The following is a 57,035-nucleotide window of genomic DNA, read 5'->3' on the forward strand; positions in this document are numbered from 1 at the left end:
GGCCTCCCCCCCTCAAGGGGGGAGGGGTAAAATATGGGGCTCCCCCCCTCAAGGGGGGAGGGGTAAAATATGGGGCTCCCCCCCTCAAGGGGGGAGGGGTAAAATATGGGGCTCCCCCCCTCAAGGGGGGAGGGGTAAAATATGGGGCTCCCCCCCTCAAGGGGGGAGGGGTAAAATATGGGGCTCCCCCCCTCAAGGGAGGAGGAGAAAAAGATGCGGCTCTCCCCACCTCAAAGGGGAGAGGAGTAATTGACTATGTCTGTTGAGCAGGTCGTTCAGGGTCTCTAAATTTTCAGAAAATCTATAATCTTCTGTGCCACCATGTCGGGTTTTTCCAGACAGGGGAGATGGCCTGCCTGATTAATTACTTCATAGCGGGCATTGGGCATCAGGTCCGCCAGGGCGTTGACCAGTTCCGGTGGGGTTGCCAGATCGGCACTGCCGCACAGGCATAGGGTTTTCGCCTCTATCTGTGCAGTTGATTCCGTCAGGTCCGCATCGCGAATGGCGGCGCACAGGTCCGTATAACCCCGTGCCGGGATACGGGTCAGCATCGCCCAGGCGCCGTCATAGATCTCCGGGCTTGCCGCCTTGAAATTGGGGTCAAACCATCGCAGCAGCACAGCTTCAGCAATGGCAGACATGCCATCCTTCTGGACAGCGGCGATGCGGGGATTCCAGACATCCGGGCTGCCGATCTTATGGGCCGTATCACACAGGACCAGATTTGCTATGCGGTTCGGGGCCTTCGCAGCAACGCTTTGGGCGACCATGCCCCCGACAGAAAGACCAACCATATGCACGGTCGAAATGTCCAGCGCATCCAACAGGGCAATGAAATCATCTGCCAGTGCCTCAATGCTGACCGGACCATCCGACAGGGCCGTCAAACCGTGCCCGCGCATGTCATAGCACAAGGTCCGCACGGTCTGGGGCAGGCGGTCAGTGACACCGTCCCAGATCCTGAAATCCGTTCCCAATGAGTTTGCAAAGGCGACAACCGGAGCATCATCCGCAGCCGATTCCGGCACAGTCAGGCGATAATGATGGGTGCACCCATTCACGGTTAAAAACTGCATCCTGAAACTCCTTTGCAAAAACATTTTAAGCTTGAAATATTTTCTCTCAAGCCCGACACTCTGCGCAACAGAAAAGAGGATACCGATGCCAGCTTTTGAGACAACGCGCAAAATCCTGTTTGAACATTGCGACCCGGCGGGCATTGTTTTTTATCCCCGCTATTTTGAAATGTTGAACAATGTTGTTGAGGAATGGTTCGAGGATTTCCTGGGGGTTTCTTTCGCCCAATTGCATGGGGAGCGCCACAGCGGCATTCCAACAGTGTCCCTGCAGGCGGACTTCAAGAAACCCAGCCGCCTGGGCGATGTCGTAACCTTTCGATATGGCATTGAAAAGCTGGGTGGGTCCAGCCTGACAGCGCGGTTTGAAATTCATGGACCCGATGGGTTGCGCCTGTCGGGGCAACAGGTCCTGGTGCATGTCGACATCAATGTGATGAAGCCAACCCCATTTCCGGATGATTTACGCGCAGGCCTGGAACGCACCAGAATAGACGTCAGCAATTAGGGTAAGGAAACCGATCATGCATCAGAAATTACATCCCAGCACCTGGAAGAAAGCCTCTGGCTATGCCAATGGCATCGAAGCACCAGCAGGGCGCACCCTGTTCCTGGGCGGTCAGATCGGTTGGACCGGCGATCAGGTCTTTGAAAGTGATGATTTCATTGAACAGGTCCGCCAGACCTTGAAGAACATCGTTGCGATCCTGGCGGAAGCCGGCGCGGGACCGGAACATCTGGTGCGTCTGACATGGTTTGTGACGGACAAACGCGAATATCTTGCCCGTTTGAAAGAAGTGGGCGAGGCCTATCGTGAGACTTTAGGGAAAAATTTCCCAGCCATGACCATGGTCCAGGTTGTTGCCTTGGTTGAAGACCGGGCAAAGGTCGAAATTGAAGCAACGGCGGTTCTGCCCGCATAAACTTTCACATCCCACTGCTTCGCACTTGACCCGAAGCCTTGTTCCGGGGAAAGGTCATAGCCCCTGACGAATTCAGTCACCAGGGGCCATCGGAGCATTCATTCATGTTAGGTATTCTTTCAGTCGGGCTGTTGATCGGCATGCAGCACGCGCTTGAGGCCGATCACGTCGCTGCGGTGTCCTGTATCGCCACGCGGGAGCGTTCCGTTGGGCGCATCGTGCGACACGGGGTTATCTGGGGCTTTGGTCACTGTCTGACCCTGATCGCCATCGCAGGCGGTGCGATCCTGTTCGGCGCGGCCCTGCCAGACCGGTTTTCGACCCTTTTGGAGGTTCTGGTCGGGGGAATGCTGGTTATCCTGGGGGGGCAGGTGATTTATCGGCTTGCGCGCGATCGGCTGCATTTTCATCGCCACCGTCACCAGGACGGCACCGTTCACCTACACGCCCATTCCCATGCGAAGGATGCCCTGCCTGTTCAGGATACTCATCCTCAAGAAGTCCCTGCCCCGAAACATGACCATGGTCATCCGGCGGGATTGCCATGGCGCACCTTGTTGATCGGCATGACCCATGGCATGGCGGGATCTGCGGCTCTGTTGGTCGTGACCGCAGCTGGGATGCAATCCAGTGCGCTTAGCTTCGCCTATATTGCTTTATTTGGCGTCGGCTCGCTTGTGGGAATGGCCTTGCTGTCCTCCCTAATGGCCGTGCCCCTGGCCTGGTCGGCCCGTGCGATGACCTGGACACATCGGGGCCTGCAATCGGTCACCGGAACAGCGACAGCAGCGCTAGGCCTGTGGATCGCCGTAGAGGCTGTCAGCAAGCTTTAGTGTGGTTTCCGCGCCCGGAAATGATGCGGGCAATGTTCGCCAGAGTCCAAAACAACCAGCATCGCCTCCCAGGTATTGATCATACCCTGTAATTCCTGGACGCTCAGGGTCGCCTCAAATTTTTGGCGTTCGGGACCGACCAGACGCGCCAGTTCCTCTTTGGCGACATCCCGATACCAGGGATTCCGATTGGTCAATTGAATGTCGACGAATCCAGCCGCAGACAGGGCGTCCCGATAGCGGGAGGGAGAGGCCATGCCGAACCCCAAATCTTCCTGTGCGATATAGGCGGCCATTTCCGGGCTGGGGTCGCTGTCATGGGATATCAACCAGTCCGAGGCAGCAAACCATCCGCCAGAGCGCAGCACGCGAAAGGCATCCTGTGCTAAGGCGTGCTTGTCGGGAATGTGGACGATGGAATCCTTGCTGAAAACGATATCAACAGAGGCATCGGGCAGGGGAAAAGGGCCCGGCGTGACCTGGCGGATTTCGACGCGCTCCGTCAATCCCGCATCGGCAACACGACGTCTGGCATGGGCACAGACGGGTTCTTCCACATCCAGCCCGATGACTTTGCCCGCCTGATATTGCCCGGCCAGGGCAATTGTAATGCCGCCTGCGCCGCTGCCGACATCCACAATGGTCTTACCGGTAAGATCCAGCCCGGCCAGAATGCGCGCCACTTCTTCCGGTCCGCCAGGGCTCAGGAATCCCTCACCCCACAAAGCCTCCAGAAAGGCGATGTGGCGATCATCATAGTTTAAATCGTCATCCAGCATTGTCCTCTCCCAAAAGACTATGGGCGCAAAGGGTATGATCCCTTCGCGCCCACAGCAATTTCAATTTAACCACACAAACCAGGAATGGATTAGAACCCAGCCTTGATCTGTTCAAATTCAGCAATCATCTTTTCGCGCAATTCGGCCGGAACCGGGGCCTGCCACAAGGTCTTATCCCGGAAGGAATCGACATTGTCATAGCCCATGCTGGCCAATGTTGCCTGATCCATTGCATTCATAGCCGTTTGGTTGGAATGACCATAGCCCCAGGCATTGACCAGATAATCTGCAGTCTGTGAAGACAGCCAAGCATTCAGGAAGGCATAGGCCTTGTCCTCACTGCCGCCGCCATTCTCCATCATGGAATACCCGCAGACCCAGGTGGAAAGTCCTTCATCCGTATCCCGTTTCATCGCAGCCGGATGCCCTTCAGCCTGCAGACGAACCGGCGTTTCATTCCACGCCCAGGCCAGGGAAACCTCACCAGAAGCCATGGCTTGCGCCAGGGTTGCACCATCCTGCCAATAGAAGCGGACATTTTTGTGCACTTCGCGCAGGAAGTCAGAGGCGGCTTTAAACTGCTCGTCAGTGGCCTTGGTCCAATCCGTCACGCCGGTAGCAAGAAAGGCCAGCGCATAGGCGTCATCCACATTGTCACCGATAGAGACCTTGCCCTGAAACTTCGGATTGGCGAAGGCCTTCAGGGATTGAACTTCGGATTCTTTGATCAGGTCGGTGCGATAGGTCAGCGCGGTGTTCCCCCAATCGATCGGCAGCATCCAAATTTTATCGCCTTCAACAAATCCCGGCATGTCGCGCAGGCCCGGATTCAGGTCTCCAAAATTATCAAGACGCTTGGCATCCATCGGCTTGATCAGGCCGGCATCTTTCCAGCGCGATACACTTTGAGAGCACGGATGGGCCAAATCAGCCTGGAAACCAGCGCGCAGTTTCTGGAAGGCTTCTTCCTCATCGCCAAAAAAGGCAAAAGTCGGGGCTGCTCCATTTGCTTCTGTGAAACCCTTATAGAATTCCGGGTCTTCATAACCGGACCAGTCAAACACGACCAGTTCCGGATCAGCTGCCTGCGCAGATCCCCCTAGAATCCATGCGGCAGTCGCGGCGGCCAACGCCACTTTGATGGTGGTAAATCGCATTTTTAGTCTCCCTGTTCTTGTCATTCCCTAAATTGATTCCCTTCGACCGAATGCCGACAGGAACCGGTGGTCGCGCTTAAAACTCGGTCGCGACCAGACGTATCGCCTCCGACAGGATAGCGAACATATCGTCTATTTGTCCCTCAGTAATAACCAAAGGGGGCGAGAAAACGCACATATGGCCCAAGGGACGCACGATCAGGCCCAGTTCTTCACATTTCTGGTCAACCTTGTTGCCAAATGCTTGCAAACGCTCAGCGCGGGTTTGATCGTCACTTGGGTCTACGGCGGCTTCGACACAGCCAACAAGACCCATTCCCCGTGTATCCCCGACATTGGGCAGATCGCGCAGGGCATTCAGCTTTTCCATGAACCGGGGGGAAATCGCCCGCACATGTTCCAGAATTTTCTCGTTCTCGATTATTTCGATATTCTTCAGGGCAGCGGCGCAGGAAACGGGATGCCCTGAATAGGTATAGCCGTTGTTGAAGAATGTGTTCTCATGACCTTCACCGCTGATCGGTTCCAGCAACCGGTCGGATATCAGGCAGGCACCAAGCGGCAGGTAGCCTGACGTGATGCCTTTGGCGCAGGTGATCATATCCGGTTGAATATCAAACACATCTTTCGACGCGAACCAATGCCCCAAGCGTCCAAAGGCCGTCACAACCTCGTCAGAGATATAGAGAATATCGTATTTATGGCACAGTTCCAGCGTCCGCTTGTGATAGCCGGGCGGGGGAATGATCACGCCGCCGGATGCCAGGATCGGCTCGGCAATGAAGGCACCGATCTTGTCCGGACCGGTTTCCAGGATAAGCGCTTCCATCTCCGCCAGTTTGGCATCGCACCAATCGTCCAGGGATGTGCCCTTGGGGCGCAGATTGGGATTCACGTCGGATAACAGGCGCACGCGGTCTTTTTCGATATCCAGGTTGTTGCTGCCCTGATCGCGCCCGGTGACGGAAGCCGACAAATAGGTCGATCCATGATAGGCGCGTACCCGCGACAGGACGATCTTCTTGTCGCGACGACCCAGGCGATTGTTATAGAAATGCATGAAGCGGATGGCGGTATCGACGGCTGTTGAGCCCCCGGTGGTGAAGAACACGGTGTTCAGGTCGCCCGGTGCCAGATCCGCCAGCTTTTTGGCCAGCAAGGCCGGTGGCGCGCTGGCCGTGTTCCATGGCGAATTATAGGACAGCTTCATGACCTGATCTGCAATCGCATCGGCCATATCCTGCCTGGCATATCCGATCTGGGAACACCACATGCCGCCGGGCCCGTCGATCAGTTTCCGCCCGTTCTGGTCATAGACATAGATGCCTTCCGCAGAGGCAGAGATGGTGCGATCCGCGCTGCCAAACTCCGCCATTCCTTCCCAAGGGTGCATGAAATGGGTGTTGTCATAATCGCGGATGGTTGCGGCTGAATTGCTAAGCGACTTCATAACGGGTGTCTCCAAAAAATTGAACTTAATACAAGGCTGGTTAGCACAGGGCAGGCGGTGTCGCCGCGCGGCGCGGGTTGTTAAAGAAGGGACGGTCCGCAATTTTCGCCGGAACCATGGCGCGGTCATACTTCCCTTCCTTGTCATGATAGATCTCAACCTTGAGATCCGTCGTGATATCGATGCCAAAGGGGGCCTTCAGCATGGCCAGCGCCAGATTGCGTTTGCAGATCGGCGACCATAGGGCCGACGTGATCAGGCCGGCCTCCGTCTTCCCCTTGTGATAGACCAAGGCCTGATGGGCTGGCTTGTTCCCATCGATTTCCAGGGCGACCAGAGCATAACGTGGCCCAGTTTCCTTAGCTTTCAGCAAGGCGCGGCGGCCATTGAAATGCCCCTTGTCGAAATGCACCAGCCGATCCAGGCCCAAATCAAACGGGGTGCGCCCCCGCGTCGGGCGCAGTGCATGATGAATGGATTGGAACTCAACACCAGTCACCATAAACCCGGCTTCAATGCGGGCCATATTCAGTGCGTCATAGCCAATCGGGCGTAACCCTAAATTCCGACCGGCGCTCATCAGTCGATCATACAGCGGCAGCGCATTTTCTGAGTCAGCCCACAGTTCATATCCCAGATCGCCTGTAAAGCCGGTTCGGGAAATCATGATGTCATCATCGAAATGCTGAATATCAAAAGGCTTCATGCCCTCTGTGCCCTCAAAACCGGCGGCTTTCAGAACGGAATAGCTGGTTGGCCCCTGCATCGACAGGCCAACCACGGTCTCGCTTTCATCGGTCAGGGTGACATCAAAACCCCAGGCGACATCACACAGCCAGGTATATTGCGGTTCCTGACAGCACAGGCGGAAATGGGTGTCAGTGAAGCGGAAGATGGTTCCATCATCAATGGTACTGCCATCTTCGTCACACCAGACGGCATAGCCGACACGATTGTCCTTCAGCTTGCGCACATCCCGGGTCAGCAGACGATTAACCACGGTTAAGGCGTCGGGCCCTTCAATCCTGTATTTATGCATGGGCGACAGGTCAAACAGGGTCGACTGATTGCGGATCGCGAAATATTCGCTTTCCACCGATTGAAACTTGCGGGCAGACAGGAACCCGGACCAGCCCATCCAATCCTGGGTGATATTCGCAGGTTCCAGACGCGCGTGGAAAGGGGTTGGCACCAAACCGCGTGGCACCTGAACGGGGGTCTGTCGCATGGTTGAATTCTTAAGAACCTTGTTCATCACGCAGCCTTCCGTTTCAAACCGGCCAGCACCGCATCGGCGGCATTCAGGCCCGGCAGCGCCGTAACGTCACCGCCTGGATGGGCCGATGCGCCGCACAAATACAGGCCCGATACCGGAAGGGCATAGCGTTCCATGCCAGGGGCGGGGCGCATCATCAGCATCTGATCGGCAATTAATTCGCCATGGTGCCAATGACCGCCCGGTGCGCCGGTTTCGATCTCGATATCCTGGGGGCTGATCACTTCCCGCGCCGTGACACTATCGGCCAGTCCGGGTGCGATGTTATCCAGGGCGGCGATAACGCGATTGCCCAGATCGGTATTGCTGTTGGTATCCCAGCCCTGTTTCAACTCGTAGGGTACATATTGGACGATAGCGGACAGGACATGATGGCCGCCAGTCGTGATGGAAGGATCGCTGAGGCTGGGCACCACGGCCTCAAAAATTACATCGTCTGGTAGACGGCCATACTTTGCGCCGTTATACCCCAGTTCCAAGGCATCCATGGACGGGGCCATCACCCAGCGTGCTGCGGCAAGGCTTTCATCCAGACCCGTAATTTTCGGGGCGTTGGACAGGGCCAGATTGACCTTCGCGACAGCACCCTTGGTGCGAATATGCCGGACACGACGCACCATTTCCGCATCATAATGGAGAATATGGGACAGGTGCATCGTGGTTTTCGGATCCAGGCTGGACAGGACCTGATCACAGGCCAGCCTGCTGCCATCCTGCAGCACAATGCCGGTCACTTGATCATTGGCCACGCTGATTTCAAAGACTTTGCTGTTACAGCGAATTTCAACGCCCGCCGCGATGGCGGCATTGGTGAAACTGGCCGCCAGCGCGCCCATGCCCCCTTTTGGCAGGCTGCGCCGCGCCCCTTCCCGCATGCGGGTCAGAAGGCTCAACATCGTACCCGGCGCGCGCGGACCCATGTGACCGCCAAGGATGGCATCAAACCCAAGAACACCGGCCAAAGGTCCGTCCGTGATTTCATCTAGAACGGCGTCATAGACATTCGACAACGCGACCCGCATGAATTCACGCAGGTCATCCTTGCCCTGCAACCGCATGTTCAGGCCGATTTTTCCCAGATCAACCGCTTGACGCCATCCGCCCCCGGTCAGGGCTGGCGGGGCCTGTCTTGAAATCTGCGCGATGCCCGCTGCAAATTTTGTCAGTCGTTTGGTTAAGGCCTGATATTGGGCGGCGTCTGGATGGGGGGTGCCATCGGCATAATGGACTGTGCCACCCTGCAACACGACGTGTCGACCTGTCGGGCACAAGGCAATGGTTGGCATGTCACTTACAGCGGGTGTGCACCCATGATCCTGCAGGCCCAAAGCCTTGATTTCCGGTGTGCCCAGTCCCATCAGCAAATGGGCAAAGCGGGGTGCGAAAACACCGGGTTCCAATTCACTCTGGGCAATGGCGCCACCTGGTGTTGCTGCTTGCTCCAGAACCAGAACCTTTTGTCCGGACTGGGCCAGTCGCGTTGCGGCCGCCAGGCCATTATGTCCTGCCCCAATGATGATGGTGTCATAGTTGCTCATGCTGCACGCTGCCCGCGACCCAAATCGCTTAAGATTTCCCGTGCCGCATTTGCGCCGGGGGCTGCCATAACGCCGCCGCCGGGATGGGTGGAGGATCCGCACATATACAGTCCTTTGATCGGGGACCGATATTGCGCATAACCCGGCACCGGTCGGTTAAACAGCAATTGGTCGAAGGTTAATTCGCCCTGGAAGATATTGCCTTCCGTCAGGCCGACTTCCCGTTCGATATCCCAGGGGCTGCGCACTTCCTTATGAACGATCAGGTCCCGGAAATTGGGGCTGTATTTCGCGATTTTGGAAATCACGGATTCGGCCATGGCGTCCCGGTTCGGCCCATCCCAGCTTTCGCCATTCGCCAGCTCATAGGGGGCATATTGCACAAAGACCGTCATCATATGCTTGCCCGGCGCGGCCAGCGTCGGATCGATCAGTGACGGGATTAGCATGTCGAAATAGGGGTCGGTGGACCAGCGTCCCGCCTTCCATTCGTCATAGGCCTGTTCCAATTCGTCCAGCGATTGGCTGGCATGCATATCGCCCTGGGTCAGAATCGTGCCTTTCGGCAAGGCAGGGAACTCCGGCATGCCATCCAGCGCAATATTCAGCTTGGCTGAGGACCCCCGGATTTTGAACCGCTTCACGGCTTTCACAAAATCGTCGCTTAACGTCCCGTCTTCTACATGGTCCAGGAAGGTGCGGCGGACATCCATGTTGGATACCACGGTTTTCGCCGTAATCTCATCCCCATTGTCCAGCGCGACACCCACGACGTTACCCTCGCGGCATAGGAATTTCTCAATGCCATTACCTGCGCGGATTTCGCCGCCTGCTTCCTTGAAGGCAGAGGCCAGGGATTGGCTGACGCCGCCCATGCCGCCCCGGCTGAAGCCCCAGGCACCGATGCTGCCATCGACTTCCCCCATATAGTGATGCAGCAGGACATAGGCCGTGCCCGGCGAATAAACGCCAAGGCCTGTGCCGATAATGCCACTGCCAGCCAGATGGGCCTTCAGGATTTCGCATTCAAAGAACTCATCCAGGAAATCTGCGACGGAGGCTGTGTAGAATCTCAGCGTATCGGCCATCTGGCGCGGGCCCATATCATGGAACCGCTTCAGCAAATACAGTAATTCCTGAATATCGCGCGGGCGCATCCGCACAGGGTCTGGCGGGCTGCGCAATAAAAGGGGGCGAATGAAGCGGCATTGCTGCAGCACAAAGCGGGAAAACCGGTCATAGGCATCCGCATCGCGGGGCGAATGGCGCTTAATCTCCCGGCGCAGCGCATCGTGGTCCGCATAATAACCGAAATAGTCGCCATTCTCCATAAAGGACAGGCCGCCCTCATAGGGGGTCACCTGCAGGCCATGGCGACCCAGATCCAGGTCGCGTGCCACTTCGGGGCGCAGCAGGCTGCAGACATAGGAACAGTTGGAATAGGTCCAGCCGGGATGCAATTCGCGGCTGACCGCCGCGCCACCGATCCAATCGTTCTTCTCAACGATCAGGGTTTTCAGGCCAGCCCGCGCCAGATAACAGCCCGCCGTCAGGCCATTATGGCCTGCGCCTACAACAATCGCATCATACTGATTTGCCATAACCCATCCGCGCGGCACGCACACCGCCTCTTATTATCCAATCTAAAGGATAACAGAGGATGGCAATCAGCGTCCATTCTTTTTTTTGAGCGCTTATTTAAATAAAGTGATCAGCTGATGAAAGGCGCGTATTCTAGGGGGCAGCAGATGGTATGGGTCACAGTAGCTTTCGGCCCTCAGCAAAGACTTGCACCCATTGCTTCACCTCAATCGTATCGCGCAGGCCGGTCGGCCAGAACGGGTCGGACTTAATCAGGTGCCATGCATCTTCAGTGGAATTGACGTCCACAAGCCACAGCCCACCTGTGATTGACCCATCCTTGTCCTTCAATGGGCCTGCCGCTTGAATGATGCCCTTATTCTGCATCAGAAAATCCAGGTGATTGGCCATGTGGCGTGTACGAATGTCTGGGTCAGCGTTTGGGTTGTCTTGAAACAGTATCGTGTGAAGCATGATATCCTCCTGTTGATGAGGTCTAAACTTCAATCTGCGAAATTGCATTTTCAATGCGTTAATTTGCATCTATCATCTGCAATTATGCAGGATCAAAATTGGAATGATTATCGCATCCTCCTGGCCATTGCGCGGGGGCAGTCCGTTTCGGCGGCGGCTTCTCTGTTGGGGGTCAATGCCACAACAATTTCCCGCAGATTGAAGGGGCTGGAAGAAAAGTCAGGCACGCCCCTATGCCTGCGGGATCGAAATGGAATATTGAGACTGACGGAAACAGCGACCGCGTTGGTGGAACAAGCAGAGGGGATGGAACGGTTCGCAAAGGAGGCTGATAAGCTGCTGGGGCAGGAGTCGATCCTGGGGGGAACAATTCGACTGACCGCCGTTCCGTTCATCCTGACCAGAATCATTTTGCCGAATATCGGTCGCTTCAACGACGACTATCCCAATATTCAAATCAGTCTTATGCCGGAAAACAAAAATCTTAGCCTGACCCGTCGAGAAATTGATCTGGCAATCCGGTTTGGTGAACCAAGAGAGGGAGGGAACGCCGTATTGGCTCAAAGAATTGGGCGCATGTCCTTCTCTGCTTATACGACACGGGCCTTTCCCGATTTACCTTTAGGGGATCGACCATGGTTGACTTATGATCCGGTGGTGGGTCATTTGCCGCAAGCCAAATGGACTGAAACAGTCGCTAAATCATCCAAGGGTCGGCCCGCCGGCATCTTGATGCATGATTTGGAAACGGCATTTGCGACAGTCACAGAAATGCCCGTATGTGCAATTTTACCAGATATTATTGCTGGTTCAGATAAGCGCCTAATCAGGGTTGAGGGGTCAACCGCCATGGAAACAATGACGCGCGATGTCTGGCTGATGCGACACAAAGATATGCGGGGCCTTGACCGGATAGAGGCCATGACGGACTGGCTAACAACCTCCCGGCTTTTTGGCTAAAACTGACTTCTATCGGCAGGCCGCGCAGAGCCCCCGTAGTTCCAGGGTGGTGCTGGTCGGGGTGAAATTTTCTGACTTGGCCCAATGTGCCAGATACTCGTCCAGGGAAGGATCGGTAAATTCCGTTACCTTGCCGCAGGATTCACAGATTGCAAACGCAGTCTGGGCTGCCTCTTCTGGGTGATCGTGATTGCAGGCAACGAAGGCATTCAGGCTTTCCAGCCGATGGGCTAGGCCGAATTCCAGCAATCGGTCCAGCGCACGATAAACCTGAACCGGCGCGCGCAGCCCATCATCGCGCAGTTGATCCAGAATGGCATAGGCGCTGAGCGGCTGATCCGTTGCATTCAGGATGCCATAGACCAATGCCTCATTCTTTGTCAGCGCACGGGGCGGTGAGGTGTCCTGATGGGAATGGTTCATAGCATGACTTTCTTTCAAAGGCGACGCAGGCGCTGTCGAAGAGCGACAGAGGGTAGTGCCAAACTAACCAGAAAGGCAATAAAGGTCGCAACGACAATCGATGGGCCAGAAGGTGTGTCCCATTCCAGCGATCCGAATAATCCACCCACAACAGACAAGGCCCCGATCCCGGCGGCCAGCACGGCCATCTGTTCTGGGCCGGTGGCGAACCGCCTGGCCGCAGCGGCCGGAATGATCAGCAGCGCGGTGATCAGTAAGACGCCAATCACCTTGATTGCGATTGCGATCGTCAGGGCCAGCAGGATAACGAAAAAGGCGTTGATTCGGTCCGGTCCAACCCCTTCCGCTTCTGCAAGTTCACGGTTCACCGTGGTCGCGAATAAGGGACGCCAGATCACGATCAAGGCGATCAGAACAGCCGCTCCACCCGCATAAATAACCGCTATATCGGTCTTCGACACGGCCAGAATATCCCCAAACAGCACGCCTTGCAGGTCCAGCCTGACCCAGGTCAGAAAGGCGATGCAAACCAGCCCCAGGGCCAGGGCGGAATGGGACAGCAGCCCTAGGATCGAATCAGAGGACAGGCTGGCCCGGCGTTGCAGGTACAACAATGACAGGGCGATCAGCGCAGAAACCAGAAAGACAGACAGGGTCGAATTGATGGATAATATGTAAGACAGCGCCAGACCCAAAAGCGACGAATGCGCCAGCGTATCGCCAAAATAAGCCATACGCCGCCAGACCACGAAACAGCCTAACGGTCCAGCAACAAGCGCAATGCCAATGCCTGCGATTATTGCGCGGGTGAAGAAATCATCCAACATGCCCGTTCACCCCGCTTTTCGGTGTTTCATGGGAATGATCGTGCGGTTCATGGCAGGTTTTGGTAATGCGGCCATCCTGTTGCCGGACGCGCCCGTCTGGCAGGTGGGTGTGATCATGATGGTGGGCATAGACAGCAATAGATGCCGCGCGTGGCCCGAACAGCTGCAAATATGCCGGATCTTCCGCAACAGATTGCGGGGTGCCGCTGCAACACATATGGCCGTTCAGGCACAGGACGGTATCGGTCGCCGCCATCACCACGTGCAGGTCATGCGATATCAATAGGATGCCACAGCCGATCTTGTGGCGAATTTCATCGATCAGGGTGTATAAGGCTGCCTCCCCCGCGACATCGACACCCTGGACAGGTTCGTCCAGCACCAACAGATCGGGTTTGCGGGCCAGGGCGCGGGCCAACAGCGCCCGTTGGAATTCACCACCCGACAAGGCACCGACTTCTGACTGGGCCAGATGCCCGATCCCAACCTCTTCTAACGCCGCCCGCCGGTCGGCCCTGGAAATCCGACCAGTCAGAGACATCAACCGATCAACGGTCAGGGGTAGGGTCCAATCTATCGCCAGTCGCTGGGGGACATAGCCAATGCGCAGATTGGCCGCACGGGTGATCGATCCCTCGTCGGGCTTGATCACCCCCAGAACCGTCTTCACCGTTGTGGATTTCCCCGATCCGTTGGGGCCGATCAGGGTGATGATTTCCCCCTTCCGCACCGTCAGATCAATGCCCCGGATCAGCCACCGGCCATTTCGCTGAACGCCAATCTGCTGTGCCTGTACCAATATATCAGCCATTTTCTGACCCTTGGAATACAGTGAGGAAACAGGGGGTGTAGACTGCTTTGGCAAGCCATCTATTGCATGGCTGTTTCCTGGCATAATGTGGTTCTTTCCGCATATCAGGGCAGATGATGGTCAAAAGCGGGCATTGGATCACTTCGTGCGCTGGCACAGGGTATTCCCACTTGATTGACTATTTATCATACGTTATACCGTAACGCAATTCATGTAATGATGTAACATTTCATTGGGAGTCGCGGTTATGATGCTTCGAAGGGTGGGTAACAAGATCAGTGGATTAGCGGCTTTACTTGGGCTGATGATGAGCGGTCTTGCATCCGTGTCTGTTGCAGACACATCGCCATCGGTTGTGGTGTCGATAAAACCGATCCATTCCCTTGTCGCTGGTGTTATGCAGGGTGTTGGAACGCCAAGCTTGCTGGTGACGGGGGCAGGATCACCGCATACATATTCCTTGAAACCATCCCAGGCGGAAGCCCTGCAGCAGGCAGACGTTATATTCTGGGTAGGGCCCGGTTTGGAAACCTTCCTGAAAAAACCTGTTGAGACATTGGGTCTTAACGCGGTCTCCGTCGCCCTGTTGCAGTCGCCCGGTGTTTCGGTCCTGCCACCCCGGGACAAGCACGACTTTGGGGAGGCACATCATAACGAAGATCATGATGCAGGCCATGACGATGATGATCATAAGAAAGGGCATGATCATGAGGAAGAACATAACCATGAAGAAGGGCATGACCATGGTGGCGTAGATCCTCATATCTGGCTGGATCCGCAGAATGCCATCGCACTGGTGCAGGCCATCGCAGCAACCCTTGCTGAAAGGGACCCGGCCCATGCCGTGCAGTACCAGGCGAATGCGAAGAGCCTGGAATCGCGGATTGTGGTCCTGGATAAGACCCTGTCTGTCGCACTGGCACCCATCGCGGACCAGCCCTTTGCTGTGTTTCATGACGCCTATCATTATTTCGAGGATCACTATGGCCTTCATGCCGTTGGCATGCTGACGCTTAACCCGGAATCAAATCCCAGTGCAGAACGGGTTCAGGCATTGCAGGAAACACTCAGCACCAGCGGTGCCAGGTGCATTTTCTCGGAGCCTCAATTTCCATCGAAACTGGTTTCAATAGTGACAAATGACAGCGGTATCGCGTCGGGAGTACTCGACCCATTGGGGGCGGCGCTTACGCCCGGTACAGATCTGTATTTTACCCTGATGCAGGATATAGCGGACGGATTACGCGGCTGCCTTTCCGCAACAAAGTGAAGAACGGCCAATACAGGCCACAGGATTATTCTCACCGGCGCTGAACATTGACATTACTTTATCAATGTTCAGCGCCGTAATATGTGGCTTTCGGTATAAAAACATTAGCAAAAAAAGGTTAATGTAAAAAATAAAGATGAACAATATCAACACATAAGCAATTTAAGTTATTTTTAGATCATGTAAAATGAATATTAAAATATTAATATTTTTTATTTCTGATATAGTAAAAATCGAATGATCGAACCCTGCATTTTCACATCGATTATTTCTTCATGAAAGACGCAGATGACGATTCGACATCCACGGTCATTTTCCACAATGGCCAGACTTCAAATGCATCCGAATGTCGGGCCCGGTGGACAAATTATCGCAATTCTATCCATCATATTGGTTTTGGGGATTTCCACCCATGTCGTTTTCATCGGTGGGGGAACGCAATTTGTGTGGCCCTATCTGATGATGATGCCAATTGCCCTGGCGGGTATGATTTTCAATATGCCAGGCGGTATTCTGGTGGGATTGATTGCGGCTCTACTTCTGGGGCCGTATATGCCATTGGATGTGGCACGGGGCCTGCCGCAAACGACCGAGAATTGGATCATACGGTGCGCCTTCTATGTTTCGATTGGCACATTTGTTGGCATCGTAGCGGCGCTATTGAACGCCGAGAACAAACGCGTCAAAGGCCTGGCAGAGATTGATGAGTCGACCGGCCTGCAATATGCCAGCAAATTCAGTATCCATGCGGCACCTTATAAAAAAGTGCCTGAAAAATATATTGTCTGTGTCATCAGCATCCGCAATTACTCTGACATCCAGGCAGTCTTTGGGTTTATGACGGCCAAGGCGTCGGCGATTCAGGTATTTACAAATTTTCAGGAACGATTGCTCGATGACACGGCAACGGTCTTACATATCAGTTCCACGGCGATTGGCGTTGTTCGTCCCGGATCATTGCTGGAAGGCGCTGATTTCTTGTCGGCTCTTGCCAAGGCCATTCCGCGCTATATCCGGATCAACAATGTGCGGCTTCCGGTGCGTCCGGCAATCGGGGTCGCAGAGGTTGAGAGCAATGACCTGAATCAACAGGCCCCTTTCGATAAGGCGCTTTTTGCCTGTGAAAAGGCGGCAACTGAAATTCATGGGGGTGCAACGTTTGACGCGGCTGATTTACTGCAACGCCAAAGCAATCTTTCCCTGATGGATGATCTGTATAAGGATCTTGATCAGGGTGGATGCCTGTCGATGCATTATCAGCCTAAACAGTCCCTTCAGGATAACATGATCTATAGCGCCGAGGCGCTGATCCGCTGGAACAGTCCCAAGCATGGCTATGTGCCGCCAGATCGTTTCATTCCTTTGGCGGAAAAGTCAGGCCTGATCAGTGGCGTCACCAAATGGGTGCTCAGTCAGACCGTTCAGGAACTGGAGCACTGGCGAAAGGTGGGGATACCGATTGATATGTCGGTGAATCTTGCCGCCGATGATCTGGTGGATGAAGAGATCCTGGATATTCTCCATTCATTGCCAAAGCGCCTTGGCAGCGCGTTTAACGGGTTGGAACTTGAGCTGACAGAAACAGGTTTGGTCAAGGATTTCGAGGCGACAAGCCGTGCCCTGGAAGATCTCAGAGCAATTGGCTATAAAATAGCGATTGATGATTTTGGAACGGGATATTCGTCGCTGCAACAATTCAAGCGGATCGACGTTAATACGATCAAGATCGATCAGTGCTTTATCACGGATCTATTGGAATCAGAGGAATCCCAGGGAATCGTATCGGCCTCAATTGCCATGTGTCGATCGCGCAACATCCAGACGGTGGCAGAAGGGGCGGAAGACGAAAAGGTCGTCACGCTTCTGCGCGACCTTGGATGCGATTTTGTCCAGGGCTATGCGATCGCAAAGCCGATGCCGGCGGAAGAATTCCGGGCATGGTTGTTCACGCAAAGCTTTCCCGGCTCTAAAAAACTTGGATAGCAGGCGCTTTACCGCAGCACCCGTGCGCGCAAGGTTCCTGGCAGGGTTTTGATTTCCGCAACAATGTCCATTGCATCGGCGACCCGTCCTTCCGCATCCAGCACGACATAACCGATTTCCCCTTCGGTCTGATAATGCTGGGCGGCGATGTTCACATTCCGATTGGCGAAAACATCGTTCAGACGGCGCAGTTCACCCGGCAGATTGCGCTGAACCTGAATGAAGCGGGTAACGTCCTTGCGCGGCGGCAATTGGACCTGTGGGAAGTTAACCGCCCCGACGGTTGAGCCATTATTCGCATATTCTGACAGTTTCCGGGAAACTTCCTCTCCGATCCGCTCCTGCGCTTCCAGTGTGGACCCGCCAACATGCGGAGTCAGGATAACATTATCCAGGCCCTGCAGGGGGGAGGTGAAGGGTTCTGCATTGGAAGGGGGTTCGACCGGGAATACGTCAACCGCTGCGCCTGCCAAATGGCCGGATTTCAGGGCGTCGGCCAGGGCATTCAGATCCACGACCGTGCCACGCGCATTGTTGATGAAATAACTGCCTGGCTTCATCTTCGCAAACTGCGCCGCCCCGATCATATCCTTGGTCTGGGGCGTTTCCGGGACATGCAATGAAACGATATCGGCCTTTTCCAACAGGGCATCCAGGCTTTCCATCGGATGGGCGTTACCGTGACTTAACTTGTCGGTGTGATCGTAATAGATCACCTGCATCGCCATGGCTTCGGCCAGAACCGCCAACTGTGTCCCGATATTGCCATATCCGACGATGCCCAATGTCTTGCCGCGCAATTCCATACTGCCCGTCGCGGACTTATCCCAGGTTCCGGCGTGAGCGGCGGTGGAGCGTGGAAAGGTCCGGCGCAACAGCATGACGCTTTCCGCCAGGGTCAGTTCAGCTACGCTGCGGGTGTTTGAAAACGGCGCGTTGAATACTGGAATGCCGCGCCGCTGCGCCGCATCCAGGTCAATTTGATTGGTCCCGACAGAAAAACAGCCGACAACCCGAAGCTTTTCCGCCTTGCTGAGGATTTCTTCCGTCACCTGACTGCGGGACCGAATACCCAGAATCCGCACATCATCGGCCAGCGCCTCTGACAGCGCATCGCCGGTCAATGCCTTGGTCAACCGTTCAACCTTGCGAAATCCAAAGCCAGTGAAATGATCAACTGCGCGTTCGGAAATACCCTCCAGCAGCAGGATTTTCGATTCGGCGATGTCTAAAGGCAATGGTTCCAGTATCGACATAGCGGCATATCCTTCATAAATCACGACTTGAATGTCGCGCTTCTATCGCACTCGCCGCAGGCTCACAAACCCCTTCTTGTCGCAGGCGCATTCTAACCGTAAACAGAACTCCATTTCGAATTGCGAAATGAGGCTGGGAGACGGCGGTGCCATTACATAAACATGCATCAGGTATGGATCGGTTGACGGGGTTTGGGTTCATTCTGGCGCTGGGATTATGGGGTGCTGGTGTGACGCTGCCCGTCCTGCATGTCACGGAATTGTTCATGTTCCAGAATGATGTGTCCCTGATCGGGATCGTCAGCGGGTTGTTTCAGCAGGATGAAACGGCAATTGGCGTTCTGGTCTTGATTTTCACGCTGGTCCTGCCCCCGGCAAAACTGATCATCGGTTATGGCCTGTGGCGGTTCACCGAAGGATCCGGCATTGCCGCACGCCGGGGCATTGCGTTTCTGGATGCTATTGGGAAATGGACGATGTTGGATGTGCTGGTCCTGGCTGTCGTCGTTGTGACACTGAAATCCAGTTGGGTGGCAGAGGTTGAAGTCGCGCCGGGTCTGTATTTCTTTGCCACCTCTGCCATCCTGGCCGTTGCCGCAGGCCTGGGGCTGCGACGCGCCCATCGTGGGCAGTCAGATAAAACTGCTTAATGCTTTCAGCACAGACAGGACCAATAGCAGGGCAAAGAAAATATTTACGACCCGGCTGAGGGTTGGATTTTGCAGATATCTTGCCAGCAGGGATCCGAATAACAGCCAGGAACCACTGGCGATTGCCGCCATGATCAATAAGGCGATAAATTTCAGCCCCCCATCCAGTACCGGCTGTGTCGGCACGATGGTGTGACTGGCGCATAACGCCCCAAACACGGCGAAGGCTTTGGGGTTGGCGACAGCGATGATAAATCCGGCTGTGAATTTGGGGCGACTTTCTGTGTCACGTTTCAGACTGGCAACCGGTGCTGTGGCAATCCGATAGGCCAGGTAGAGAATGTAAATCGCGGCAAGCCCTACCAAAGCTGGTTTGACGCCTGGTATGGCGAAGAAAACGCTGGTGATGCCCAGCACGACGATCAGAAGGACCGACACTGTGCCAATAACAATACCCACCCAATAGGGGACTGCCGCCCGCAATCCATAGGCCGATGCCATGGCAGACACCCCCAAAACAGCCGGTCCCGGACTGAGCATTAACGGTATGGCGGCCAGCCACAGGCTGATCAGATCTGATAACATTTGTCATTTCCCATTGCAGTGCACAGTATTCATGGCCTATTTCGGAAAGGGCGTCTTGAACAATTGTGCAGCGGGTGCGACGTGGCGCGAGCGGAGAAAAGTTGGATTAAGACGGGATTTGGATATGGCAGCCTGCAATGGACGCATGCCTATTTCCAGGACGTTGCATTCTCCCCACATCGCCATGATACGTATACGATTGGATGCACGGAAATTGGTGTCCAGAGTTTCGAATACCGTCGTGAAACGTGGCACGCGATGCCAGGGGATATCTTCGTCATACATCCAGATGAATTGCATGACGGACGTTCCGGCGACAATACGGCGTTCGGGTACCGGTCATTTGTCGTGTCCCCCCAGGATATCGCCGCAGCGCATGGCGTAGACTGGTTACCATTCAACAAACAGGCTGTGACGCAAGATCCCGCTCTACGGTTGGCGGTGCTGGAGATGTTAACCCTTGCCGATACTCCGGATCGGGCGGCGAAGGATTTCGCGGCGGTGGATGCCATGGTGGCGCTGGCGGGCGCCTTATTTCAAAACAGCGATAATATGCGGCGGTTTCGCGCTTCCAAGTCATCACAAATAGAAGCGGTGATTGTTCAGCGCCTGCATGACCGGCTGAGTGACGCGCCGACACAGTCCCACCGCATGGCACAGGTCGAAAGAGACAGTGGTTTAGACCGTTTCACCCTGGCGCGGATGTTTAAGCGGCGCTTTGGCACCAGTCCGTATCGGTTCCTCATTCAACGCCGCCTGGAGGTTGCCAAGGACCTGATGCGGGATGCTCTGCCATTGGCGCAAGTCGCTGCGGCTGCGGGATTCGCCGATCAAAGCCATTTTACCAGACAATTCCGCGCCACCAACGGCCTGTCTCCGGGCCAGTGGCGCGATCTGTATTGCGGCAATGCAATGGTGGCTATTGGGTCAGGATAACCGGGCCGGGTGTTGTGCGCTGTTGTGGTGATGGTGGTTGGGGCTGGGAGATAAAGCCCTGTGATCCGGTCGTTGTTTTTTCCGCGGTGCGTCCCGCCGGGGCCACGACCACATCCACTTCAACCCCACTGGTCAGCGGCAAAATGCGAACAGTGGCGAATCGATCCCCCTTAACATAGGTGATCGAAGTGCGTCGTGATCGTACGATCGCGGTTTCGACCCAGCCGTATTGCGGCATGTTCTGGCGCATGAACTCGACAATCTGGACTGGTTGGCTGGCATCGCCGACCAAAACAACCTGCCCAGTCCAGGACAGGTCATCGCCAACAATAACCGTATCCGTCAGTACAACTTGAGAGCCGGGCGGGACCGGAAGATCGGGGATTGTCAAAACGTTAGGGGGCAGCTCCCCCTCTGGTGCCACGGCGGTACGGTCGCTGGGCGATACCGCTTGAACACCCGCGGTTGGGCCCCGGTCGCTGGAAATACCCATATTCCCGCCAACGCATCCCACTAGCCCGGAAAGGCAGACACCTGCGAATGCGACCCTTAGCGGTATTCTGCTACGAGACAACATGGATTGTGACTTATCCGTCTTTTTCATCACTCTCCGCCGGTTCAGTGAACTCATAGTATCTGTTTTTTAGAATAACTGACGCAACAGGACCGTGATTCGGGTGGGTACGGCAACGTGTTTTGTCAGGGGTTCAGGTTGTTTTTCATCAGAATGGCCCGCGCGCGTTCCAGATCGTCTGATGTGTCCACGCCCAGGGGCACCGTTCTCACCAGGGCGACATCAATTCGCATCCCAGCCTCCAGGGCACGCAATTGCTCCAAACGCTCGCGTTGCTCCAGAATACCGGGTGGTAATCCCACGAATCTGGCCAGGGCCGGGCGGCGAAATGCGTATAAGCCAATATGGTGATACAGCGGACCATCCCCCCACGGGGCCATCGCACGGGTGAAGCTCAGCGCCCGGGCGATTGTAAAATCCAGATCTGAAACCTCTGGGAAACCGGCAATGACTTTCACAACATTAGGATTGGATCGCTCTTCCTCCCGGTCGATGACGGCTGCGATGGTCGCGATATCCACCCCCTCCGATTGCTGAATCGGAGCCATTGCGGCGCGAATCGATACCGGATCCAATGTTGGCAGGTCACCCTGTACATTTATGATAACATCATGCTGCCCATCCGGATCAAGGCGGCAAACCGCCTCATATATCCGGTCAGACCCTGAAGGATGGGCGGGATCGGTCAGGATGGCGGTATAGCCGGCCGCCTGTACCGCATCATATATTTCCGGGTCACCCGCAGCGACGGCGACTGGCCCCAAATCAGCTTCCAGCGCACGTTCTATGCACTGCACAATCATTGGCTTTCCGCCGATATCGGCCAAGGGCTTGTTTGGCAGACGGGTCGACGCCAGGCGCGCGGGGATCAGAACAATTGGATTATTTGACATGGAATCAGGTTCCTGGAACACAAAAACTGGGTGATTTGAATACTGCGACGACGCGCCGCTTATTGGTACCGTTGATTATCGGGTTCGGACAGGATATATCGCTCCCCAGACTTGGCAATCTCATCACGAGACTGGTTTGGGCTAGACTGTACGGGCACTGTGGTTAAAGTGTGTGGGGTTAGACGATAAACGCAGATACAGGTCGGCGAATGTCGGCAATTATCGGGGATCATCAATGAAACAAGATGCGCTTTTCATCAACAAGATTTCCGCAGCAGTCCTGACGGCTGGCCTGTTGGCCATGGTTTCCGGGATTTTAGCGGAGTCATTGTATCATGTGGAATTGCCGGAAGGCGTCGAAGGCCAGGCCTTTGTGATCGCGGAGCCGACAACGGGCACGGAGGTGGCGGCGGCCGCAGAACCGGCTGAGCCTGCAGGACCTGGCGACATTTTGCCAATGTTGGCATCTGCCGATATTGCTGATGGTGAAAAAGTCGCAAAGAAATGCGTCGCCTGTCACAATTTTGAAGAAGGCGCCGGCAGCAAGGTCGGCCCGGATCTTTATGATGTTGTGATGCGCAAGAAAGCCAGCGTCGATTTTAGTTACTCCGCTGCTTTCCAGGCACTCGATGGGGAGTGGGATTATGATGCGCTGAACCATTTCCTTTATGCCCCGACGGATTATGCGCCGGGCACGAAGATGAGCTTCCGTGGTGTTCGGAAAGACGAAGATCGCGCAAATCTGATCGCCTATCTGCGGACTTTGAGTACAAATCCAGCCCCCCTGCCGTAAGCGGTCGGTGTTGCTGAGAATCATACGGGCGGCGAGGCATCCTTCGCCGCCCGTTTTTTTACCCGACTGCTATCGGCTTTGATGAGGGAAAACCGTGACTGGTATCGAAAACATGGAACGCTGCCCTGAAGAATGGATTGCCCTTGCACATCGATTGGCAGATATCGCCCGGCCGATTGCACAGCAGTATTTTCGCACGCCATTGGATATTGTTTCCAAGGCGGATGACAGTCCCGTCACGATCGCGGATCGCTCAATTGAAGCGGCGATGCGCGCAGAAATCGAAAGAACCTTTCCAGACCACGGAATTCTGGGGGAGGAATATGGCTCCACCCGGTTGGATGGGCCTGCCGTGTGGGTTCTGGATCCAATTGATGGTACCAAGGCCTTCATTTCCGGCATGCCGTTGTTTGGCACTCTGATCGCCTGTTGCGTCGATGGTGTGCCTATATTGGGCGTTATTGATCAGCCAATTCAGGAAGAACGCTGGATCGGGGCCCTGGGCTATCCCACGACCTATAATGGCGCGGCTGTTCAAACATCCAAGAAATCTGATCTTGATAAGGCCATATTCTATACGACAGATGCCGACTTCTTTCTGAACGGCCCTAATGAGGACGGTTTCTTGGCAGTGAAAGATGCGGTGGCTTTGACCCGATTCAGTGCTGATTGCTATGCGTTCGCGCTGATCGCGTCTGGATCGATAGATCTGGTCATTGAAACCGGGTTGAAACCCTATGATTACTGCGCCCTTGTGCCGGTGATTGTCGGCGCGGGGGGGACGATGACAGATTGGAACGGACAGCCACTAACCATTGATTCAGACGGCAGCGTCATCGCGGCATCTGGCACACAGTTGCGGGACGCGGCCTTGCGGGCGTTTTTGCCCTGATAGTGTCCACTGCAAGGCAATTCTAAGGTATTCGCGCCGCAACGCTTGCGCTTTTGATGATCTGCGCCACATTAATGTCCTAAGTCGGATTGAATAACGGCAGCACCGGGAGACTTTGGATATATGCTGTGTACCCTGAAACATGCTTGTTTCGCCTTTTTTCTAATTGGATATGCTTTTGGACCGTCGGTCGGACATGCACAAGAGGTCGTCCGTTCCCATGGTTGGGCAATTCACAGCCAGATTAAGTATCCCGGAGATTTTAAGCATTTTGACTATGTAAATCCGGATGCGGCCAAGGGCGGGACGGTGGTGTTTGGTGTGCCAGACACATTTGATTCCCTGAACCCCTTCATCATTAAGGGCAATCCTGGGGCGGGCAGTTCCGCCATATACGATACCCTGATGACGACCAGCATGGACGAACCCAACAGTGAATATGGCCTGCTGGCAGAGTGGATTGAGGTGGAGAGTGATGCACAAGGTGTGATCACCGATGTCCGGTTCAAATTGCGCGATGCCGCGCGGTTCCATGATGGGGTTCCGGTTCGCGCCAGCGATGTAATATGGACATTCAATACACTGCGGGAGAAGGGCAGCCCGCTGTATCGCTATTACTATGCCAATGTTGAAGAAGTCACAGCCCTGGATGACTTGACTGTACAGTTTCACATGGTGCCTGGCGAGAATGTGGAAATGCCGGTGATCCTGGGCCAGTTGCCTGTTCTGCCCGAACATTACTGGAAAGATAGAGAGTTTGATAAAACCACCTTGGAGCCGCCTTTGGGGTCCGGTCCGTATAAAATTAGCGCGGTGCGCCCCGGTCAATCCATTGCGATAGAGCGTGTGCCGGATTATTGGGGCAAGGATCTGCCGGTGAATGTTGGGCAGAACAATTTTGATACCATCCGATACGAGTATTTTCGCGACCGAACGGTTATGCTGGAGGCGCTGAAGTCAGGCACTATAGATTGGCGGTCAGAGAATTCATCGAAGTTCTGGGCGACTGCCTATGATGTGCCTGCGGTAAAAGATGGTCGCCTGATCAAGCGTGAATTTACCCATGAACGCGGGACCGGCATGCAGGGCTTTGTCATGAATACCCGCAAGTCTATTTTCTCTGATGTCAAAGTACGTGAGGCACTGACCTATCTGTGGGATTTCGAATGGGTCAATAAGACCATCATGTATGGCGCGTATACCCGTACCGACAGCTATTTTGAGAATTCTGATCTGGAAGCGACGGGATTGCCTGGACCGGAAGAATTGAAGGTCCTGGAGCCGTTGCGCGATCAGTTGCCGCCACGTGTGTTTACGGAAGATTATCAGCCGCCCGTCACTGATGGGTCCGGGAACAGCCGCCAGCAATTGCGCACAGCCCTTGAACTGCTGAAAGAAGCAGGATGGGACATCAAGGATGGTGTCCTGACGCAAACGTCTACAGGCGCGCCATTTGAATTCGAAGTACTGTTGAATCAGGACCTGTTCACCCCCCATACCCAGTCATTGGTACGCGGTGTCGAACGACTGGGCGGCAAGGTTTCCATTCGTGTCGTCGATGCAGCCCAGTATCAGTCGCGGGTGGATAGTTTCGATTTTGATATGATCATCGGCAGCTGGGGGCAGTCTCATTCACCCGGCAATGAACAGCGTGAATTCTGGAGCAGCGCAGCGGCGGATCGACAAGGCAGTCGCAACACAGCCGGGATCAAGAACCCCGCAATTGACACCTTGATTGAAGAGCTGATCGCATCCCCCAGCCGGGATGTGCTGGTGGCGCGGACGCATGCGTTGGATCGTGTTTTGTTGTGGAATTTTTATGTTATTCCCATGTTTCACAGCAAGGTCGACCGAATTGCCTATTGGAACCGGTTCGGCTTTCCGGAGAAAACGCCAATGCAGGGAACATCCCCTAATTTCTGGTGGGTTGATGCGGACCTGGATGCGGCCCTTGAACGCAACGGGCGTAAGTGAACCGCGATGATCTGCTTGGTCGTGATCACGTTGATTAGGGATTAACCCATATGTACGCGTACATCCTGCGCCGATTGCTTTTGGTCATCCCGACCCTGTTCGTGATCATGCTGTTGAATTTTGCCGTTATTCAGGCAGCACCCGGCGGCCCGATCGATCAGATCATCTCTCAACTGAAGGGGAATGCTCCCGGTGCCCTACAGCGTGTCTCTGGTGGGGCTGGGGATCTGGCAGGCGGATCTGAAAACAGTGCAGCCACCAGCGGGGACAATCAAACCCGCGCATCCAGGGGCTTGCCGCCGGAATTCCTGGCGCAATTGGAGGCTCAGTTCGGCTTTGACAAGCCCTGGTACGAGCGCTTTTTCACGATGATTGTGAATTATCTGCAGTTTGATTTCGGCACCAGTTACTTTACCGATCGCACGGTGATCGATCTGATTCTGGACAAAATGCCGGTTTCAATTTCATTGGGGCTGTGGACCACGATCATCACCTATCTGGTTGCGATTCCGTTAGGGATCCGCAAGGCCATCCGGGAAGGCAGCCAGTTTGATGCATGGACATCCGCGGTTCTGTTCGCTGGATATGCCATCCCCAATTTCCTGTTCGCCGTCTTGTTGATCATCCTGTTCGCGGGGGGGCAGTATTTTGATTGGTTCCCGCTGCGGGGTCTTGTTTCAGAGAATTTTGACGACCTGACTCTGTGGGGCAAAATTGTTGATTATTTCTGGCATCTGGCCCTGCCATTGACGGCCATGATTGTCGGGGCCTTCACCACGCTGGCAATGCTGACCAAGAATTCTTTTCTGGAAGAAATAAACAAGCAATATGTCATCACCGCGCGCCAGAAGGGTCTGGACGAAGGACGCATTCTGTACGGTCATGTCTTCCGCAACGCGATGCTGATCGTTATTGCGGGATTTCCCGCAGCCTTCATTTCCATCCTGTTTACCTCCTCTTTGCTGATTGAGGTTATTTTCTCCCTGGATGGGTTGGGGGCCCTTGGTTTTGAAGCGGCGATCAACCGGGATTATCCGGTCATGTTCGCCACATTGTATATGTTTACCCTGCTGGGCCTGATCATGGGGCTGGTCGGTGACTTGATGTATGTCGCGGTGGACCCCCGCATAGACTTTGAAAAGCGGGAGGGTTGATCTGTGTCACAGGCCACTGGTTCCCCGCAAGCAGACACCATCCCCCGCTATAGTTTTCTGGGTATGCGGGTGTCGCCCATCACCCGCAGGCGTATCGATCATTTCAAGAATAACAGGCGGGCCTTTTGGTCGATGATCCTGTTTCTCGTGCTTTTTGTCTTTTCATTATTTGCGGATGTGATCGCCAACAATAAACCCATTCTGGTCTATTATGATGGCAGCTTTTACGTCCCCATTGTGCAGCAGGTGCCAGAGACCACCTATGGCGGTTTTTTTGAGTCCGAGGCGGTCTATACCGATCCCGCAGTGCAGGACCTGATCCGGGAAAAGGGATGGTATCTGATGCCCTTGATTCCCTATGGCAACAATACGCCGGCCTATGATCTGACCGGCCCTGCGCCGACGGCACCGGATTCCAATCATTGGCTGGGTACCGATGACGAAGCCCGCGATGTTGTTGCTCGCCTGATCTATGGTTTTCGCATTTCAGTTCTGTTTGGTCTGGCCTTGACGGCGGTCAGTTCCGTGATCGGGATCGCGATAGGCCTGATCCAGGGCTATTTCGGTGGATTGATTGATCTGTTGGGCCAGCGCGGGATTGAGATTTGGAGCAGCCTGCCGACCCTGTATCTGTTGATCATCCTGGCCTCTATTGTGGAGCCGAATTTCTGGTGGCTGTTATTGCTGATGATGCTGTTTTCCTGGCCGGCGCTGGTCGGCTTGGTGCGGGCGGAAACGCTGCGAGCGCGCAATCTTGACTATGTGCGTGCGTCAAAGGCGTTGGGCGTTGGCAATCGAACCATCATGCTGCGCCATATTTTGCCCAATGCCATGGTGGCGACCATCACCTTTTTGCCCTTCATCACGACGGGGTCGGTGACGACCCTGACGGCCTTGGATTTTCTGGGATTTGGCCTGCCGCCGGGATCGGCATCCCTGGGGGAGCTTATGAAGCAGGGTAAGGAAAACCTGCAGGCGCCCTGGTTGGCCTTGACGGGCTTCTTTACCATCGGGATCATGTTGACCTTGCTGGTATTCATCGGGGAGGGTGTGCGCGACGCCTTCGATCCCCGGAAAACTGATACTAAAACAGCTAAATAGAAACAGGCACAGCCATGACCCCTACCGACGACACTCAGGCTCAGCCGCTTTTGACAGTCGAAGACCTTTCTGTCGCGTTTCAGGTCCCAGGTGGCACGATAGAGGCTGTGCGTCATGTTGGGTTTTCCATTCACAAGGGGGAAACGCTGGCTTTGGTGGGGGAAAGCGGGTCCGGGAAATCTGTAACCGCGCTGTCGATCCTGCAATTGCTGTCCTATCCAGCCGCCAGCCATCCCAATGGTCGCATTCTGTTTAAGGGCAAGGACCTGCTGGGCGCGGCGGAACCCGAATTGCGCAAGGTCCGGGGCAATGCCATCGCAATGATCTTCCAAGAACCGATGACCAGCCTGAATCCGTTGCATACCGTGGAAAAGCAAGTTTCCGAAGCACTGATCATTCACAAGGGCTATAACCGGGCGAAGGCTCGCCCGCGGGTGCTTGAACTGCTGGAAAAGGTTGGGATACGCGATGCTGAAAGCCGGCTGAGTGCCTATCCTCATGAATTATCAGGCGGGCAGCGCCAGCGGGTGATGATCGCCATGGCGCTTGCGAATGAGCCAGACCTGTTAATCGCCGATGAACCGACGACCGCGCTGGATGTCACAATCCAGGCGCAGATCCTGAAACTGTTGAAGGACCTGCAACAGGAAACCGGCATGGCGATGCTGTTCATCACCCACGATCTGGGGATCGTGCGAAGCATCGCCGACCGGGTTTGCGTCATGCAACAGGGGGAGATTGTGGAGACCGGCAATACCACCGCCCTGTTCCAGTCCCCGCAGCATGCTTACACACAGGCGCTGTTGGCAGCCCAACCAACGGGGAAGAAAGAACCCGTTGCGCCAGGCGCGCCGCTGATCCTGAAAGGCGATGGGGTCAAGGTCTGGTTCCCGATCAAGAAAGGGCTGATGCGGCGCACCGTGTCCCATATCAAGGCCGTAGATGGCATCGATGTCACAGTCCATGAAGGTCAAACGGTTGGCGTTGTGGGGGAAAGCGGGTCGGGCAAGACAACCCTGGCAATGGCGCTGTTGCGCCTGATTTCGTCTCAAGGCGGGATTGCCTTTGAGGGGGTGCCTATTGAGGCTGTGGATGGCCGCGCCCTGCGGGGCCTGCGCCGCCGCATGCAGGTGGTGTTCCAGGATCCCTATGGCAGTCTAAGCCCCCGCATGTCGGTGGGTGAAATCATCGCCGAAGGGTTGGAAGTTCATAAAATCGGTGAAAATGCCCAAAACCGCGATGCGATGGTCGTTGATGTGCTGAAAGAGGTCGGGTTGGACCCTGAAAGCCGCCATCGCTATCCCCATGAATTTTCCGGTGGCCAGCGCCAGCGCATCGCCATCGCCCGGGCCTTGATTCTGCGGCCCCGTTTCATGGTTCTGGACGAACCGACATCGGCCCTGGATATGTCGGTTCAGGCACAGATCGTCGATCTGTTGCGTGACCTTCAACGCAAACACAAGCTGGCCTATCTGTTCATCAGCCATGATTTGAAAGTCGTGCGTGCGATGGCCGATACGGTCATTGTGATGCGCGATGGAAAGGTCGTAGAATCCGGCCCATCCGCACAAATCTTTGATCAGCCCAAGGACGCCTATACCAAGGCCCTGATGGCCGCATCCTTCGATCTGTTGGCCGACGAAAGCGGCGTTGTAGCGGTTTAGATCCCGCTCTTCAGGGGGTTGTGCCAACAGGGGGCTTGTGTTTCAGGGGTGGGGTATTAGGTTCTAGCACACTTCCTAGAAACCGATACAGGATGGCCTGTCCATGAGTTTGACTCGCGAGATAACCCCGAATGCTGCGTCGAATACGCCGGAACAGTCTGGCGTATCCCAGGGCGGTACATCAAAGGCTGGCCGACATCTGGGACCCCGCAGCTTTGGGCGCGTCAATTGGATTGGCTGGCAAAGTCTGTATATGAAGGAAGTGCGGCGTTTTCTGAATGTCGCGACCCAGACGATTGCCGCGCCGGTCGTGACGACTTTGCTGTTTCTGGCAATTTTCTCCCTGGCGCTGGGGCATGCTGTTGAGATGGTTCGGGGCGTCCTGTTCCCCGTGTTTCTGGCACCCGGTCTGATTGTCATGGCGATGGTTCAGAATTCTTTCGCCAATACATCTTCCTCTTTGGTCATATCCAAGGTTCAAGGGAACATTGTCGATGTCTTGATGCCGCCGATCAATTCCATAGAGATGGTGTCAGCCTATGCGCTGGCCGGGGTTTCCCGGGGCCTGCTTGTTGGGATGACGACCGGATTGTTCATGTGGATTTTCGTGCCCTTTCATGTCGCCAATTGGGGACTGGTCGCCTATCACGCGGTTTCCGCGTCCCTGATGCTCAGCCTGATCGGGATCATCGGTGGGATTTGGGCGGATAAGTTCGATCATATGGCGGCGATCACCAATTTCGTCATCACCCCATTCGCATTCTTAAGCGGCACCTTTTATTCGATTGAGCGACTGCCCGAGCCATTTCACACCATCGCGTATTTCAATCCGTTCTTCTATATGATCGACGGGTTTCGCAGCGGCATGATTGGCGTGGCGGATGCACCGACATGGTTGGGCATGCTGGTTATGTTCAGCATAAATTTGGTCCTGGCGCTGATTGCCTGGCGGATGGTTGCAACCGGCTACAAGCTGAAAAATTAACGAAAGCAACGCGGGCATGTCTGCACCTTCATCCGACCCAGTGGCGCGTGTTGCGTCCATTTTTGGGGCCATTCCCCGGCCGCGTCATTTCGGGCGGGTCAATTGGGTGGGCTTGCTTGGCCTGATGCGACGCGAGGCAATTCGCGAATTGCGCTGGTTTGGTATGGCACTGGTGGGGCCCGCTATTCAGGCCGCATTGTTCGCTACGGTCTTTTCCCTGGCCGCCGGGGAACAGGGTATGGCGGTGGATGGATGGAATTTCCTGGAATTTCTGGGGGCCGGATTGGTGATTTCTGCCGTTATGCAGCGGGCGCTGGAAACCACAGGCTATTCCATCATGTTCGACAAATTGGAAAGCGGCGGGCTGCAGGATATCCTGGGGGCCCCCCTGACACCGATGGAGATTTTGACCGCCTATCTGGCGACAGCAATTGCGGTTTCGGTCTCCATAGGCCTTTTCATTTGGCTGGTTATGTCCTTGTTCGGGCTGCGCCTGCCTGTCCATCCATTGGCAGCGGTGTATTTTCTGTGCATCGCAGGCGGTATTTTTTCCATGCTGGGCCTGATTGGCGCTGTCTTCTCCAAGAAATGGGATTCATTCTCTGGCAAGGAAACCTTCGTCGTTCTGCCGTTGATTTTTCTCAGCGGCACGTTCTTCCCGCTCAGCGCTGTGCCGGAAGGACCCTGGCGATCCGTTTTTCAGATTAATCCGATTTACTATCTGGTGGATGGCTTTCGCTGGTCCGCAACCGGACGCTTGGAATCAGATCCCTGGCTCAGCGCCGCAGTGACGGCCGGGCTGTTCCTGGTTCTCTATTCAATCGCGGCCCGCCTGCTGGCCACCGGATACAAGCTGAAACCTTAAGATTTCCGGATTGCACAGATGCGTTGGCGAATGCCAGGCTTTGGTATGGCGTCATAACCATGTTCGTAGGCGCGCACCGTGAATTTCTGTCGCACGGCATCCAGCAATTCACCCTCCGCTAGCAAATAGGATTCGCGCGCCGGGTGGCCATAGGCCTGGTTGCCCTGGGCGAAAGTTTCGTACAACAAAATGCCACCGGCTGCGACCGTGTCTAAGATATCGGGCAGAATAGGGCGATGCAGATAGCAGGTCACAACCACGGTCCCGAAACTGTGTGCCCTTAAGGGGAAGGGCGCGCCTGTTTCCAGGTCAACCTGAAGGCATGTCGCCCCGGCCTGATCGGTTAGATCGGAAACCGCACTGATATCTCGATCCAGAAAGGTCACAGGAAATCCACGGTCCAAGAACAGCCTGCCATGACGTCCGCCCCCACAGGCCAGGTCAAGAACGGACATGCCCGTCGGGGCCAAATCCGCCCAGCGCATAATCCAGGGGCTTGGGTCCTGAAATCCGGCATGTTTCGTTACTAAATGGTCTGACATGGGGGCTCCCATAGTTGGAATTTTTCTTGCAAGCGGTGGCGTTCGGGGCCAAATCATATCTTATGCCCAAAGAGGCGTTGCCCAAAGAGGCGTTGCCCAAAGAGGCGTTGATAGAGAAATGGTCGAAACGATGATTTGTTTTACGCTACGGTGTCAGAAAGATCATGAATTTGAAGGCTGGTTCAAGGATTCTGGCGCTTTCGAGTCACAGAATGCCGCCAAGGATATCGAATGCCCGGTCTGTGGCAGCCATAAGATTGAAAAGGCGTTGAGCCGCCCGAATATTTCTTCAGGCAAAACGCAATCGTCGGCTCAGGCGGAAGTCATGCGCAAAACCCGGGAAACGTTACGCGAATTCCGGGAAAAAATTGAAAGCACCCACGAAAATGTGGGGACCCGCTTTGCCGAAGAAGCCCGGAAAATTCACTATGGCGAAACCGAACAACGCGGGATCTATGGCGAAACGACCGGTGAAGAAGCCCAAGAGCTGGTTGAGGAGGGCGTGCCCATAGCAGCAATTCCCTGGATTGAAGAAGCCAAAGAGAACTGAAGGCACACCCTAATCCGCTATATATCAATTTGATATATTTTTACTTGATATAGAAATTGAGATGGGATATTTCCCTTCTGCCCGAAGGCGATACTGCGTTTGGGAAAGAATCGTGCGCTCAGCACACGGGGAATGATGGATATTAAAACCACCTGTCTAGGCGTCCTGATGTTGGGGGATGCCAGCGGATATGAAATCCGGAAATCTTTTGAAGAGGGACCCTTCAGTCACTTTGCAGAAGGGGGTTTCGGCTCGATCTATCCCGCGTTGACGAAATTAACCAAGGAAGGCCTTGTGACCTGCACGGCCCATCAGCAGGAAAAGCGACCGGCCAAGAAGGTGTATCACATCACGGATGCCGGGTGGTCCCATTTGGAAGCGGCGATGCGCGAAAAGATTCCCAGCGAGGATAAGATCAAATCTGACCTGCTTTTCGTATTGTTTTTTGCAGACTGGCAGAGCCCAGACTGGATTGCCCGCGTGATTGATGCCCGCATCGCCTATTACCGGGAAAAACTGGATCATATGGCGGAATGTGGCACGCAGTTTGAAAAGACGATGGGGCGCAGTCTGGTGTTGGGATTTGGGATGGCCGTATATCAGGCTTCCTTGGACTATCTGGTTGCCAATAGAGAGGCGTTCATAGCAGTGGCGGGATACGCAAAATCTCCCCTGTCATCTGCGGCGGAATAACAGTGACCCTGAATTGGGAACCATAGCGTTTGGCTGTGGTTCCTGGACCTGACAAAGGAAGACCGATGAAGGTGCGATTGAAACCCTCTTTGATCATAGCAGTGGCTTTGGCGGTCCTGTCGGTGGCTTGGATTTATTCAGGGCAGATGGAAAATGACCCATTCGCCAGCGCCCAGGGCACGACCGAGGCGCAGAATGCCGCGGCGGACGCTCCGGCAGACTCTGCTCCAAAGGAGCTGCCGTCGGTTCGTATCAAGGATTCATCAGCTGTGCCGCATCGGGCGATCCTGACCTATACCGGTCGGACTGAAGTGGATCGGCGCGCTGTATTGCGTGCGGAAACAGAAGGTCGTGTGATAGAAATTGGGGCGGAAGTCAGCAGCCGCCTGGATAAGGGTGCTTTGGTGGTGAAACTGGCGCCCAGTGATCGGTATGCCCAGTTGAACAAGGCAGAGGCCCTGGTGCGCCAGCGCACGATTGAATATGACGCGGCAAAGAAATTGGCAGGCAAAGGGTTCCAAACAGAATCGGCCCGGTCGGAAGCTGAGGCCAACTTGTCTTCTGCGAAGGCAGCACTGGAGGAAATCCGGGTGGACTTGGCGCGCACCACGCTGGAAGCCCCGTTCGATGGGATCATTGAATCCCGGGCAGTTGAGGTTGGGGACTATGTTCAGCGGGGCGATGAAATCGCGCGGATTGTTGATTTTGACCCCATCGTTGTAACCATTCAGGTGTCCGAGCGAGAAATCAGTCGCATTGAAATGGGGGTCGTTGCGCCGATTGACCTGGTGTCACATGAAAGCCTGACCGGAATCGTCAGCCGGATCGCGACAACGGCGGATAATGCTACCCGGACATTCGAAGTGGAATTGGAAGTTGAGAATGAAAATGCTGTCCTGCGGGACGGTGTGACGGCAAAAGTCAGGTTACCCGCGCAGCAGGTTATGGCACATCTGATCTCCCCAGCGCTGCTGACATTGGATGATCAGGGTACGGTAGGCGTTAAGGCCATTGATGCGGAAAGCCGGGTCATTTTCTATCCAATCGACATTGTTGAGGATACGGCCGATGGCATGTGGATCGATGGACTGCCGCAACAGGTGACACTGATCACTGTTGGACAGGCATTTGTCGCGCCCGGTGTTAAGGTGAAGGCGGTAGAGGCGGATGATCTTTCAACAGATCCCAGCTCACCGGCCAATCCCGCCCCGGCGGTCAGTGTCGGCGACACGACGGGAGATCGTTCGTGAGCATTATCGGCGCCGCCCTGTCACATTCCCGGACCGTTCTGGGGCTTCTGGCATTCATTCTGGTTGCCGGCGCAATATCCTATATCACCATCCCGAAAGAATCTGATCCAGACGTCAATATCCCGATCATCTATGTCTCCATGCATCACGAGGGGATTTCGCCGGAAGATGCAGAACGCCTGCTGGTGCGCCCCATGGAACAGGAATTGCGCGGGATTGAGGGATCAAAGGAAATGCGCTCCACCGCATATGAAGGTGGGGCCAACGTTCTTTTGGAATTCGAAGCAGGATTTGATTCTGATACGGCGCTTAGCGATGTGCGCGATAAGGTGGATCTGGTGCGTCCCGATCTGCCGGAAGATACAGATGATCCCACCGTCAATGAAGTTAACTTAAGTCTGTTTCCCGTGCTGGTCGTCACCTTATCGGGTGATTTGCCGGAACGCATGTTGTTGCGGATTGCACGGGACATGCAGGATCGGCTTGAAGGCCTGGAAACCGTTCTGGAAGTCAACATCACGGGAGAGCGTGAAGAGGTTGTCGAGGTTCTGATAGACCCTGTACTGGTGGAAAGCTATGGCCTGGAACCTGAAGATCTTTTGGCCCGGGTCGGGGCGTCAAATCGTCTGGTTGCCGCGGGTGCGCTGGATACCGGCAGCGGGCGCTTTGCCATTAAGGTGCCGGGTCTGTTTGAATCTGCCGATGACATTCTGGACCTGCCTATCGTGAACAGTGGGGACGCCATCGTTCGGGTCCGCGATGTTGCGCAGGTTCGCCGCAGTTTCAAGGATCCCACCACCTTTGCGCGGGTCAATGGCAATCCGGCCCTGGGCCTGGAAGTCGTGAAGCGCACGGGGGAAAACATCATTGAGACGATTGCCGCCGTGCAGGAAATTGTTGAGCAGGAACGCCCGTATTGGCCGCACGGTCTGACCGTTGGCTATTCCAATGACAAATCCGAAGACATCCGAACCATGCTGACGGATCTGCAGAACAATGTTTTATCTGCGATCTTGCTGGTGATGATTGTGGTTGTCGGCGCGCTGGGTGTGCGTGGTGGCCTGTTGGTTGGATTGGCTATTCCGGGATCATTTCTGGCCGGGGTCATGGCCCTTTCCATTATGGGGCTGACGGTCAATGTGGTCGTATTGTTCGCGCTGATCCTCGCCGTCGGGATGCTGGTTGATGGCGCGATTGTGGTCACAGAATTTGCGGATCGGAAACTAACGGAAGGCGTCCCCAAGCAGACCGCTTACGGCATGGCGGCAAAACGGATGGCCTGGCCCATTATCTCGTCCACGGCGACTACCTTGGCGGCCTTTCTTCCCCTGTTGTTCTGGCCCGGTGTAGTCGGCGAGTTCATGAAGTTCCTGCCCATTACGTTGATTGCAACATTAACGGCGTCGCTGGCGATGGCATTAATTTTCGTACCCGTCCTTGGGGCCAATCTGGCCGTGGTGGTGCGTGTGGTGATGACCCTCGCGCTGGCTGTGGTGGGATTTGGGATCGTCTCTGACATAGCCATTGAAATAATGGGACCAAATACCCCAATCGCGCCCGTTCTGGGTTTGGTTGGTGCTGTGCTGGGGGTTGTTCTGGGGTATTGGTTAGGCGGTGTTGTCGGGCGACTGCTGGAACGTGTCGAAGGGGACCCGGAAAAGGCTCAGGCGCTGGCCGGCCCTTCAAATTTTGACGACAGCGATGTTGACCAGACCATGGATCCCAGCAAGGTCGGCGGTTTGACGGGTGTTTACGTTTCTGTCCTGTCCCTCTGTCTGCGGGCACCCTGGCTGGTGCTGTTGTTAGCGGCAGGCACGCTGGTGGGGACGGTTGCACTCTATCAGGTCAAAGGCCATGGCGTTGAGTTCTTCCCGGAAATTGAACCGAAACTGATGATTGTGAATGTACATGCCCGGGGCAATCTTGCTGTTGACGAGAAAGATGCCTTGACCCGCCAGGTTGAGAATCGGGTTCTGGCCTTGGGAGCCGAAACGGGCGAGTTTAAATCTGTTTATGTATCCAGCGGCAATTTTCCGGTTCGGGATGACGAAGCAGAAGACGTCATCGGTAAGATATCGATTGAATTTAAGGACTGGGAGTTGCGGCGCCCGGCGGCGGATATCAAGGCAGATATTCGCGAGCGCACCGCCGATCTGGCTGGAATTATTGTTGAGGTCCGTGAAGAGGAATCCGGTCCTCCGGTCGGGAAACCAATCCAGATTCAATTAACGGCCCGGAATATTGACCTGTTGGATGAAGCTGTCATACAGGTTCGCGAAAAACTGGACAGTATCGACGGGCTGACCGATATCGAAGATTCAAGGCCCATTCCGGGTATCCAATGGGAATACAAGGTTGATCGGGCGCAGGCATCGAAGTTTGGCGCCAGTATCGGTGTTCTGGGAAGCTTTATTGAACTGGTGACAAATGGCCTGAAGATTTCTGATTATCGCCCTGATGACAGCGATGAAGAGGTCGATATTGTCGCCCGGTTCCCGGAGCAGTTCCGGTCCATAGATCAGTTGGACCGGTTGCGTGTGACGACGGAGTCCGGGCGCATTCCTGCTGGGAATTTTGTTACGCGCACGGCCCAGCCCAATACCGGTATTCTGCGCCGTGTTGATGGATCCCGCATTGGGTTCGTCCGTGCAGATGTGGCGGAAGGACTGTTGCCCGATACAATTGTGAAGGATTTGCGGGAGTGGTTTGAATCACGCCCCCTGAAAGATGGGGTCTTTGTGGAATTCAAGGGTGAGGACAAAGAACAGCAGGAGGCTCAGGACTTCCTGGTCAAGGCCTTTGCCGTCGCGCTGTTCCTGATGGCGATCATTCTTGTGACCCAGTTCAACAGCTTCTTTTCAGCCTTCCTGATCCTGTTTGCAGTCATCATGTCGACTGCTGGGGTTCTGATCGGCCTGATGGTTATTTCCCAGCCCTTTGGCATCGTTATGAGTGGAATTGGCGTCATCGCCCTGGCTGGGATTGTCGTGAATAACAACATCGTGTTGATTGATACATTTGATCAATTGAAGAAATCGTCCGCCACGGTGCGGGATGCGATACTGCGGACCGGGGCACAGCGCCTAAGGCCAGTGATGCTGACAACGGTGACGACGATCCTGGGACTGTTGCCTATGACAATGCAGGTCAATATTGACTTTGTAACCCGTCATGTGTCGCATGGGGCACCGTCAACACAGTGGTGGGTGCAATTGTCTACGGCGATTGTATTTGGTCTCGCCTTTGCGACATTGTTGACCCTGGTTGTCACACCCTGCTGGCTGCAAATGCGCGACAATTTAAGCCGCCGGTCCAAACGCACCCAAACACCTGAAAACAGGGAAGACGTGGTATCTGGGGATAAACCTGGCGTCCCGGCTGAATAGGGCTTTTGGTAGAACCATTATGTGTGAACTCATACGAGTGCATGATGCTGTAACATCAGAATTCAACAGTGACGGGGCGTTCCAGTAATTTTCCAATCGCTTCGTCAATGTCGACATCGCCCCCAAGGATTGAATTGACGGCCTGGGCGATGGGCATTTCAATGCCCGCACGCGCTGCCAGGGCAACAACGGCCTGGGCTGTCCAGTATCCTTCGGTCACGGCGCTGCGCTGGGACAGGGTTGATTGCGCGGACCGGCCTTCCCCCAGCGCGATGCCAAAAGAAGTGTTCCGGGATGTTGCACTCATCGCGGTTAAGATTAAGTCCCCGGCGCCGGACAGGCCCATGACGGTTTCCGCCCGTCCTCCTTCGGCCACGGCCAGGCGCATCATTTCCGCCAGGCCCCGACTGACCAGGGCAGCGCGGGCATTTTCCCCCAGGCCGCGCCCGGTCGCGATCCCCGCTGCAACGGCGACGACGTTCTTCACGGCACCACCGATTTCCGCGCCTATCGGGTCGTCCGACAGATAGGCGCGCAGGCTGCCGGATCCAACGGCGGTCTGGATAATTTCAGCGGCTTTAAGATCCTGTGCCGCCAGTGTTATCGCCGTGGGCAATCCCTTTGCGACCTCTCCGGCGAAGGTCGGTCCAGAGAAAATACAGGCCCGCGCAGCAGGAATTTCTTCCGCCAGGACTTCCGACATACGCTTCAGGCTTTTGCGTTCCACACCTTTTGCACAAATCGCAATGGGCATGCCTGAAGGCACATGGGCGGCGACTGCCCGGGCGACGGATCGCAGGGCCTGGGCGGGGACCGCGATTAGGATACAGTCTGCACCCGACACGGCAAAGGCCAAGTCTGTTCCGGCGGTAATGCCGCGCGCCAGGGGGATACCTGGCAGGCGGATGGGGTTTGACCCGTCTTGAATACAAGCCGCTGTTTCGGCGTCGCGGACCCAGACATGGACCGGATGACCCGCCCGGCGTGCAACACAGGCCAGGGCAGAGCCCCAGGCACCGCCCCCTAAAATTGCGACATGGCCTGACATTCTTGGTTCCTCACACAGATAATTCGAACGCAACTGATTTCATCACCGTCAGGATGTAGCCTATGACGTCCGGATGCGCTACAGGTTCTCTTGGCATTTGTCTCATTTGGGCATGATAATCCATGTCCTGGTTTACTGTGTGAGGTTTGTTTTATGAGCAAGACTGTACCGACTTCCGTCACCCTTGGCACGCGGGGCTCACCCCTGGCGTTGTTGCAGACCTATGATGTTCGCGATCGATTGATTGCGGCAAATCCCGGTTTGACGGTCGAAATCGCTGAAATCACGGTGGTTGGCGACCAGATTCAAGATCGGGCCTTGGCGGAGGTTGGGGGTAAGGGGTTGTTCACCAAAGAACTGGATCGCGCCATTATGGATGGCCGGTGTGATGCGGCGGTCCATTCGATGAAGGATGTTGAAACCTGGCTGTCCGAGGGAATATCGCTGACATGTGTTTTGAAGCGGGAGGATGTCCGCGATGCCTTTTTAAGCCATAAGGCCGATAGTCTGGAGGCCTTGCCGCCCGGATCCAAAGTTGGAACATCCTCTCTGCGTCGGAAAGCTCAGATTCTGGCAAAGCGCCCGGATTTAGAAGTCGTCTTGTTCCGGGGCAATGTGCAAACCCGTCTGCGCAAGCTGGAAGAAGGCGTCGCCGATGCGACTTTGCTGGCAATGGCAGGGCTGAATCGTTTGAGCATGGCGCATCTGGCAACGGCCCCGCTGGCGGTCGAAACCCTGTTGCCAGCCTGTGCCCAGGGTGCGGTGGGGGTCACGATTGCCAGCGCGCGATCTGATTTGGCCCAATTGTTCGCCCCGTTGAATCATGGTGAAAGCCAGCTTCGGGTTCATGCGGAACGGGCCTTTCTGGATGTCCTGGATGGCAGTTGCCACACGCCCATTGCCGGTCTTGCTGAAATCAGTGGGTCGACGGTTCGGTTTCGGGGCCTGGTTGCCCGGGAAGATGGCGCGCGCCTGTTGACGGTGGAACGGTCAGGGCCCGTGGATCAGGCTGTCACCCTGGCGCAGGACGCCGGGCATGCCCTGTTGAAAGAGATGGGTGATGGTTTCTTCGACTGATCTGGATGTCGCGCAGGTGGACCGCCCCCTGATCCTGATTACCAGACCGGTAGAGGATGCGACTGGATTGGTCGATGCCTTGCGGGCAGAGGGATTTGATGCGCTGGTCGAACCGATGCTGCGGATTGAGCCTGTCTCCGATGTCGTGGTTGATCTGACGGATTGCCGCGTGATTCTGTTTACATCCGCGAATGGCGTTCGGGCCTTCGCCAGGATCAGTTCGGTGCGCAACCTACCAGTCGTGACGGTTGGTGCCAGCAGTGCCCAGGCCGCAACCGAGGCAGGGTTTGAGGATATTGAGGCATCCGGCGGCGATGTGGAGGCCTTGATAGAGACCGTGCGCGCGCGCTTTCCGGTTCAAGGCGGCGCCCTGTTTCATGCGGCGGGCTCTGTTACGGCGGGTGATTTAAAGGGTGATTTGGAATCGCTGGGCTACACGGTCAAGCGTGTTGCCCTATATCGATCCGTAAAAACACAGGCGTTCAGCGAAGCCTGTCGCTCGGCATTGGATACGGGGCGCATTGCTGCGGTGACATTTTTTTCTCCCCGAACGGCGGAGTCGTTTGTTACTGTACTTCAAGGCGAAGGACGTGCACCCTGTGCGCGTACGGTTTCGGCGGTTTGCTTAAGTGACGCTGTTGCGCAGGCTGCGGCGCGAATAGAATGGTTGGGGATCAAGCGTGCGGCAACACCCGATACGCCCGCCCTGATCGCAGAGATCAAGGCCTTGTTTGGGGTCGGAAATCAACTGGGTAGGATGATGACAATGGCTGACGACAAGAAAAGCGACGAGGGTGTTGATGAAAAGAATGCCCCCGAAATCAGTACCCCTGAAACCGATTCGAATGAGGATGATGCATCTATTGACGTCGCAGAAGCGGTCAGTGATTTTGATACCGATGCCGTAATTGATGCTTTTGGGGGTATTCGCCCCATGGCAAACAAGCTGGATGTCGCGGTCAGTACGGTACAGGGATGGAAGAACCGGGGCCATATCCCGGAAAACCGGTGGCGCGATATCATAACCGCCGCCTCGGCCCATCAGATTGACCTCAGTGTCGCCATGCCTGCGGAAAAGCGCCCAACCGCATCTGATCCGGAGGCGTCTGAACCGGCGGTGTCTGAACCAGTGATGTCTCCCTGGACTGAAGACGCGGGGGGGCAGGCTGCAGAGGCGACGCCTGATGAAGCACTGGATGATGAAGATCGTCCCGATGCTGAACAACAATCAGATGCTCCATCGCAATCAACACCGACGGCCGCCTCTGGCGCAGGTGAGTCTGGCCCCAACAGTTCAGGAAAGCTCGCTTTGTTGGTCGCCGGTGTGGCGCTCGTCGCGGTTGTTGCACGGCCCGTCTGGGGCCCCTATGTCGATACACATCTGGCGCAGTATGTGGAGCCGCCCGCGGTGGCAGTTTCCGGGGATATCCCCTCTGATATAGAGGCGACGCTCTCCTCGATTTCTGATCGATTGTCACAGGTAGAGTCACGCCCGGTCGCGACGGGGGATGGCGCGGTCGTCCCAGGGGACATTTCCAGCCGATTGGACAGTCTGGAAAATGATGTTGAGGCATTAAGTGATGCGGCAGAATCCTTGCAGGCGATCCGTGAAGAAACGGCTAATGCCCTGACGGAAACGCGCAATGCCCTTGCCGCATCGGTCGAACGGGATGAGACAACCCGCGCCCGCCTGTTGGAGCGTATGGGCGTTATTGAAAGCATGCTGGAACAGGTCAGCAAAGAGGCAGAGCGTGCCACGGCTGGTCTGGCCGGCGTGGATGCGAAAGCGGCACAGAATGCAGAAGATATCGCAGCTCTGAAAGCCCGCCCCGCTCTGGAAGGCGCAGCCCAGGCCGGTCTTGCTTTGGCCGTTGGCGATGTAGAATCCGCTTTATCTGCGGGCCGTCCGTTTACTCATGCCCTGGATCGGTTGACTGGTTTGGCCAGGGGTGATGCGGCTATCAAGAGTGCCGTTGCCGAATTGCAGCCCTATGCCACCCGGGGTGTGGTAACCCGTGCGGCGTTGATGTCTGCTTTTCAGCAGAATGCACCCGCGATGCAGTCCGAGGTCAACCGCACCGATGGCGATGTCCTGGATGTTTTGATGGAGGGGGCGCGGTCCCTGGTTTCCATCCGCAAGAAAGGGGAAGCTGCAGATGCCCCGCCAGTCAGCCGCGCAGAAGCCGCATTGAACAGGGGGGATCTGGCCAGCGCTGTCGCCGCCCTGTCCCAGGGACGGGAAACGTCTGAAACCATCGCGGCCTGGCTGAATGAGGCTGAGGCGCGATTGGCGGCTGAGGCTGCATTGACGGATTTGCGCGATGCTGTTGCTGCGGGACTGGCGATTGCCCCTGCCCCTGCGACATCACCTGAACCCGAACCTGCCAAATCGGGAGATCCGTCATGACGTGGCGCGTATTTTTCTTTCTGATCAAGATTGGTGTCCTTGGTGCCTTGGCTGTGTTCTTTGCGACGAATCCAGGACGTGTATCCTTTGACTGGCAGGGCTGGGCGGTTGATATGCCAGTCGGGGTTTTTGCCCTGATCGTGCTGTTGTTTGTTTTGCTGTTGGTCTATGCAGAGCGGATTCGCCAGACTGTGTTTCGCTTCCCCGGTCGATGGCGCGCCCATCGCAAAGCCATTCGGGAAATGAAAGGGTATCGCGCCCTGACTCTGGGCATGGTTGCTGTTGCAGCCGGCGACGCTGTTGAGGCAAAGCGCCAATCCCGACGGTCCACGGATCTATTGACCCAGGCGCCGCTGACGAAATTGTTGCAGGCCCAATCCGCCCAGTTGAACGGCGATAATCAGGCAGCGACAAAGTATTTCGAAGATATGCGTGGCAATCCGGAAGTGTCCTTCCTGGGCATTCGGGGATTGATGACACAGGCCTTGCGCGACGGAGATTCCGAACGCGCGCTGGCTTTGGCGGAAGATGCGCGCAAGCTGCGGCCATCGGCGAAATGGGTGCTGTTGGAATTGTTGGACCTGCAAATGGAAGCCGGTTTCTGGAATCGCGCTCTGGCGACGCTGGAAGATGCGGAAAAAACCGGGGCATTATCTACCGAGGAAGCAAAACCATTGCGGGCACGCCTGTCCCTGCGTCAGGCCGCGCGCCTTAAGGAGTCCGGTCAGAATGGGGACGCGCTGAAAATTGTCAAAAAGGCGATGAAGGCAGATCCGTCCAATGACGCTGCCGTTGCCTTGGCTGCCGATTTGATGCAGCAGGGCAACGATACCCGAAAGGCGGAAAAACTGATCGAGTCCGCCTGGAAACAACAGCCCACGCCGGTTCTGGCACAGGCATACCGCAATTTGGCGGCAAGTGATGCCACCCCGATTGCAAAGGTGAAACGGTTTGAGACTTTGCTGTCGCTGTCACCGGATGCGGCGGAAAGTCATATCGCTTTAGCCGATGCGGCCCTGGATGCCTCCCTGTGGGGGGAGGCCCGCACCCATTTGGCGAAGGCGACGGATATCCTGGGGGATCCTGTTCCGCCAGTTCTGTGTCGCCTATGGGCGCGGCTTGAAGAGGCTGAACATGGTGATCTGACGGCGGCGCATCGATGGTTGAAAAGGGCGTCGGAAGCGGAATCCAAGATACAGGTCGAACCTGATCTTAAGGTTCCAGCACGACTGAATGACATCGCCTCCGTTCAGGGGACGGATCTGGAACGGCGCTCACTGTAATCAATCAAGTTCCTGCGACCATCATGCCGTCTATGCGAATGGTCGGCGCGTTGGTGGCGTATTTGAAATCCAGATCATCCGCTGGCGTCATCGCCAGGAACATGTCCATTAGATTGCCAGCAATGGTGACTTCGTTCACCGGATAGGCGATCTGTCCGTTTTCGATCCAGAAGCCGGAAGCCCCGCGGCTATAGTCACCGGTCACCATATTCACGCCCATACCCATCACTGAGGTGATATAGAACCCGCTTTTGATGTCGGATATTAAGTCTGTTGGGGAAACGGTGCCAGGCTCCAGATGCAGATTGGTGGTCGATGGTGATGGGGGGCTGCTGGTGCCGCGACTGGCGTGCCCCGTCGATGTTAACCCCAACTGCCGGGCCGCGCGCAAATCCAGAATCCAGGTTTGTAGAACGCCATTTTCAACCAGATTGCGGCGCTTGTTTGCCAGACCTTCCGCATCAAAGGGTTTGGACGCCAGGCCGCGCGCACGGTGGGGATCATCGACAATGGTAATTCCCGATGACATGACTGCCTGACCCATTTTGTCTTTCAGGAAGGAGGTGCCCCTGGCAATCGCAGCCCCGTTGATTGCACTGGTCAGGTGGCGCACCAACCCTCCGGAAACGCGGGGGTCGAACACGACCGGCACCTTTGCCGAAGGGGGCTTGCGCGCGCCAAGTTTCTTTAAGGCGCGGTCTGCTGCGCTGCGGCCAATTTCTACCGGATCGGTCAGGTCAGATCCGAATATTGCGCTGGAATAGTCATAATCTGATTCCATGGCAGTACCGGTTCCTGCCAGAACGGACACGGCAATGCTGTGATTGCTGCCTTGATAGCGCCCGGCAAAACCATTGCTGGCGGCCAATGCGATGCGGGATTGGCCCCAGGAGGCCTCTGCCCCTTCAGAATTGGTGATCCCGGCGACGGCCAGGGCCGCATCTTCTGTTTCCGTCGCCCGGGCGATCAGGGTCTCGGCGCTGGGTTCCACTGGATCAAACATTTCCAGCTTTGGATAAGTGTCGCCAACGATCTGATCGGGATCTGCGATGCCACAAAAGCTGTCTTCCGGGACGGTTTTAGCCATGGCGATGGCACGCTCCACCAACAGCGCCAATCCGTCCGGTTTCCAGTCATTGGAAGAAACTATCGCCTGGCGCTTGCCAATCAGCACCCGCAAGCCAAGGTCCTGGGATTCCTGACGTTCCAGCTTTTCTGTTTTACCAAGCCGCTGGGCGTGGCTGATGCTGGTCGACAGTCCGGCGACCGCATCCGCTGAATCGGCGCCTGCTTTCAGGGCGCGCTCAACAAGGTCTTGAATCAGGACAAGCGGATCGGTCTCAACGGTCATGGTATGTCTTTCTATTTTCTGGGCTGTGCACTTGGGTGGATCAGCGTGTCAGTCTTGTAGCAGGCTAAGCAGGGCAATGAAAAGCAGTGCCACCATTCCCAGGCCAGCACCGATCATTTGCATCCGCGCCCGCCTTAGATTGGGCGATAAATCGGTCATTTCCTCCGGGTCCCGGCGCCAGTCCAGTTTGGATTCCGAATCATCACTGTTGCGCGCCAACAGTCGTATTCCAATCGTCATGACGATCAAAAAGACCAGTGTCAGAAGAATTATCCAGACAGGCAGGCCCAGCAGAATTGAAACTTTATCCAGGCTGCGTGCAATGGCGTCCGGCATCGCCTGTATCCCTTATTCGCGATTAAGCGCGCGATGACCGATGTCGCGGCGACAGAACCCTTCCGGCCATTCAATCAGGTCAACTGCGGCATAGGCGCGGTTTCTTGCCTCGGTAATTGTCGGTGCCATCGTCGTCACGGTCAGCACACGGCCCCCGGTTGCGATCAGCTCCCCGGCGTCATTGCGCGCGGTTCCGGCATGAAACACGACGACGTCGGGTGCGGCCGCTGCGCCCTCTATATTGCGGATCACGGTGCCTTTTTGATAGGTGCCGGGATAACCCTGACTGGCCAGCACAACGGTCATGGCAGACTGCGCGTGCCAGCGCAGATCAAAATTGCGCAATGTGCCATTGGTCGTTGCCAGCAGGGCAGGCAGCAAATCTGATTGCAGGCGCATCATCAGGACCTGGCATTCCGGATCTCCGAACCGGACATTATACTCAATCACCCGGGGACCGGTTTTTGTGATCATCAAGCCGATGAAAAGCACGCCCTGGAAGGGGGCGCCTTCTGCTCGCATTGCATCGATTGTCGGGGTCAGAATCTCCCGGATGATTCGGGCTTCCATCTCTGGCGTACAAACAGGTGCCGGGGAATAGGCACCCATGCCGCCGGTATTGGGCCCGGTATCACCGTCGCCTACACGCTTATGATCCTGGGCAGATGCCAAGGGCAGTGCCGTTGCACCATCCGCCAGCGCAAAGAAGGACAGTTCTTCCCCTTCCATGAATTCCTCGACGACCACTTCCGTCCCAGCGGTACCAAAGATGCCGTTCACCATGGCAGCATCCACCGCATCCAATGCCTCCTGGACGGTCATTGCGACGGTGACGCCCTTTCCGGCGGCCAGGCCATCGGCCTTTACAACAATCGGGGCACCCTGGGAACGGATATAGTCCTTGGCAGTCTGCGCATCGGTAAACCGACCATAGGCGGCGGTTGGAATATTGTATTTTGCACAGATGTCTTTGCTAAACCCCTTGGATCCTTCCAGCGCGGCGGCGGCGGCACTGGGCCCGAAGACGGCAATATCTTTCGCGCGCAGGCGATCTGCCAGACCATCCACTAAGGGCCCTTCGGGACCGACGACGACAAAATCAATCGCCTCTTGCGCAATCAGGGCCTCAATTCCGTCAAAATCATCGACGGCGACCGGGCGGCATTGGGCATCCTGGGCGATACCTGCATTGCCCGGCGCACAGAACAATGCGTCACACAGAGGCGATGCCGCAAGGGCCCAACATAATGCGTGCTCACGCCCTCCAGAGCCGATGACAAGACAACGCATATGGTTTCTCCCAATCTAAATGCGGTTGGACGTCGACGTTGATCAGGCGCGCCGACCCAGCATGGAACACGATGACGGCGGGCCGATCTGGCACCGCCGTCTTCGGACCTTGGATCATGCGATCATTGCACCGCTGTGATCCGTTTCAGCCGGTATGTCTGGTTCCGGCACCTGCGGGGACATGCTGGCGGAATCAGGCCCGAAGAATCCCGGAATAGCATTTTCCCCGGCATTGACAAACCGTCTTAACCCGCGCCCGACAATTCGTAACGTCATCAAGCCGGATTCCTGCTTGGTTTCAACCTGTAGTACCCCGCCCCCGGGGCGATGAACCGGACGCGGTGGGTATCCCAGGAACCGCAGTATTTCATAGTATCCAGGACAGTCGACCAAGATGATATCGCCTGGTTCAAAGGGATCAGAAAGCCTTGCAAAAAATCGCGGTTTTATCATCACATCAAGTATATGATTGGTACAATGATAGCTCCAAATCGAAATTCCATTATTTGAAACTAGTTTTTTCAGGCCACTCTTTTGTGCGCGAAGTGTCATTTTACCCTCTCCCTTTAGATTGCAAAGATAAGTATCTACTAGAAAATGTTGAAATATCATGCAAGAGAATTGAATAATATAAGCACGTAAAAGTTGTATAATTGATGTTAAAATTTAACACACAAAAGAAAGACCATTTAAGCGTGCATAAATTTCCACCAAACAAGTGATTTAATCTTGGCGCGGTGCATGTCATTCTAAGGGCGCTATGATGCGCAATGTCCAAGAACTCTCTGTGTCCGAACTTTCCCAGGCGCTGAAGCGTACGGTGGAAGATGCCTATTCTCTTGTCCGGGTTCGGGGGGAAATTTCGGGCTTCAAAAGGGCGGCCTCCGGCCATTTGTATATGGCACTGAAGGATCAGGACGCAGTGATCGATGCTGTCTGTTGGCGGGGCAGTGCGGGCAAGCTGGATATTCGACCGGAAGACGGCATGGAAGTCATCGCGACGGGCCGCCTGACGACCTATCCCGGGCGGTCGAAATATCAGATCGTCATTGATCATATAGAACTGGCGGGCGAGGGCGCGCTGCTGAAATTATTAGAAGAACGCAAGCGTCGCCTGGCCGAAGAAGGACTGTTCGATGCAAGCCGCAAACGGGCCTTGCCGTTCCTGCCCGAGGTGATTGGTGTGATCACATCGCCGACCGGGGCGGTGATCCGCGATATACTGCACCGGTTGGCCGACCGGTTTCCGCGCCATGTCTTGTTGTGGCCGGTATTGGTTCAGGGGGACGGTGCAGCAGCGCAGGTGGCGGCTGCGATCGAAGGGTTCAATGCCATTACCCCTGGCGGTGCAATCCCCCGCCCGGATGTCCTGATCGTTGCGCGGGGCGGCGGCTCTTTGGAGGATTTGTGGAGCTTCAATGAGGAAATAGTTGTGCGCGCGGCCGCTGCCAGTGACATCCCGCTGATTTCCGCTGTCGGGCATGAGACGGATACAACATTAATCGATTATGCCAGCGACAAACGTGCACCAACGCCAACCGCCGCTGCGGAAATCGCTGTGCCGGTTCGGTCGGAATTAATGGCGGATCTAGCAGGGTTCACGCATCGGATGATTCAATCCGGTACCCGGAATATCGAAAACCGGACTCGGTTTGTGGAAAGCTTGGCGCGGGGATTGCCCCAGCCCCGTCGATTGATGGAACCGGCCATGCAGCGACTGGATGATCTGACAGAACGGCTGGATCAATCCACCCCCCGTTTGGTGCGGGCGGCAGAAGAGCGGTTGCAGACCCGCGTTGCGCGGTTGCGGTCCCCTGCAGAACTGGTGTCCCGTGCGATGGCACAGGTTTCTGACCAGGGACAGCGTCTTCACGGCACGACACAGGCGATTTTCGCCAGGGCGGATCGTAAGGCGCTGGAAATGCGTGCAGGCGACAGAATACAGGCAGCGATGGACCGCCGCCTTACCGGCTGGCAGGATCGTGTATCGCGCGCAGGATCGGCGGTTGAGGCACTCAGCTATAAGGGAACACTGGCACGAGGCTATGCCATTGTGCGGGGCGCTGATGGCGGATTGATCACCAAAGGGGATGCGGTGCGCAGCGGCATGGCTGTTGAGATTGAGTTTCAGGAAGATACGCGTGTCTCTGCCCTGGTCACAGACGGGGCAAGTGTCGCCCCTGCTGGCAAGGGTGAAAAATCCAGGAAACCGGCAAAAACGCCGATCCCGACCTCTGTCCAACCGGAGTTGTTTAAATGATATCTCCATTCGCTCGCCGGATTCTTTTTGTTTTCGCTCTCTTCCTGCCAATAACGGGATATGCGCAACAAACACTTTCGCTGGATGGTACCCTGATCCAGGGTGGCTTTGCCAAAGGGACAGTCCCGCCGGGCAGTCAGGTGCGCTATGACGATCATGATGTGATCGTCGGGCCGGATGGTCGTTTTCTGATTGGCTTTCACCGTGATGAACCCGCCGATACCGTCTTGACCGTGGTCCTGCCCGATGGCACCGAACAGCGTTATCCAATGAATATCCAGTCCCGTGAGTATGATGTTCAGCGGTTGGATGGATTGCCGGAAGAGAAAGTAACACCCCCCCAGGAAGTGCTGGACCGAATTGCTGCTGAAGCGGCAAAAGTTCGGGCTGCACGGGCGCAGAACAGCCCGGAAACCTGGTATGACAGTGGCTGGATCTGGCCAGCGCGGGGACCAATTACCGGTGTGTTTGGCAGCCAAAGAATACTGAATGGTGAACCAAGACAGCCGCATTATGGCGTTGATGTCGCAGCCCCGGAGGGCAGTCCCGTTGTCGCGCCTGCGGATGGGGTTGTGACCCTGGTGGAACCGGACCTGTATTTCTCAGGCGGGACACTGATGATTGACCATGGGCGGGGGCTGGCGTCCACCTTCCTGCATTTGAAAAGCATTTCAGTCGCGCTTGGGCAACAGGTCAAACAGGGTGATGAAATAGGCACTGTCGGCGCGACGGGCCGCGCCACCGGGCCGCATTTGGATTGGCGTATCAATTGGTTTGACAATCGGCTGGACGCAACCCTGTTCGTGGGGCCGATGCCGAAAGATTTCTAGCTCATCTCAGGGCAGGCGGGTAATGCGATAGGAAAGCGGCCAGAAGATCGTCTTCTTGTCACCCGGCGCGCCCCATACCGAAGCGAGGCCTTGCCGCAGGATCGGCAGCGGGTCTTCGCCACACTGGCCGCGATATTCTTTCACCGCTGACCATGTTCCAGCATAGCCAACCAATTGCTCAAGGTCCCACCGAACCTCAATTTTCATCTCTGGTCCGGGCTCTTCCGGGAAGGGAAAATCAAGTGATTGATAGCCGGTTTCGACATGTCGGCGGTCTGCGGGCCAATAGGGGCCAACGGTTGTGGTGTAAAAATCCTGCAGCGCCCTATTTGCGGCGGGGTCGACAATTTGTGTCGGACGATAGGTGATCAGCGCCAGCACCGCACCAGGGACTGCGACACGGCGGACTTCCCCGTAAAAACGAGGCAGGTCAAACCAATGCGCGGCTTGTGCGGCGATGATCAAATCGACGCTGTGATCCTGCAGAATGGGCGCATGCTCTGCAGGGGCTGTGCCATACGTGACATTGGGAAATTGTGGTGCAGTCGACAACTGTGCCGCACTGGGATCGGTTGCGACAACCCTGTCGAACAGGCGCGCCAGATGTCTGGTCGCCTGACCACCCCCGCATCCACAATCCCAGGCCAGCCGCCGTTGCGGTGCGCGGGCCGCTAAATCATCGAATAGAGTGGGCGGATAGTCGGGGCGAAACTTGGAATAGTCTATTGCCGTGCTGGAAAAGTGATCCTTGAAAGGGCTCTTTGTCATTCCAGGACTCCGGTGCGGGGCTCACTCGGCCAGCGTTTATGCAGCCAGAACCATTGACCGGGCCGTTCGCGGATCCAAGCTTCCAGCAGCGTATTATATTGTACCAGAATGGCACGCACTTTGGCTTGTCTATCGTCTGTATCAGGCGCAACAAGGGGTGGGTGAATGGTCACCCGGAACCGGGTATCCTCAATGCGTTCAATCCGTACCGGCAGAATTGGCGCGCCCTGGCGCAGGGCCATTTCAATGGGCGCACTTGCCGTCATAGCCTCGCGCCCGAAGAAAGGGACTGCCATCCCTTCATTCAGCTTTTGATCCAGCAACAGGGCCAGGGGTCGCCCTTCCTTCAGCGTCATAACAGCATCGCGCATGCCACTGCGCCCTTTTGGCAGCAGTTTCCCGGTAAAGCCGCTGCGGATATCGCGAAAGTATCGATCCATCCAGGGATTATCCGCCGGGCGATAGATGGCGGTCATAGGACATCCATGCTGGCTTGCAACGGTTGTTGCCAACTCCCAATTCGCCATATGGGCGGAAACCATCATAAAAGCGCCCTTGCGCTTTGCTTCCCACAGATGTTCCAGACCAATTGTTTCAATAGGGCCGTCGGGATCCAAGACATTCAGATTGTTTGCGTGTGGAAACTCCCCGGCCCCCCGCCCCAGATTGTCCCAAACTTCCCAAACGGTCGCATCAATCTTGGCCTTACCCCAATCTGGAAAAGCCTGCGCCAGATTGCGGCGGGCGATCTTGTCTGCTTTCAGAAAGGGGCCGACCAGACGAAACAATCGCCCCCCTATTGCGGAGGCAACGGTTCTTGGCAGCGCCGCCAAAAGCGCCAGTACGGCACGTGCCATACAGTATTCGATGTAATAGGTGACGGCGCGAAAGGTGCCCCGGCGCTGTTGCGCTTGCTTAAACAGCATGCGCGTGCCCCTGTGTCAGAAGAGACAAAGGATCAACACTGGGCGGCCAGTCCAAAGTGATTGGGACCGAAACCACCTGGCTGCGAAACGCTGCTGGAAGTCGGACTGCGTCTTTCTCTGTCGTCACCAGGGTTCCCCCCAGCGTTTGGGCCTGTTTCTCAAGTGCCTCAATGTCCTGTGAACTAAAATCATGATGGTCCGGGAACTCTTGCGTCAGAAGCAGGTCCAGATCAAGCCCCCGAAGGGTTGCAAAGAATTTCTCCGGCCGCCCAATTCCAGCAAAAGCGATGCATTTTGCCCCAATCGGCAGTGCATCAGGTCGATCCGCCACCACATGAACCGACAGGATCGGACCATGGAATCCGCTCAGATCCCTTTTCAGATGCGGCGCGGCCTGATCCCCAAGAATAAGCACTGCGTTTGTCCGGGCCAGCGCGGACGCAACCGGTTCACGCAAGGGGCCGGCTGGAAAGACACAGCCATTACCAAACCCAACCGCGCCATCGACCACCAGCAGGGATGCCGTTTTGTGCAGGCTTGGATTCTGGAATCCATCGTCCATGATTAAATGCGTTGCACCAGCCTTATGGGCCATGCGTGCGGATGCGACGCGGTCTGCCCCGATCCAGGTGGGCGCGATCCGGGCCAGCAACAGTGGTTCATCCCCGACTTGTGCAGCGCTGTGATGGGCCGGATCCACCCGCAGCGGGCCTGAAGCACTGCCGCCATAGCCGCGGGACAGAAAATGCGGTTGCGCGCCCTGCTCGATCAACCGCTGTGCCAGATCCAGGGAAACGGGCGTCTTGCCAGCGCCCCCCAGAGTCACATTTCCGATACAATAGACGGGTATGTCCATTCTGACGGGGGAAATGTATCGATGGCGCAGGGCGCTAACGCCGCTCCAGATCAGGGATGTCGGCCACAGCAGCCGTGACAGAATGCCGGGATCAGATTGAGACCAGAAATCCGGCGCATGCATCACCTATCCCCTTTCGGGCGGGGTGTGACGGGGGGTAAAACCGGCTCCAGTCTGGCCAGGACACGAAGGGCGGTCCCTTCCCCCTCCTGTGCAACCCGTTGTGCGGCAATGACCAGTTGATTGCGGGCCTGATCATCGGTCAGCAGTCGGGCAACGTGATCTGCCAGGTCTTGTGCATTCGCTACGGTGACGGCGCCCTTTGCGGCATCCAGATCTGCGGCAACCGTGCTGAAATTAGCCATGTCTGGCCCGTATAGGGGCGCACAGCCCAGCCGGGCGGCCTCGATGGGATTGTGACCCCCATGATTGCCCTGCAGGCTGCCCCCGATAAAGGCAACCCGCGCCAGTCGGAAAAACAGGCCCAATTCGCCCAGCGTGTCGGCAACCAGAATATCGGTTTCGCCCGATATCGTTTGACCCATGCTGCGCTGGGCCACCTTAAGGCCGCGCCGGGTCAGGCGTTCAGATATCTCACCGCCCCGTTTTGGATGGCGGGGAACCAGGATTGTGACCACGGATGGGACGGTTTCACGCAGTTTCTCGTGGGCTTCCGCAACGATATCTTCCTCCCCGGGATGGGTGCTGGCTGCCAGCCAGACAGGTCGACCATCCAGCACAGCCTGTTCAGCCGACAAGGCATCCGCATCAGCAGGCAGTGCCGCAACGGATAATTTCAGATTCCCAACACATTCCGCCTGATATGCGCCCAGATCCTTTAGGTGATCCGCATCGGCCGGGGATTGTGCCAGGCAGGGGGAAAATCCGGCCAGCAAATCGGCGGCAATGCCAGGTATGCGCCGCCATCGGGCCAGACTGCGTTTGGAAACCCGGCCATTGACCAGGGCGACAGGCTTGCCAGCGGCCCGCATTTCCCAGATCAGGGCAGGCCAGAATTCGGATTCCACCCAAATCCCGGCATCAGGTTTCCAATGGCTCAGAAAGGACGCGACCCAGGCGGATCGATCGACCGGCACGAATTGATGCATCGCCCGGGCCGGCAGTTTGTCGGCCATCAGACGGGCACTGGTCACGGTGCCGGTGGTCAACAGAACATGCCCGTTGGGATCCCGTTCCAATAACAGATCGATTAAGGGCAGGGCTGACATGGCCTCCCCATTGCTGGCGGCATGAATCCAGATCAACGGTCCTTTAGGGCGGGGCAGCGTCGCCTTTCCCTGGCGTTCGCAAAAGCGATGGGGGTCTTCTTTTCCTTCGGCCAGGCGCTGTTTCATGTAACGCGCGATAAATGGGGCCGCCAGGACTGTGCTGATGCGATACAGGCTGCGGGCGATCATGGCACATGCCCCATATCCCGGTCGCAAGACGCAGTCAGATCCTGCAGGGTTGTGTGAAGCATTTGGCGATACCGTTCCCGGGTTTCTGCATCCGGCTTGGCAGGCAAGATGATGGCCTCTCCCCATCGGCAGATTCCCCGATTAAACGGCAAGGGGACCTGGAAACGGTCCCATGTATTCAGCATGCGGCGTTTCTTAACAGCGTAACTGACCGGGACGATTGGAACGCCCGCCATCGCGGCAATGAAGATAATGCCTTCCTTCACCTCCAAGGCGGGACCGCGCGGGCCATCGGGCGTAATGCCGACATGGCCCCCCGCTTTCAATCGCTTGATTATCACGCGGGTGGCTTTGGCACCGTCCTTACTGTCAATGGGAATACCATCAAAACCAAAACGCTCCATCGTATCCAGGACCAGCCGACCATCGCGATGACCAGACGTGACCACACATAACTGATCGGCTTTTTCCGCATAGGCATAGGGCATCATGCAGATACGATTATGCCATAATGCAATGATATAGGGCTTCCCCTCGGCAAACAGACGGTCCCGCGCCTCGGTTCCTTCCACGGTCCATTGGGTCGTCAGTCGCACAAAGCGGATATAGGCCGCCAGCAGACTGCAGATCAATCTGTGTACCCATGCCTGTTTGGAAAGAGCCTTGATCAGTGACATGGTTGCCCTAATCCTGAGCCACGGCAACGCTGGGGGCGGATGGCTGTTCTTCACTCTGTTCTTTGGGTTGGTCTTGGAACTGAATCTTCGACAGGCGGGCATACAGGCCGTCCTGTGAGATCAATTCTGCATGGCTGCCGGTTTCGACAACTTTTCCTTTATCCAGGACATAAATGCGATCAGCGCGCCGGATGGTAGCCAGGCGGTGGGCAATGACAATCGTGGTGCGCCCAATCATCAGGCGGGACAGGGCTTCCTGTACCTTTTGTTCGGATTCCGCGTCCAGGGCCGATGTTGCTTCGTCCAGCAGCAGGATCGGGGCGTTCTTCAGCATCGCCCGGGCGATTGCGATACGTTGGCGTTGGCCCCCACTCAGGCGCAATCCCTGCTCGCCAACCATCGTGTCATAGCCATCGGGCAGGTCCAGAATGAAGTCATGGGCGGCAGCGTCCCTGGCCGCCTGAATGATGTCGTCTTCACTGGCACCAAAACGGCCATAGGCAATGTTGGCGCGGATCGTGTCGTTGAATAATGCCGGTTCCTGGCTGACCAAGGCGATATGTCCCATGACAGACGTCAGGGTCGCCTGTCGAATGTCCTGACCATCGATCAGGACGTGTCCGGCGGTCACATCGTAAAACCGTGGGATCAGGTTCAGGATCGTAGATTTTCCAGCACCCGACGGCCCAACCAATGCGACCGTTTCACCCGCCGTGATGTCCAGCGTTATGCCATCCAGAACCGGTGCATCCGCATCATACGCGAAATGCACATCCTTCAGGGTAACCCGACCCGGGCCGGGGGTCATTTCCACCGCATCGGGCGCGTCCTGAATGGCGGGCACATGATCAATCAGGTCGAAATTGCGCTTTGCCGCCCCCAGACCTTCCTGAAGGGAATTGTTCAGGCTGGCCAGGCTGCGCAAGGGTTGATAGGCGACAAAGACCGCGACAAAGAAGGACATGAATGACCCGACGGTCTGTTCCCCCGCCAGGATCTGATATCCCCCCAGGGCAATGATGCTAAACAAGGTGAATCCCGCCAGCGTATCCATGATGGGATAGCTGAGCGAGCGAGTGCGCACCGCCTTTAAGAGCAGCTTATAGGTGGTCAGGAATGCGCCGGATCCCCGTTTGGCTTCGTATTCCTGCATGGAATAGGCCCGGACCTGGCGGGCATTCTTCAAACTGTCGTCTAGGACAGATGTCATCTGCCCGAATTCCACCTGGGTGGCTTCGGATACTTTGCGCAGGCGCCGACCGATGCGGGCGATGGGGAAAATGCTGATTGGAAAGAAGAACAGGGCAAACAACGACAATTGCCAGTTCTGATAAACCATCAACCCGATCATTGCCGCCAGCGTCATTGAATCGCGTCCAAAACCGGTAAAAACCTTCGTTACGGCATCGCGCAGAACATAGCAATCGGACGTGAAGCGCGATAACTGGCGCGCCGTTCCCTCCTGCTCAAGATATCGAATCTCGATATGCAGAAGAGATCGGAACATCTGGTTCTGCATTTTTTCAATGATCCGCAAACCCACCATTTGCATCAGCACGGATTGCATAAAATTTGCCAGTCCGCGGAAGAAGGATGCGATAAAAAAGCCAAGCGCAGAATACCAGATCCAGACTTCGCTTTGATTGATAAAGGCCTCGTTCAAGGCGGGTTCAATCAGCTTTGCCAGGGCGGCACTGGCCACAGCCACCAACAACATCCAGAAGGTCGCCAGGATGATCATGCGCAGATGTTCGGACATATAGTCACGCCAAAGGCGCCAGGTCAGTTTCTTGGTGACCGGATCAAACCGAAATCTACCTGTTTTTTGTGTCTGGGAGTCGTTCTGTGCCACCGTTGATCCCGGTTCGCTGGTTTAAGGTTTTCACGATATCCGCCCTATAGCATGGGTCGCACGGGGCGTCACGCCGGTAACCCATCCTAATGAAGCGGCGGCAAATCATCAGGCGGACGTGGACAGGCTGGGGATAGTGCGGTATACGCAAGGCAATGCATCAGGAATGCTTTGGTGCTGGGTTTATGCCGGGTGTTGCGGATGCGGTGCTACCCAATGGATAGGGTCGAATTTTATGCTGGAACAGGCTTAAGTCGGAATGAACATTCCTAAAATACTCCTGGCGATCAGCGTTTGCCTTTTGCCGATCCTGGTGGCGGTTTTTTGGGTGCCGATTAAGGCGGGATCGCTGGATGGTCTTTTTATAATCGGCGCGAATATTTGCGCCATCGTTATTCTTTTTGTCTACATAGTTGATCGCCCATGACCTCTCAAACAGTGACGCTTACCTGTCCGATTTCCGGATCGGATCGTATCGAGGAGTTTTGTGTCCAATCTGATCCGGATGGGGGCACAGTGACTTGGATACGGTTCCCCGACAGCGGTTTT

General features: G+C 55.8%; 53 protein-coding genes (1 of these 53 running past the window's edge). 26 read left to right on the plus strand and 27 right to left on the minus strand.

Annotated elements, in window-relative coordinates; genetic code table 11:
• Positions 1 to 284: 284 nt before the first annotated feature.
• Positions 285 to 1,079, minus strand: a complete 795-nt coding sequence (gene pcaD / locus ACOSDM_RS19125; protein WP_420726142.1) for a 3-oxoadipate enol-lactonase — start codon at positions 1,077 to 1,079, stop codon at positions 285 to 287.
• Positions 1,080 to 1,164: 85 nt separating this feature from the next.
• Here pcaD and ACOSDM_RS19130 point away from each other — a divergent pair, with 85 nt between their 5' ends.
• The 3 genes from ACOSDM_RS19130 (at position 1,165) to ACOSDM_RS19140 (ending at position 2,835) form a co-directional block, all read left to right on the plus strand.
• Complete coding sequence (locus ACOSDM_RS19130; protein WP_420726143.1) at positions 1,165 to 1,587, plus strand: acyl-CoA thioesterase; 423 nt, start codon at positions 1,165 to 1,167, stop codon at positions 1,585 to 1,587.
• A 16-nt stretch (positions 1,588 to 1,603) separates the two neighbouring features.
• A complete protein-coding gene (locus ACOSDM_RS19135; RefSeq protein ID WP_420726144.1) occupies positions 1,604 to 2,002 on the plus strand; it encodes a RidA family protein in 399 nt (132 codons plus the stop codon).
• Between the two features lie 104 nt (positions 2,003 to 2,106).
• Entirely contained in the window at positions 2,107 to 2,835 is a 729-nt protein-coding gene (locus tag ACOSDM_RS19140) for a hypothetical protein (RefSeq protein WP_420726145.1), read from the plus strand.
• Here the strand turns inward: ACOSDM_RS19140 and ACOSDM_RS19145 are convergent.
• The 7 genes from ACOSDM_RS19145 to ACOSDM_RS19175 form a co-directional block, all read right to left on the minus strand.
• Positions 2,832 to 3,614, minus strand: a complete 783-nt coding sequence (locus ACOSDM_RS19145; RefSeq protein ID WP_420726146.1) for a methyltransferase domain-containing protein — start codon at positions 3,612 to 3,614, stop codon at positions 2,832 to 2,834. The two genes, ACOSDM_RS19140 and ACOSDM_RS19145, sit on opposite strands and share 4 nt — an antisense overlap.
• Positions 3,615 to 3,703: 89 nt before the next feature.
• On the minus strand, positions 3,704 to 4,771 hold the full coding sequence (locus ACOSDM_RS19150) for an ABC transporter substrate-binding protein (protein WP_420726147.1): 1,068 nt from the start codon (positions 4,769 to 4,771) through the stop codon (positions 3,704 to 3,706).
• A 76-nt stretch (positions 4,772 to 4,847) separates the two neighbouring features.
• Positions 4,848 to 6,221 carry an aminotransferase gene (locus ACOSDM_RS19155; protein WP_420726148.1) on the minus strand — a complete coding sequence of 458 codons (1,374 nt, stop codon included), beginning with the start codon at positions 6,219 to 6,221 and terminating at the stop codon, positions 4,848 to 4,850.
• Positions 6,222 to 6,261: 40 nt separating this feature from the next.
• Positions 6,262 to 7,449 carry an aminomethyltransferase family protein gene (locus ACOSDM_RS19160; protein ID WP_420726149.1) on the minus strand — a complete coding sequence of 396 codons (1,188 nt, stop codon included), beginning with the start codon at positions 7,447 to 7,449 and terminating at the stop codon, positions 6,262 to 6,264.
• Positions 7,450 to 7,475: 26 nt separating this feature from the next.
• Positions 7,476 to 9,035: a phytoene desaturase family protein gene (locus ACOSDM_RS19165; protein ID WP_420726150.1), complete on the minus strand. Its 1,560-nt coding sequence runs from the start codon at positions 9,033 to 9,035 to the stop codon at positions 7,476 to 7,478.
• On the minus strand, positions 9,032 to 10,636 hold the full coding sequence (locus tag ACOSDM_RS19170; protein WP_420726151.1) for a phytoene desaturase family protein: 1,605 nt from the start codon (positions 10,634 to 10,636) through the stop codon (positions 9,032 to 9,034). The genes ACOSDM_RS19165 and ACOSDM_RS19170 overlap by 4 nt, the downstream gene beginning before the upstream one ends.
• A 157-nt stretch (positions 10,637 to 10,793) precedes the next feature.
• On the minus strand, positions 10,794 to 11,090 hold the full coding sequence (locus tag ACOSDM_RS19175) for a YciI family protein (RefSeq protein ID WP_420726152.1): 297 nt from the start codon (positions 11,088 to 11,090) through the stop codon (positions 10,794 to 10,796).
• Between the two features lie 84 nt (positions 11,091 to 11,174).
• On the opposite strand from ACOSDM_RS19175, the gene ACOSDM_RS19180 reads away from it, so the two are divergent.
• A complete protein-coding gene (locus ACOSDM_RS19180) occupies positions 11,175 to 12,050 on the plus strand; it encodes a LysR family transcriptional regulator (RefSeq protein ID WP_420726153.1) in 876 nt (291 codons plus the stop codon).
• Positions 12,051 to 12,059: 9 nt separating this feature from the next.
• Here the strand turns inward: ACOSDM_RS19180 and ACOSDM_RS19185 are convergent, their stop codons facing one another.
• From ACOSDM_RS19185 to ACOSDM_RS19195, 3 genes are read right to left on the minus strand one after another with little or no spacing between them, the layout of a single operon-like run.
• Entirely contained in the window at positions 12,060 to 12,473 is a 414-nt protein-coding gene (locus ACOSDM_RS19185) for a Fur family transcriptional regulator (protein ID WP_420726154.1), read from the minus strand.
• A gap of 14 nt (positions 12,474 to 12,487) precedes the next feature.
• Positions 12,488 to 13,300 (minus strand): metal ABC transporter permease, encoded by an 813-nt coding sequence (locus ACOSDM_RS19190; RefSeq protein ID WP_420726155.1) that lies wholly within the window; start codon positions 13,298 to 13,300, stop codon positions 12,488 to 12,490.
• Positions 13,290 to 14,111, minus strand: coding sequence for an ATP-binding cassette domain-containing protein (locus ACOSDM_RS19195; RefSeq protein WP_420726156.1), 822 nt, complete (start codon positions 14,109 to 14,111; stop codon positions 13,290 to 13,292). Before ACOSDM_RS19195 ends, ACOSDM_RS19190 begins: the two co-directional genes overlap by 11 nt.
• A gap of 247 nt (positions 14,112 to 14,358) precedes the next feature.
• On the opposite strand from ACOSDM_RS19195, the gene ACOSDM_RS19200 reads away from it, so the two are divergent.
• Entirely contained in the window at positions 14,359 to 15,381 is a 1,023-nt protein-coding gene (locus ACOSDM_RS19200) for a zinc ABC transporter substrate-binding protein (RefSeq protein WP_420726157.1), read from the plus strand.
• Positions 15,382 to 15,702: 321 nt separating this feature from the next.
• Complete coding sequence (locus tag ACOSDM_RS19205) at positions 15,703 to 17,364, plus strand: EAL domain-containing protein (RefSeq protein WP_420726158.1); 1,662 nt, start codon at positions 15,703 to 15,705, stop codon at positions 17,362 to 17,364.
• An 8-nt stretch (positions 17,365 to 17,372) separates the two neighbouring features.
• Here ACOSDM_RS19205 and serA read toward each other — a convergent pair whose 3' ends face one another.
• Complete coding sequence (gene serA, locus ACOSDM_RS19210; protein ID WP_420726159.1) at positions 17,373 to 18,620, minus strand: phosphoglycerate dehydrogenase; 1,248 nt, start codon at positions 18,618 to 18,620, stop codon at positions 17,373 to 17,375.
• A gap of 146 nt (positions 18,621 to 18,766) precedes the next feature.
• Between serA and ACOSDM_RS19215 the strand changes: the two genes are divergently transcribed.
• Positions 18,767 to 19,270 carry a paraquat-inducible protein A gene (locus ACOSDM_RS19215; RefSeq protein ID WP_420726160.1) on the plus strand — a complete coding sequence of 168 codons (504 nt, stop codon included), beginning with the start codon at positions 18,767 to 18,769 and terminating at the stop codon, positions 19,268 to 19,270.
• Here ACOSDM_RS19215 and ACOSDM_RS19220 read toward each other — a convergent pair.
• On the minus strand, positions 19,253 to 19,855 hold the full coding sequence (locus ACOSDM_RS19220; RefSeq protein WP_420726161.1) for a LysE family translocator: 603 nt from the start codon (positions 19,853 to 19,855) through the stop codon (positions 19,253 to 19,255). The genes ACOSDM_RS19215 and ACOSDM_RS19220 overlap by 18 nt on opposite strands.
• Before the next feature lie 81 nt (positions 19,856 to 19,936).
• On the opposite strand from ACOSDM_RS19220, the gene ACOSDM_RS19225 reads away from it, so the two are divergent.
• On the plus strand, positions 19,937 to 20,791 hold the full coding sequence (locus ACOSDM_RS19225; protein ID WP_420726162.1) for an AraC family transcriptional regulator: 855 nt from the start codon (positions 19,937 to 19,939) through the stop codon (positions 20,789 to 20,791).
• Here ACOSDM_RS19225 and ACOSDM_RS19230 read toward each other — a convergent pair.
• Together ACOSDM_RS19230 and ACOSDM_RS19235 are read right to left on the minus strand one after the other, a co-directional pair.
• A complete protein-coding gene (locus tag ACOSDM_RS19230; protein ID WP_420726163.1) occupies positions 20,775 to 21,284 on the minus strand; it encodes a hypothetical protein in 510 nt (169 codons plus the stop codon). The genes ACOSDM_RS19225 and ACOSDM_RS19230 overlap by 17 nt on opposite strands.
• Before the next feature lie 206 nt (positions 21,285 to 21,490).
• Complete coding sequence (locus tag ACOSDM_RS19235; protein ID WP_420726164.1) at positions 21,491 to 22,258, minus strand: 3-deoxy-manno-octulosonate cytidylyltransferase; 768 nt, start codon at positions 22,256 to 22,258, stop codon at positions 21,491 to 21,493.
• Positions 22,259 to 22,493: 235 nt separating this feature from the next.
• On the opposite strand from ACOSDM_RS19235, the gene ACOSDM_RS19240 reads away from it, so the two are divergent.
• The 8 genes from ACOSDM_RS19240 to ACOSDM_RS19275 all read left to right on the plus strand — a co-directional run bounded on the left by ACOSDM_RS19240 (position 22,494) and on the right by ACOSDM_RS19275 (position 31,686).
• Positions 22,494 to 23,051, plus strand: a complete 558-nt coding sequence (locus tag ACOSDM_RS19240; protein WP_420726165.1) for a c-type cytochrome — start codon at positions 22,494 to 22,496, stop codon at positions 23,049 to 23,051.
• Between the two features lie 94 nt (positions 23,052 to 23,145).
• Positions 23,146 to 23,943 (plus strand): histidinol-phosphatase, encoded by a 798-nt coding sequence (hisN, locus tag ACOSDM_RS19245; protein ID WP_420726166.1) that lies wholly within the window; start codon positions 23,146 to 23,148, stop codon positions 23,941 to 23,943.
• 123 nt (positions 23,944 to 24,066) lie between these two features.
• Positions 24,067 to 25,917 carry an extracellular solute-binding protein gene (locus ACOSDM_RS19250; RefSeq protein WP_420726167.1) on the plus strand — a complete coding sequence of 617 codons (1,851 nt, stop codon included), beginning with the start codon at positions 24,067 to 24,069 and terminating at the stop codon, positions 25,915 to 25,917.
• Between the two features lie 50 nt (positions 25,918 to 25,967).
• A complete protein-coding gene (locus ACOSDM_RS19255; protein WP_420726168.1) occupies positions 25,968 to 27,071 on the plus strand; it encodes a microcin C ABC transporter permease YejB in 1,104 nt (367 codons plus the stop codon).
• Positions 27,072 to 27,134: 63 nt separating this feature from the next.
• Positions 27,135 to 28,172, plus strand: coding sequence for an ABC transporter permease (locus tag ACOSDM_RS19260; RefSeq protein WP_420726197.1), 1,038 nt, complete (start codon positions 27,135 to 27,137; stop codon positions 28,170 to 28,172).
• A 14-nt stretch (positions 28,173 to 28,186) separates the two neighbouring features.
• Positions 28,187 to 29,836: an ABC transporter ATP-binding protein gene (locus ACOSDM_RS19265; RefSeq protein WP_420726169.1), complete on the plus strand. Its 1,650-nt coding sequence runs from the start codon at positions 28,187 to 28,189 to the stop codon at positions 29,834 to 29,836.
• 103 nt (positions 29,837 to 29,939) lie between these two features.
• Positions 29,940 to 30,821 carry an ABC transporter permease gene (locus ACOSDM_RS19270; RefSeq protein ID WP_420726170.1) on the plus strand — a complete coding sequence of 294 codons (882 nt, stop codon included), beginning with the start codon at positions 29,940 to 29,942 and terminating at the stop codon, positions 30,819 to 30,821.
• Between the two features lie 16 nt (positions 30,822 to 30,837).
• Positions 30,838 to 31,686: an ABC transporter permease gene (locus ACOSDM_RS19275; RefSeq protein WP_420726171.1), complete on the plus strand. Its 849-nt coding sequence runs from the start codon at positions 30,838 to 30,840 to the stop codon at positions 31,684 to 31,686.
• On the opposite strand, the gene ACOSDM_RS19280 is transcribed toward ACOSDM_RS19275, so the two are convergent.
• Positions 31,683 to 32,228, minus strand: coding sequence for a class I SAM-dependent methyltransferase (locus ACOSDM_RS19280; protein ID WP_420726172.1), 546 nt, complete (start codon positions 32,226 to 32,228; stop codon positions 31,683 to 31,685). The two genes, ACOSDM_RS19275 and ACOSDM_RS19280, sit on opposite strands and share 4 nt — an antisense overlap.
• A 118-nt stretch (positions 32,229 to 32,346) precedes the next feature.
• Between ACOSDM_RS19280 and ACOSDM_RS19285 the strand changes: the two genes are divergently transcribed.
• The 4 genes from ACOSDM_RS19285 to ACOSDM_RS19300 all read left to right on the plus strand — a co-directional run bounded on the left by ACOSDM_RS19285 (position 32,347) and on the right by ACOSDM_RS19300 (position 38,107).
• Positions 32,347 to 32,778, plus strand: a complete 432-nt coding sequence (locus ACOSDM_RS19285) for a DUF1178 family protein (protein ID WP_420726173.1) — start codon at positions 32,347 to 32,349, stop codon at positions 32,776 to 32,778.
• A gap of 132 nt (positions 32,779 to 32,910) precedes the next feature.
• Positions 32,911 to 33,471 carry a PadR family transcriptional regulator gene (locus ACOSDM_RS19290; RefSeq protein WP_420726174.1) on the plus strand — a complete coding sequence of 187 codons (561 nt, stop codon included), beginning with the start codon at positions 32,911 to 32,913 and terminating at the stop codon, positions 33,469 to 33,471.
• A 65-nt stretch (positions 33,472 to 33,536) separates the two neighbouring features.
• Complete coding sequence (locus ACOSDM_RS19295) at positions 33,537 to 34,721, plus strand: efflux RND transporter periplasmic adaptor subunit (RefSeq protein ID WP_420726175.1); 1,185 nt, start codon at positions 33,537 to 33,539, stop codon at positions 34,719 to 34,721.
• Positions 34,718 to 38,107, plus strand: coding sequence for an efflux RND transporter permease subunit (locus tag ACOSDM_RS19300; protein WP_420726176.1), 3,390 nt, complete (start codon positions 34,718 to 34,720; stop codon positions 38,105 to 38,107). The genes ACOSDM_RS19295 and ACOSDM_RS19300 overlap by 4 nt, the downstream gene beginning before the upstream one ends.
• Positions 38,108 to 38,162: 55 nt before the next feature.
• Here the strand turns inward: ACOSDM_RS19300 and ACOSDM_RS19305 are convergent, their stop codons facing one another.
• On the minus strand, positions 38,163 to 39,155 hold the full coding sequence (locus tag ACOSDM_RS19305; protein WP_420726177.1) for an NAD(P)H-dependent glycerol-3-phosphate dehydrogenase: 993 nt from the start codon (positions 39,153 to 39,155) through the stop codon (positions 38,163 to 38,165).
• 153 nt (positions 39,156 to 39,308) lie between these two features.
• Here ACOSDM_RS19305 and hemC point away from each other — a divergent pair, with 153 nt between their 5' ends.
• From hemC to ACOSDM_RS19320, 3 genes are read left to right on the plus strand one after another with little or no spacing between them, the layout of a single operon-like run.
• A complete protein-coding gene (hemC, locus tag ACOSDM_RS19310; RefSeq protein ID WP_420726178.1) occupies positions 39,309 to 40,232 on the plus strand; it encodes a hydroxymethylbilane synthase in 924 nt (307 codons plus the stop codon).
• The gene (locus ACOSDM_RS19315) at positions 40,216 to 42,639 is read left to right on the plus strand and encodes a uroporphyrinogen-III synthase (protein ID WP_420726179.1); all 2,424 of its coding nucleotides are present in this window, start codon (positions 40,216 to 40,218) and stop codon (positions 42,637 to 42,639) included. Before hemC ends, ACOSDM_RS19315 begins: the two co-directional genes overlap by 17 nt.
• A complete protein-coding gene (locus tag ACOSDM_RS19320) occupies positions 42,636 to 43,922 on the plus strand; it encodes a heme biosynthesis protein HemY (RefSeq protein ID WP_420726180.1) in 1,287 nt (428 codons plus the stop codon). The genes ACOSDM_RS19315 and ACOSDM_RS19320 overlap by 4 nt, the downstream gene beginning before the upstream one ends.
• A 4-nt stretch (positions 43,923 to 43,926) precedes the next feature.
• Here the strand turns inward: ACOSDM_RS19320 and ACOSDM_RS19325 are convergent, their stop codons facing one another.
• From ACOSDM_RS19325 to ACOSDM_RS19340, 4 genes are all read right to left on the minus strand, one after another.
• Positions 43,927 to 45,273, minus strand: coding sequence for a TldD/PmbA family protein (locus ACOSDM_RS19325; protein WP_420726181.1), 1,347 nt, complete (start codon positions 45,271 to 45,273; stop codon positions 43,927 to 43,929).
• A 48-nt stretch (positions 45,274 to 45,321) separates the two neighbouring features.
• Positions 45,322 to 45,609, minus strand: a complete 288-nt coding sequence (locus tag ACOSDM_RS19330) for a hypothetical protein (RefSeq protein WP_420726182.1) — start codon at positions 45,607 to 45,609, stop codon at positions 45,322 to 45,324.
• Between the two features lie 12 nt (positions 45,610 to 45,621).
• The gene (gene purD / locus ACOSDM_RS19335; protein WP_420726183.1) at positions 45,622 to 46,899 is read right to left on the minus strand and encodes a phosphoribosylamine--glycine ligase; all 1,278 of its coding nucleotides are present in this window, start codon (positions 46,897 to 46,899) and stop codon (positions 45,622 to 45,624) included.
• A gap of 114 nt (positions 46,900 to 47,013) precedes the next feature.
• Complete coding sequence (locus ACOSDM_RS19340) at positions 47,014 to 47,451, minus strand: hypothetical protein (RefSeq protein ID WP_420726184.1); 438 nt, start codon at positions 47,449 to 47,451, stop codon at positions 47,014 to 47,016.
• Positions 47,452 to 47,686: 235 nt separating this feature from the next.
• On the opposite strand from ACOSDM_RS19340, the gene xseA reads away from it, so the two are divergent.
• Positions 47,687 to 49,159, plus strand: a complete 1,473-nt coding sequence (xseA, locus tag ACOSDM_RS19345) for an exodeoxyribonuclease VII large subunit (RefSeq protein WP_420726185.1) — start codon at positions 47,687 to 47,689, stop codon at positions 49,157 to 49,159.
• Positions 49,156 to 49,989 carry a M23 family metallopeptidase gene (locus ACOSDM_RS19350; RefSeq protein ID WP_420726186.1) on the plus strand — a complete coding sequence of 278 codons (834 nt, stop codon included), beginning with the start codon at positions 49,156 to 49,158 and terminating at the stop codon, positions 49,987 to 49,989. Before xseA ends, ACOSDM_RS19350 begins: the two co-directional genes overlap by 4 nt.
• Positions 49,990 to 49,995: 6 nt before the next feature.
• On the opposite strand, the gene ACOSDM_RS19355 is transcribed toward ACOSDM_RS19350, so the two are convergent.
• Genes ACOSDM_RS19355 through ACOSDM_RS19380 form a run of 6 tightly spaced genes read right to left on the minus strand, consistent with a single transcriptional unit; the run spans position 49,996 to position 56,486 of the window.
• On the minus strand, positions 49,996 to 50,757 hold the full coding sequence (locus ACOSDM_RS19355; protein WP_420726187.1) for a class I SAM-dependent methyltransferase: 762 nt from the start codon (positions 50,755 to 50,757) through the stop codon (positions 49,996 to 49,998).
• Positions 50,754 to 51,683 carry a lysophospholipid acyltransferase family protein gene (locus ACOSDM_RS19360; protein WP_420726188.1) on the minus strand — a complete coding sequence of 310 codons (930 nt, stop codon included), beginning with the start codon at positions 51,681 to 51,683 and terminating at the stop codon, positions 50,754 to 50,756. The genes ACOSDM_RS19355 and ACOSDM_RS19360 overlap by 4 nt, the downstream gene beginning before the upstream one ends.
• Positions 51,673 to 52,662, minus strand: a complete 990-nt coding sequence (gene lpxK / locus ACOSDM_RS19365) for a tetraacyldisaccharide 4'-kinase (RefSeq protein ID WP_420726189.1) — start codon at positions 52,660 to 52,662, stop codon at positions 51,673 to 51,675. The genes ACOSDM_RS19360 and lpxK overlap by 11 nt, the downstream gene beginning before the upstream one ends.
• Positions 52,662 to 53,957 carry a 3-deoxy-D-manno-octulosonic acid transferase gene (locus ACOSDM_RS19370; RefSeq protein ID WP_420726190.1) on the minus strand — a complete coding sequence of 432 codons (1,296 nt, stop codon included), beginning with the start codon at positions 53,955 to 53,957 and terminating at the stop codon, positions 52,662 to 52,664. The genes lpxK and ACOSDM_RS19370 overlap by 1 nt, the downstream gene beginning before the upstream one ends.
• Positions 53,954 to 54,634, minus strand: a complete 681-nt coding sequence (locus tag ACOSDM_RS19375; protein ID WP_420726191.1) for a lysophospholipid acyltransferase family protein — start codon at positions 54,632 to 54,634, stop codon at positions 53,954 to 53,956. The genes ACOSDM_RS19370 and ACOSDM_RS19375 overlap by 4 nt, the downstream gene beginning before the upstream one ends.
• Before the next feature lie 7 nt (positions 54,635 to 54,641).
• Entirely contained in the window at positions 54,642 to 56,486 is a 1,845-nt protein-coding gene (locus ACOSDM_RS19380; RefSeq protein ID WP_420726192.1) for an ABC transporter ATP-binding protein, read from the minus strand.
• A gap of 423 nt (positions 56,487 to 56,909) precedes the next feature.
• Between ACOSDM_RS19380 and ACOSDM_RS19385 the strand changes: the two genes are divergently transcribed.
• On the plus strand, positions 56,910 to 57,035 hold the 5' portion of the coding sequence (locus tag ACOSDM_RS19385) for a class I SAM-dependent methyltransferase (RefSeq protein WP_420726193.1). 633 nt of this gene lie beyond the right edge of the window; only the first 126 of its 759 coding nucleotides appear in the window; it begins with the start codon at positions 56,910 to 56,912; its stop codon lies beyond the right edge, outside the window.

This window comes from Hwanghaeella sp. LZ110, from assembly GCF_048892525.1.
Classification (GTDB): Bacteria; Pseudomonadota; Alphaproteobacteria; order UBA8366; family Aestuariispiraceae; genus Pacificispira.

Excerpts from the sequence above, each read along its gene's own strand:
- ACOSDM_RS19275 (WP_420726171.1), top strand. The coding sequence starts at position 30,838 with ATGTCTGCACCTTCATCCGACCCAGTGGCGCGTGTTGCGTCCATTTTT.
- ACOSDM_RS19185 (WP_420726154.1), bottom strand. The coding sequence starts at position 12,473 with ATGAACCATTCCCATCAGGACACCTCACCGCCCCGTGCGCTGACAAAG.
- hemC (WP_420726178.1), top strand. The coding sequence starts at position 39,309 with ATGAGCAAGACTGTACCGACTTCCGTCACCCTTGGCACGCGGGGCTCA.
- ACOSDM_RS19295 (WP_420726175.1), top strand. The coding sequence starts at position 33,537 with ATGAAGGTGCGATTGAAACCCTCTTTGATCATAGCAGTGGCTTTGGCG.
- ACOSDM_RS19325 (WP_420726181.1), bottom strand. The coding sequence starts at position 45,273 with ATGACCGTTGAGACCGATCCGCTTGTCCTGATTCAAGACCTTGTTGAG.
- ACOSDM_RS19195 (WP_420726156.1), bottom strand. The coding sequence starts at position 14,111 with ATGGCTGATATATTGGTACAGGCACAGCAGATTGGCGTTCAGCGAAAT.
- serA (WP_420726159.1), bottom strand. The coding sequence starts at position 18,620 with ATGTCGATACTGGAACCATTGCCTTTAGACATCGCCGAATCGAAAATC.
- ACOSDM_RS19205 (WP_420726158.1), top strand. The coding sequence starts at position 15,703 with ATGGCCAGACTTCAAATGCATCCGAATGTCGGGCCCGGTGGACAAATT.
- ACOSDM_RS19130 (WP_420726143.1), top strand. The coding sequence starts at position 1,165 with ATGCCAGCTTTTGAGACAACGCGCAAAATCCTGTTTGAACATTGCGAC.
- lpxK (WP_420726189.1), bottom strand. The coding sequence starts at position 52,662 with ATGCATGCGCCGGATTTCTGGTCTCAATCTGATCCCGGCATTCTGTCA.
- ACOSDM_RS19290 (WP_420726174.1), top strand. The coding sequence starts at position 32,911 with ATGATGGATATTAAAACCACCTGTCTAGGCGTCCTGATGTTGGGGGAT.
- ACOSDM_RS19160 (WP_420726149.1), bottom strand. The coding sequence starts at position 7,449 with ATGCGACAGACCCCCGTTCAGGTGCCACGCGGTTTGGTGCCAACCCCT.
- ACOSDM_RS19170 (WP_420726151.1), bottom strand. The coding sequence starts at position 10,636 with ATGGCAAATCAGTATGATGCGATTGTTGTAGGCGCAGGCCATAATGGC.
- ACOSDM_RS19355 (WP_420726187.1), bottom strand. The coding sequence starts at position 50,757 with ATGACAAAGAGCCCTTTCAAGGATCACTTTTCCAGCACGGCAATAGAC.
- ACOSDM_RS19270 (WP_420726170.1), top strand. The coding sequence starts at position 29,940 with ATGAGTTTGACTCGCGAGATAACCCCGAATGCTGCGTCGAATACGCCG.
- ACOSDM_RS19340 (WP_420726184.1), bottom strand. The coding sequence starts at position 47,451 with ATGACACTTCGCGCACAAAAGAGTGGCCTGAAAAAACTAGTTTCAAAT.
- ACOSDM_RS19165 (WP_420726150.1), bottom strand. The coding sequence starts at position 9,035 with ATGAGCAACTATGACACCATCATCATTGGGGCAGGACATAATGGCCTG.
- ACOSDM_RS19315 (WP_420726179.1), top strand. The coding sequence starts at position 40,216 with ATGGTTTCTTCGACTGATCTGGATGTCGCGCAGGTGGACCGCCCCCTG.
- ACOSDM_RS19250 (WP_420726167.1), top strand. The coding sequence starts at position 24,067 with ATGCTGTGTACCCTGAAACATGCTTGTTTCGCCTTTTTTCTAATTGGA.
- ACOSDM_RS19140 (WP_420726145.1), top strand. The coding sequence starts at position 2,107 with ATGTTAGGTATTCTTTCAGTCGGGCTGTTGATCGGCATGCAGCACGCG.
- ACOSDM_RS19360 (WP_420726188.1), bottom strand. The coding sequence starts at position 51,683 with ATGCTGTTTAAGCAAGCGCAACAGCGCCGGGGCACCTTTCGCGCCGTC.
- ACOSDM_RS19370 (WP_420726190.1), bottom strand. The coding sequence starts at position 53,957 with ATGATCGCCCGCAGCCTGTATCGCATCAGCACAGTCCTGGCGGCCCCA.
- ACOSDM_RS19180 (WP_420726153.1), top strand. The coding sequence starts at position 11,175 with ATGCAGGATCAAAATTGGAATGATTATCGCATCCTCCTGGCCATTGCG.
- ACOSDM_RS19240 (WP_420726165.1), top strand. The coding sequence starts at position 22,494 with ATGAAACAAGATGCGCTTTTCATCAACAAGATTTCCGCAGCAGTCCTG.
- ACOSDM_RS19320 (WP_420726180.1), top strand. The coding sequence starts at position 42,636 with ATGACGTGGCGCGTATTTTTCTTTCTGATCAAGATTGGTGTCCTTGGT.
- ACOSDM_RS19175 (WP_420726152.1), bottom strand. The coding sequence starts at position 11,090 with ATGCTTCACACGATACTGTTTCAAGACAACCCAAACGCTGACCCAGAC.
- ACOSDM_RS19230 (WP_420726163.1), bottom strand. The coding sequence starts at position 21,284 with ATGGGTATTTCCAGCGACCGGGGCCCAACCGCGGGTGTTCAAGCGGTA.
- ACOSDM_RS19280 (WP_420726172.1), bottom strand. The coding sequence starts at position 32,228 with ATGTCAGACCATTTAGTAACGAAACATGCCGGATTTCAGGACCCAAGC.
- ACOSDM_RS19135 (WP_420726144.1), top strand. The coding sequence starts at position 1,604 with ATGCATCAGAAATTACATCCCAGCACCTGGAAGAAAGCCTCTGGCTAT.
- ACOSDM_RS19150 (WP_420726147.1), bottom strand. The coding sequence starts at position 4,771 with ATGCGATTTACCACCATCAAAGTGGCGTTGGCCGCCGCGACTGCCGCA.
- ACOSDM_RS19235 (WP_420726164.1), bottom strand. The coding sequence starts at position 22,258 with ATGTCAAATAATCCAATTGTTCTGATCCCCGCGCGCCTGGCGTCGACC.
- ACOSDM_RS19350 (WP_420726186.1), top strand. The coding sequence starts at position 49,156 with ATGATATCTCCATTCGCTCGCCGGATTCTTTTTGTTTTCGCTCTCTTC.
- ACOSDM_RS19260 (WP_420726197.1), top strand. The coding sequence starts at position 27,135 with ATGCGGGTGTCGCCCATCACCCGCAGGCGTATCGATCATTTCAAGAAT.
- ACOSDM_RS19375 (WP_420726191.1), bottom strand. The coding sequence starts at position 54,634 with ATGTCACTGATCAAGGCTCTTTCCAAACAGGCATGGGTACACAGATTG.
- ACOSDM_RS19220 (WP_420726161.1), bottom strand. The coding sequence starts at position 19,855 with ATGTTATCAGATCTGATCAGCCTGTGGCTGGCCGCCATACCGTTAATG.
- ACOSDM_RS19190 (WP_420726155.1), bottom strand. The coding sequence starts at position 13,300 with ATGTTGGATGATTTCTTCACCCGCGCAATAATCGCAGGCATTGGCATT.
- ACOSDM_RS19200 (WP_420726157.1), top strand. The coding sequence starts at position 14,359 with ATGATGCTTCGAAGGGTGGGTAACAAGATCAGTGGATTAGCGGCTTTA.
- purD (WP_420726183.1), bottom strand. The coding sequence starts at position 46,899 with ATGCGTTGTCTTGTCATCGGCTCTGGAGGGCGTGAGCACGCATTATGT.
- ACOSDM_RS19305 (WP_420726177.1), bottom strand. The coding sequence starts at position 39,155 with ATGTCAGGCCATGTCGCAATTTTAGGGGGCGGTGCCTGGGGCTCTGCC.
- ACOSDM_RS19330 (WP_420726182.1), bottom strand. The coding sequence starts at position 45,609 with ATGCCGGACGCCATTGCACGCAGCCTGGATAAAGTTTCAATTCTGCTG.
- ACOSDM_RS19255 (WP_420726168.1), top strand. The coding sequence starts at position 25,968 with ATGTACGCGTACATCCTGCGCCGATTGCTTTTGGTCATCCCGACCCTG.
- ACOSDM_RS19145 (WP_420726146.1), bottom strand. The coding sequence starts at position 3,614 with ATGCTGGATGACGATTTAAACTATGATGATCGCCACATCGCCTTTCTG.
- ACOSDM_RS19155 (WP_420726148.1), bottom strand. The coding sequence starts at position 6,221 with ATGAAGTCGCTTAGCAATTCAGCCGCAACCATCCGCGATTATGACAAC.
- ACOSDM_RS19265 (WP_420726169.1), top strand. The coding sequence starts at position 28,187 with ATGACCCCTACCGACGACACTCAGGCTCAGCCGCTTTTGACAGTCGAA.
- ACOSDM_RS19285 (WP_420726173.1), top strand. The coding sequence starts at position 32,347 with ATGGTCGAAACGATGATTTGTTTTACGCTACGGTGTCAGAAAGATCAT.
- pcaD (WP_420726142.1), bottom strand. The coding sequence starts at position 1,079 with ATGCAGTTTTTAACCGTGAATGGGTGCACCCATCATTATCGCCTGACT.